The sequence below is a fragment of the Chryseobacterium candidae genome, from assembly GCF_004916905.1.
Lineage (GTDB): Bacteria > Bacteroidota > Bacteroidia > Flavobacteriales > Weeksellaceae > Chryseobacterium > Chryseobacterium candidae.
Map to the genome: position 1 here is coordinate 288,356 of NZ_SDLV01000025.1, position 57,671 is coordinate 346,026.

The window sequence follows — 57,671 nt, forward strand, 5'->3', positions numbered from 1 at the left end:
GAATCTAATGCAAAAACAAAAAGGGTGTCATCAATTGAATAATGAGTTTCGTGGTTAATTTTTATCATTGAGAAATCAGATTTATACAGCTGCTATCACTGTAATACAAAGATACGAGACTCTATTCAATTAAAACCCCCAAAATAGTTTTATTTTGGGGGTTAAATATCTTAGATACTGCAGCCGTCTGCATCACAGGAAGCTCCGTTTTCGCCGGAAAGATCCTTAAACGGACTCACCGTTTCTTTATAAGTCTGTTGCAGTGCATTTTCAAAAACTTCTGCAGGCTGAGCACCGGAAACAGCATATTTACCATTCAGAACAAAGAAGGGAACTCCGGAAATACCATTGTTTCTTGCCTCCTGAATATCCTGATTCACTTCATCATCCAATTGATCCGTTGTAACAGCCTGTCTTGCTTCTTCCTTATCCATTCCTAAATTTTCGGCCAGCGCCACTAAAACCTCTGCTTCTCCTACATTTTTACCATCAATAAAGTGAGCAATAAATAATGCCTCTTCCATTTCATTGGATTTGTTGTGCTTTTTGGCTAAATGAAGCAATTTGTGCGCACTGAAAGTATTGGTGATTAAAGTTTTTCCAAAATTAAAATCAATTCCGGCTCCCTTTCCCATTTCAGCTACCTGCCCAAGCATTTGGGTAGCCTGAGCTTCAGGAAATCCTTTTTTTTCTCTGAAATATTGTATCGTATCCTGAGTTTCTTTCGGATCTAAGCCTGGATCCAGCTGAAAACTCTTCCACTCCACTTCTACTTCATCTTTAAAAGGAAGCTTATTCAAAGCCTGCTCAAAATTATTTTTTCCGATATAGCAAAACGGACACATCACATCCGACCAGATTTCTATTTTCATTCTATTTAATTTTAAATCAAATTAACAGTGCAAAGATAGTGTATTTTATTTAATGTAACAAAAATTATTACAGTTTAAATCTAACCGGCTTTATGCTTTATTTACCTTTTTACAGAATAATAAATGAGCAACTAATGCAAGTACTCCAAATACAGTTCCTACAAAGCACACACCAGTCCATTGAGCTTTTTGCCAGGCGATAGAAGCCAGCCAGGTTCCCAATGAACCTCCTATGAAATAAGAAACCATATACACTGTATTCAGTCTGTTCACAGCGTTTGATTTAATCAGGAAATAATTGGTCTGATTCATAATGTGGCTTGACTGTACTCCCAGATCCACAAGAATTACTCCTATAATCAGTCCCCAATAGGTTTCTCCTGCAAAATAGGTAAAGCCCCAGCTTCCTATAACAATCAATAAAGAATACAGGATAATTCTATTAATATCCAGATACTTTTGCAGTTTTCCCACCTTAGCCGCAGCTAAAGCGCCTACCGCTCCTGCCAATCCAAAACTGCCTACTACAGATGAACCGGCATTAAAAGGAGGCTTTTCCATGTGAAAAACAAGCGTGGTAAACAGCGCGCACATTGATCCAAATGCCATAGCTCCACGGAAAGAAGCCAGCTGAAGAACAGGCTGTGTTTTCGCAAGCTGAGCAACAGAACGCATCAGTTCACTGTAGGTACCTTTAAAGTTAGGAGACATTTCAGGAAGCATTTTATACACAGCCAGCCAAACCAGAATCATCAGTCCTGCTGCAATACCAAACATGGCTCTCCATCCCCAAAGCTCTCCTACAATTCCTCCTATAAAACGGGAAAGAAGAATTCCCAGCAATAACCCTGACATTACCAGACCGATATTGGAAGATTTTTCTTTATCCGAAGAAAGTTCGGCCGCAATGGGTACAAACAGCTGCGGAATAACAGACGTCGCTCCAATCAATAAGCTTGCTGCGTATAACATCCACAACTGAGTCGCAAAAGTCATCCATAAAAGTGATCCAAAAACCATAAACAGATCGATTAAAATTAATTTCTTTCGAAAAAATTTATCTCCCAACGGAACAATCAGCAGCAATCCCAATGCATACCCAATCTGGGTAAGTACAGATATTTTACTTGCAGCACTCTCAGAAACCTGAAGTTCTTCAGAAATGAGTGCCAATAAAGGCTGGTTATAATAATTATTGGCTACCACAAGTCCGGAAATAATAGCCATAAGCCAGATAACAGTCCGGGAAATACCATGGGAAGAACTCTCCTGCATTATATAAAGTTTTTATTTGATTTGAAAGCTGTCTGACAGCAGATTTTTAAGAGATCAAAGATAATCATTAAAAAAAGAATTAATCTGCTTCCTTTCTTTACCTTTTCATGAATAACGCAGGATTTTAGCGTAAATTGAGTGATTTCAGCATTCTGCCTGTTTGATTGTTTTTATGGATAATATATATTGACGAAAATCTTTTTGAATATTAGAAATATTAAGGAAATTTGCAGCATGAAAATTATTCCACTTAAAGAAGGCAATTTTTCGGCAAGCAAAACCAAAGACTTTACTCTTTTAACAGAAGAAAATTTTGATAAGACCGGAGGAATCAAAATGTCTGTTCAGCCGTTTCTCATTATTACTGAAAATGATTATATCCTTTTGGATGCTGGAATTGGGTGGAAAAACGAGTCTGGAAAAACTGTTGTTTCAGAAATTCTGGAAAGAGAAAATATCCGTCCCGAGCAAATCACAAAATTGTTGTTATCTCATCTTCATAAAGATCATATTGAGGGCGCTGTGAAACTTACAGAAAATGGTTTTGAAGCGGCTTTTCCAAATGCTCAGATTTATATCCAGAAACGGGAACTGGACTTTGCGGTGGAAAATAAAGGAAATCCTTCATTTGACTTTGATCTATTGGAAAAACTTATTAAGCTTCCGAATATTACGTGGATGAATGAAGATCAGGGGAAAATTACTGATGAGATTTCCTATGAAGTGGTGGGCGGACACACTCCTTTCATGCAGGTTTTCTGGGTCAGAGACAATGAAGAAACAGTCTTCTATGGTGCTGACGATCTGCCACAGGCCTCTTATTTAAAATATCATTTAGCCTATAAAAGTGATTTTGATGGCAGAAAAGCAATGGAATTAAGGCTTAGATGGGAAAAAGAAGCAAAAGAAAACAACTGGAAGATTCTTTTATATCATGATTTGGATCAAACTGTAATAGAAATTTAAATTCAGAAAAAATGGTTTAAATTTCATTAAACCATTTATAAATATCAAATTCAGAAAGAATATTCAGTTTTTTTCTGATCCTGTTTTTCCTGTTTTGTATTGCTTTTGGAGTTACAAAGATGCAGGTTGCAATCTCTTTAGTTGTCATATTAAGCTTAAGATAAATACAAAAGATTAATTCGGAATTTTTAAGAGAAGGCTGTATATCGGATAACTTTTTAAAAAAATCAGGATAAACCAGTCTGAATTTATTCAGGAGACGAGGAGAATTAGATTTGGCCAATGCCATTATCTCGTCTTGTACAAGAATCTTTTGTTTTAAATCCTCTAAGTTAGTTTCTGGGTTTCTATTTTTCATAATACTTTTTCATCTCTACTTATCTCAGATGCAATAAATTTTGCGCATCGTATAAAGTTTTTTATCTGATCAATCTGTTTCATGATAAGGTAATATCGTGAACAAAATGATTCCTATATATTCAAAAATTACTTGCTTTTTTTTAATGTAATCTAATGATCAGCAACATTTAGTTGTATTCAACAAATGATTAGAAAAAAAAACATAACCTATGAATTTCGGCTTATTTTTATATTGGCAAAGAAAGAAAAAATGATTAAAATTTTGTTAAAACCGTATACCACATAGATACCACGTTACATTTTGAGCTAAAATACCATAACGTCTTTTATCAGGTCGTTTACTCATTATCTGCTTTGTTATTTTGCCATTGTAAATGTAATACGTTTCTGTGTTTACTTTTTATGATCTGGATCAATGTTTTCAGCGTATTCTTACCGGAAATAAACAGAGTTATAAACAACAAAAACCGGATCGAAACCCAGCTTTTGTTTATGATATTTTAAAAATATTGTCTTTATGCTTTTACTACTGATCAAGCTGTCTCTGAAACTCTTCCAGATATTTAGCAATATGAATTCCGTCTGCCAATCCATGATGTGCCTCAACAGAAACCGGAAGATATTTTCTTCCTTCACGAATACTGAACCTTCCAAAGGCTATTTTAGGAACCGATTCTGTAGTATTAAAATCAGTAGGATGCAGTATTGCACTGAAAGAATTCCACGGAATGGCAGTATGTCTTACATGATCTTTCCCCAGCCTTTCATTGCTCAATCTCAACCCTGTACTTTCATGTACTCCTTTTATCTCCTCCTGTAGAGCAGCATTGAATGTTTCAAAATCTTCTGAAAAAGGAGTAAATGAAAAACCAAAAGTACCATCCGGCCTTCCAATTGTACTGCCGGCATGCACTGTGGCAAACTGTATTACCTGTCCATCAATAATTCTGAGTTTTAATTCATCTACTGTATTAACCGCCACCATAGATTTGTGATAATAATAGGCAAAAAATGAATATCCTTTCTCTTTTGCTGTATCGTACGCTTTTGTACAGTCTACCTCCGTTGTAAACCCAAAATAAGGGCTTGCCATATTAGAAAAAAATTCGAAGTGTTCTTTCCTGTTCCAGTTGTTTATATCTACAATCCTCATTAATTCTTATTTGCTGCAAATTTCAACATTTTTATGGATTTATAGCTTAAATTCCTTTTATTCAAATATTACACTGTGGTTTTCAGGAATAAAAAAACAAGAGACTCATTTTCTGGTTTGGGAACACCAGTTTATGAATCTCCAGCTTTATATTTCAAAATTATCAATACTATATCTCTTTCATCATTCTTTAATGACTTTCTGGGAAAGAATCAGGGTTTTGTTTTCTTTTACATTCAGCAGATAAGTACCTGTCGGATAGTTTTTAATATCGACCTTTATTACAGAATTATTCAATTCAAATCTGGATGGAATCATCTTTCCGGAAGCATCATAAATTTCCACATTAACATCCTTTGAAAAATCCTTTTTTCCATTGATAAAAAACTCTCCCTCTGTAGGATTCGGGTAAATACTGAAACGTCGCTCCTCTGCTTTCACATCTGAAATGTTAAGAGTCCCTTTGCTTAGTGTCCAGGTAACATTGGTAACATGAAGTGTACTGTGATTATCTACTCTCACAAGCGGACTGTTATCCACTACAGAAAACATCAAAGTATTATTACCGTTGTTGAGCTGTCCCGGAGTTATAGTAAGGGAATTCCCTGTTGATCCTCCCAGCACTGTTCCGTTCAAAGTCCAGGTATTGACTAATGTATTAGGGATAGGAAGGATTTCATTCACTGTGAAAGTAACACCAGATGTGGCATCTAATGAAGTATTGTTTGCCGGTGTATATGAATCTACAGGAGATACTAAAGAGTGAATCTTCTCAATGATTGTCTCCTTACAAACGGAACAGAACTGCCGGTCAAGATACCTCATCTCGCAATTTTCATGGGGTCTGAACCATGTCGGGCTTTCGGCATGGGGATAGATTCCTACATTGTTAGTACCTACCCAGTTTTTCCATTTGATCGTTGATGGGTTAGAATTCTGTGTTTTATTTGCGGATTCAAGCGAACCGGGAAACCAATACTCATCAGCCAAATTACCAAATGAGTGCCCCAGTTCATGCACTACAAGTTCATTTGAAGAACTATTGAGTGATGCAAAAGCATAGGTACCTCCACAACCTCCATATTCTGTAGAGTTACCCAGTACATAAGTAATATCATAGTCTGGGACATTCGTCGCCAGAACTTGTCCTACCTTATTTGGAGTATTGGTATGAATACATCTGTGCACACCAATATCAAAACTTGCACCCATATAATTATTTGGATTTGAGATAGGTATAACAGGTTCTATAACATCCGTTGCAGTTCCTGGATGCTTAACTCCGGATTCCTGAGAAATTACTTTTACAGCATAAGCATTAAAATAATTTTTATATTCATTATAAGGACTCTTTGTAAAAAGATAATTAACTGTTGACTGCGCTGATGACACAAAAGAAGTTTGCTGTGCAGCGGTAAACCCATCGCCTAAAACAGCAATAACAATACGTTTATCATTGCTTCCGTTCTGCAATAAGGTAACTTTTTCAAATGTCTGTCCAAAACAATTGCTTCCTACAAGAAGAGATAATAAAATCTTTTTCATAATTATAGTTTTTGAGTGAATAATAACTGTACTCCGGAATCTGTGGCTTTTTCAACTTTTACCCACTGAATGTTATCAGCATATGAAAATCTGATATTGAATTCTGCACTTTGAAGAGAAGCCCTGTGTCTGGAGATTCCTTCTTTTTCGTAAACTTCCAGCTCACGATTCAGCGGATCTCTTACAAGCTGCCTGGCTCCTTCTTTTCCATCAGCCTCAATGACCGTAATAATAAGGTCTCCTTTCCGCACTTCATTCCTGTCAAAGAAAGGTGTTGATTTCAGTTTCCCATCCGAAATTTTAGTTTCATGAAGAGTAATTTTTTCATTCCCGGAGCTGTCTTTATGTGCCTTAAAGAAGAAATAAATAATACGTTCACTCTTTTTTACCCTATTTTCTACTCTTATAGATCTGTCTGAAGGCGATTCACTTTTTTGAAAACTGCAAAACAGAAAGACAGTAATAAATAATAAATTTCTCATTTTTCATTTTTTTATAAAAATAATCAATTAAACATTAAATAACTAATATTATTTACTATTTAACAAACAAAATGTTTTCTATTAAAATTTTAATCAAAAAACAATATAAATATTTAAAATAAATACAAAAAACAATATAAATAAAGAAAATAAAAATTAACTACTTATCCATTTTTAGACCTTGGCCAACAAAATAATCACCTGTTTTTGCATAACTGATGACTTCTGTTATCTATAGGTAATAAAAATTGTTATTTTTAAAACTTTGGTTAAGTTTTTGAAGCAGACTCTTTAAACCATTCACACCATTGAAATTAATCACATTTACCAAAAAAGGAATTTACTGTCCGCAAGGGAAATTCTATATAGATCCCTGGAGGCCCGTTGATATGGCGGTTATTACCCATGGCCATGCCGATCATGCCCGTTGGGGAATGAAAAAATACCTTTGCCACCACTTTACCAAACCTATTCTGCATCAGAGAATCGGGACGGATATCGAATGCCAGAGCATAGAGTATGGAGAAGTAATTACCATCAATGATGTAAAACTTTCACTTCATCCAGCAGGGCATATCATTGGTTCTGCCCAGGTAAAGCTTGAGTATAAAGGATATGTAACTGTAATTTCGGGAGATTATAAAGTTCAGGAAGATGGACTGAGTACACCTTTCGAGTTGGTAAAATGTAATGAATTTGTGACAGAAAGCACCTTTGGTCTGCCTATCTACAACTGGCTGGAAGTTCAGGATTTAAATAAAAAACTTCAGAACTGGGTACTGAAAAATAAAGAAAACAATAAAACCTCTGTGTTTATTGGATATTCTTTGGGAAAAGCCCAGCGTATTATGAAGGCAGTGGAAGAATTGGGGAAAATATACGTCCATTATTCCATTGGAAAACTGAATGAAGCCTTTGAAACAGTAGGAATTGATCTTCCTGAATATACAATAGCAGATTTCAGAGAACGCCCTAAAGAAATGGAACATGAAATTGTTATTGTTCCACCCGCCTTACTCGACAGTAATATCATTAAGAAAATTCCAGATCCGGCCACAGCAATATGTTCCGGCTGGATGCAGGTGCGCGGTGCAAGAAGGTGGCGGAGTGCAGATGCAGGATTTGCAATGAGTGATCATGCAGACTGGAAGGGATTGCTTCAGACTGTAAAAGCAACCGAAGCAGAGCTGGTACACGTTACCCACGGACAGACAGAAGTTTTTTCAAAATATCTGAATGAAACAGGAATTAAAGCACATGTTGTAGAAACACTTTACGGTGACGAAGAAGAGGAATCTGAAAAAGAAAACCCTGAAAATCCGGAATCATGAGACATTTTGCAGAGCTTATCAATGCGTTGGAAACCACCAATAAAACCAATGCTAAAATTGATGCCATCATTGATTATCTGGAACGCGCTCCTGATGAAGATAAAGTATGGTTTATAGCCTTATTTACCGGAAAAAGACCTAAGAGGAATGTCAACACCAATTACATGAAAGAATGGGCGCTGGAAATCACAAAACTCCCCTACTGGCTGTTTCAGGAATCTTACTCTTCCGTAGGCGATCTCGGAGAGACTTTATCATTAATTCTTCCGCCTCCGGAGGAAAAAATAGAACGTTCATTATCAGAATGGATGAATGATATTACCAACTTAAAAGGCAAAACAGACGCAGAAAAAAAAGAATTTGTCCTGCAAACATGGAATGGGCTGGATTATACCGAACGTTTGATATTCAATAAATTAATTGGCGGAAGTTTCCGGATTGGAGTATCAGACAAAACATTAATCAATGCGCTGACCAAATTTTCAGGGCAGGAATCCAGTGCTCTGATGCACAGTTTAATGGGTAAATGGCTGCCGGATGAAGTTTCTTTCAAAGAGCTTATTGATGCGGAAAATGTAAATCCTGACAACTCAAAACCCTATCCCTTCTGCCTTGCCTATCCTTTGGAAAAAGAAATTGAAGAATTGGGAGATCCTGATGGATGGATGGTAGAATACAAATGGGACGGAATACGCGGACAGATCATTCGCAGAAACGATGAAGTCTTCATCTGGTCAAGAGGTGAAGAACTCGTGACCGAGCAATTTCCGGAAATTACAGAAGTTATAAAAGCCATGAAAGGCAACTTTGTCATAGATGGAGAAATACTTGCGGTAAAAGAGGGTAAAGTTTTAAATTTTAATGAATTGCAGAAAAGATTAAACAGGAAAACTTTAACTAAAAAAATGCTCTCGGAAATCCCCATAGAAGTCTTTGTCTACGACTTGCTGGAACTGGAAGACAATGATCTGAGGGAAAAACCAATCTCTGCAAGAAGGGCCTTACTGGAAGAATTATTATTGAATGAAAATCCGGAACGCATCAGTATTTCCAAAAGTCTGGATTTTGAAAAATGGGATGAACTGAATTCGCTTCGTGAAAACTCACGGGATGTAAACAGTGAAGGACTCATGCTAAAACAAAAAAACTCACCTTATCACTCAGGACGAAAAAAAGGCGACTGGTGGAAGTGGAAAATCAATCCGTTTACCATTGATGCAGTTCTTATTTATGCCCAAAAAGGCAGCGGAAGAAGAAGTGCCTATTACACCGATTATACTTTTGCCGTAAAAAATGGAGATACTTTGGTCACTATTGCCAAGGCCTATTCAGGATTAACGGATAAGGAAATCATGGAAGTGAGCCGGTTTGTGACCAAAAATGCTATTGAGAAATTTGGTCCTGTAAGAACCGTAAAAGCAGAACTGGTCTTCGAAATTGCTTTTGAAGGAATAGGTTTCAGCAACCGTCATAAAAGTGGTGTAGCCCTGCGGTTTCCAAGAATTGTAAGGTGGCGGAAAGACAAAACAGTAGATGAAATCGACTCTCTTGAAGAAATTAAAAAATTAATCCAATAAAACCTTTGCTGAGTGAAACGCCCTTGCGGTCGAAAAAATAAATAATATCATATAAAACCCTAGCGTCTTTTGCGTTAAAAATTTAAATCAAATATAAATTGGCAGCTTTCGAACATACCAACGGATTAAAGATCATTCAGCAATGGATGACCAATAAAGGTATTGCCCCTTTTAAATTTCAGCTGGAAACCTGGAAGAAATTTGGAAACGGATACAGCGGAATGGTTGTTGCTCCCACAGGTTTTGGGAAAACTTTTTCTGTTTTTTTAGCCTTAATTTCAGATTTCCTGAATCATCCTGAGCAATACAAAAAAGGGCTGAAAATGATCTGGATAACCCCTCTTCGTTCTCTTTCCAAAGATATTGCAAAAGCGATGCAGGAAGCGATTGACGAAATCGGACTCGATTGGGCGGTAGGCGTAAGAAACGGAGATACCGATCCCAAAGTAAGACAGCAGCAGGTGAAAAAAATGCCTGAAATTCTTGTTGTAACCCCTGAAAGTCTCCACTTGCTTCTCGCCCAGAAAAATAATGAACGTTTTTTCACTGATATGAAATGTGTGGCTGTGGATGAATGGCATGAATTACTGGGTTCAAAGCGCGGTGTTATGGCAGAACTCGGGATTTCCCAGCTTAGAAAATATGTTCCGGAGATTAAAATATGGGGCATCACCGCCACCATTGGGAATCTGGATGAAGCTATGGATGTGCTTATCCCGTATGACTGTAAAAAGACAAAAATTACAGCCAAAGAACAGAAAAAAATAGACATTCTCCCGGTTTTTCCGGATGAAATTGAGATATTACCCTGGGCAGGACATCTTGGAAACAAACTTGCAGATAAAGTGGTTCCTATTATTCTGGAATCAAAATCTACCATTGTATTTACGAATACCAGAAGTCAGAGTGAAATGTGGTATCAGCTTTTATTGGATGCTTATCCTGATTTTGCGGGTCAGATCGCCATCCATCACAGTTCTATTGATACCCATTTAAGAATCTGGATTGAAGAAAATTTAAGTTCCGGAAAATTAAAAGCTGTAGTTTCCACATCATCCCTAGATCTTGGAATCGATTTTAAACCTGTTGACACCGTCATTCAGGTAGGATCAGCCAAAGGAGTTGCGCGTTTTCTTCAAAGAGCCGGACGCAGCGGCCACTCTCCTTTTGAAACCTCAAAAATCTATTGTGTTCCTACCCATTCTCTGGAACTGATTGAAGTTTCAGCTTTAAAAGAAGCCGTGAAACAGAAAGTGGTAGAACCCAGAGAACCACAGGTTTTATGTTTCGATGTGCTGGTTCAGTTTCTGATGACATTGGCAGTTGGAGATGGCTTTTATCCTGACGAACTACATGAAAGGATCAAAAAAGTATATGCCTTTCAGGAAATGCTGGACGAAGAATGGAAAAGCATTCTGGAATTTCTTACTATTGGCGGCAGCGTACTGAAAAACTATGAAGAGTTCCATAAAATCGTCATTATGGAAGACGGCCTTTATAAAGTAACTTCAAGAAAAATTGCTATGCTCCACCGGATGAATATGGGTGTGATTGTAAGTGATGCGATGCTGAAGGTGAAATTTATTTCCGGCGGCTATATCGGAATGATTGAAGAGTATTTTATTTCAAAACTGAAAAAAGAAGAAAAATTTATTCTGGCCGGACGTACACTGGAAGTCGCTATGATTAAAGATATGACGGTCTATGTAAGAGCAGCCAAAGGAAAAGCTTTAGTTCCGAGTTATCTTGGCGGAAGGCTTCCATTAAGCAGCAATCTGGGACATTTTTTAAGAGAAAAACTCTCACATGCTTTAAATCCGAAAGCTTCGGAAAAAGAGCTTAAATTTCTGCATCCTCTTCTGATCAATCAGGAAACAAACTCACATATTCCCAGAGAAGATGAATTTCTGGTGGAAATGATCAAAAACCGTGAAGGATATCATTTGTTCATGTATCCTTTTGAAGGGCGTCTTGTGCATGAAGTAATGGCCGCTTTGATTGCCTATCGGATCTCAAAACTGGCCCCTATCTCCTTTTCTATGGCCATGAATGATTATGGATTTGAACTTTTCAGTGATAAGGAAATTCCCTTAAATGAAAATAATCTGCAAGAAATTTTAACAAGAGATAATCTGATGAACGATGTGATCGCAAGTATCAATTCAGCGGAAATGGCAAGAAGAAAATTCAGAGATATTGCAGTGATTTCAGGCATGGTGATTCAGAATTATGCAGGACAGCAACGTTCCAACAAATCATTGCAAAGCTCTGCCGGACTGATCTTTAAAGTACTCGAAGACCATGATCCCAATCATTTTTTAATCAAACAGGCTTATACTGAAGTATTTAATATGCAGCTTCAGGAACAGCGATTAGTAGAAGCATTTAAAAGAATTGAAAAATCTGAAATTATTTTGAAATATTCCCGTTCCTTCACTCCGCTCAGTTTCCCGATCAAAGTAGACAGCTTAAGGCAGACTCTTTCCAGTGAAGGACTGGATGCGAGGATTAAAAGAATGCTGAAACTTTCTAATATAAGTGACCTTTTATAATCAATTAATGTGTTTTCTGTAAGAACAGATATGCCGATGAATATTTGTTTATCGCAAAGACGCAAAAAATTGATAATAATAACATTTTAAGGCGCAAAGATTTTATCTCCGGTAAAATTTAGTCCCGTTAATTTTGCTAAAATCTCACATTGAGCTAAGTCGAAATGTTCTTGCACCTTAAATAAAAACAGATAATATAAAATTTGCATCTTTGCGAGATTCTAAAATTTATAAAATCAAATAAAAAGCCTATCGTTTTAATCTTATTCTCAGCCTGATATTCTCCGTTAATTTTCTTGATAAACTTAAATAATCATCGTAACTTAGAGTATATCTTCTTAGAATTTTAATAAAATTTAAATAATGGAAAAATTTCATGTAAGCCGGAAAAGTTGGCTGATCCTATTTATTTAAATAGTTTAACTTTAAACCTTCAATTTTTCAATCTATCAAGTGTTTATAGCAACTAAAAATATTTCCATCGGAAATGAAACTTTCATTCTGACCAATCAGCGGGCAGCATTCTGGCAAAAAGAAAAAGCATTGATTCTTTCTGATCTGCACATCGGAAAAACAGCTCATTTTCGTAAAAATGGTATTGCACTGCCCAATCATATTATGAAAAGTGATCTGGAAAGATTATCCGCGCTGATTGAATATTTTCAGCCTGAAAAGTTTGTAGTGGTTGGAGATTTACTTCATGCCGGAGACAATTCTGATGTGGATGAATTCTGTACCTGGAAAAATCAGTATCCTGATATACAGTTTTATCTTATTGAAGGAAACCATGACCGGATTTCAGAAACCCTGGAAAAAAAATTATGCTTTCATCACAAATCTGAATGGCTGGAAATAGATGATATTACTTTCATTCATGATTTTGATGCATCAAGATCCGGATTTCAGATTACAGGACATATTCACCCGGGAATTGTGCTGAATTCTGCGGTGAAAAATATCAGGCTACCATGCTTTGCTCTCAGCAGCAATCAATTATTATTACCTGCTTTCAGTGAATTCACAGGACTGGATACGAAAAATCTACCAAAAAAAAGTGCGTTTTTTGTGTTTACAGATGCGGAAATCTATGAAATTTCATAGCTTAAGGTGTTTCTTCCAGTTGATTTTGAAACTGGAAAATGAGTTTTTTAAAAAGAAAATTTCTTTAGGAACAATCAGAGAACGGTATGTAGAATTAGATCCGAAAAAACATATACAACAGTGTGCTCCCACGGACTCCGAAGTGTAAAAGCCGGGAATATCCTTAAAGAGAGAGGCTTTAAACATATTTACAACGGAGAAGCCTGGAGCGATCCGCAGAAAAAGCCCAATCAATAAAATATAAAATCCTCCAGGATCAATTCCGGAGGATTTTTATTCTTAAATATTTTTATCATCCAGCCATACCACTTTCTGTTCGGACGAATGCTCCTGCCCTATTATATCCCTGTATAACTCTGGTCTTCGGGCTTTTAAATACCGACATCCTCCTGCCCGTGTAAGCTTCTCAGGAGTAATGACAGCGGTTTCAAAACTGTCTTCCCATGAACTGCATTCTGCAATTACATCTCCGAAAGGGTCTATAATCATAGAACATCCGTTTTTCAGCTGATCATCATCCATCCCGACAGGATTTGAAAAAACAATATAAGCTGCGTTATCATAAGCTCTTGCCGGAAGCCATTTCATGAGCCAGTCTCTGCCTTTCATTCCATTAAACTCCAGCCGTAAAGACGTAGGATCTGATTCCCTGTTTTCCCAGAGTTGAGGATCTACAAAACCCGCTCCCGGTCTTGTGGAAGGTGTACACATAGTAACATGGGGCATAAAAATAATTTCTGCCCCAAGAAGCCTTGTAGCTCTTACATTTTCGATAACATTGTTATCATAGCAGATCAGAATTCCGCACTTCCAGCCCATGATATTAAACACACAATACTCATTTCCGGGTGTAAGATTCGGATTGATAAAAGGATGAAGTTTTCTGTATTTTGCCTTCAGCCCTGTTTTATCAACACAAACATACGCTTTGAAAAGGTTATTATTTTCATCTTTTTCAAAAAGGCCAGCCAGGATGGTAATATCATGCTTAGCAGCAATCTCCTGAAGCTTTTTAATACTTTCTCCTTCCGGAATAAATTCAGCAATATCAAGAAGCTGTTCTCTGGAAAGTTTTCGGGCAAAAGTATAACCTGTAATGGAGCATTCGTGGAAAGCAATCACATGAGATCCTTTGGATGCTGCCTTACCAGCCAGTTTTTCCATAACAGATAGATTATATGCTTTATCAGCACTTCTGTTTTCAAACTGTGCGGTTGAAATTTTAATATTCATTATTTTTTTAAGCAAAACTATATAGTATTGCCTGCGAAAAATTGTATAAAACCGACATTGTTATTTTTACAGCTCAATAAAATTAACAGCCATTTTATTTTCTGTCTTCAGATATTGTTTGGGAGTAAGCCCGATATTGTTTTTGAATTCCCTGATAAGATGCGACTGATCAGAATATCCAGCTTCGTAAGAAAGCATGGTCATATTTTTATAACCAATCTCATTTTTCATAAGGCCTAAGAAGTAATGAAGACGGATAATATTTCCGTATTTTTTGGGAGACAAACCCAAATGGCACTCAAATTTTCGTTCTAAATGACGCTCAGAATATCCGGTAAAATGCTGTAAATCCCCGGAGGATACAGAACCTTTGCTTTGAAGAAGATATTGTTGTGTAGCTGCTATAATATGGTGATCCATGCTCATTCCTTCCGATAAAAACCCGGTAAAAAATACATTCAGTTCATGAATAACTCTTAAGGGATCTGCTTTATTAAACAATTTTTCCTGAAATATTTCCAGTTTATTTTTCAATACATCTTCCACTGAAATAATCTGATTACAAATATCTTTAGCAGACGTTTTTAAAAGGATATTCAAAAAATAAGGTTGAAATACTACGGCAATCAGAGAAAATTTCCCTTTTGAAGAGAAATCTTTGTAGCCGTTCAAAGCTCCGTAGAAAAAGGAAAGTGGCATCCGTTCCTTTGAAATAGCGGAATACAGTTTCATATTTCCGGATAGAATCAGTCCGGAACTTCCATCCGTAAAGAGCCTTAAACTCTTCATATTCTCCCTGGAGTTTTCCAATAAGATATAATGTCTTATAAAAGAAGCCAGATGTTTAGGAGGCGAAATCTGCATTCATCAAATTTACGTAAAACTTATTTATTGAAAAGAAATCAAGCCCAGGTACCACAATTTATTCCCTTTTGGTCAGGTATTTGAATGTTTTAATGAATACCAATAACTAAAATATTATATTATGTCAACACAAAATCTTACCCACCTGGAAGCAATCAAAAAGATCAAAGAACTCTCGGAAAGTGCAAGAATATGTATGTTCTGTACAGAATTGGAAACTACTCCTATCAATTCAAGACCGATGACGTTACAGGAAACAGACGACAGCGGAAATCTCTGGTTTATCAGCAGCGGAACCAGCAATAAGAATTTTGAAATAAAAGAAGACCGAAGAGTACAATTGTTTTTTATGAACAATAGTGATTCTCAATATCTTTCTGTTTATGGGAAAGCTTCTATTTATAAAGATAAAGCAACTATAGAAGATAAATGGTCTCCTCTTGCTAAAGCCTGGTTTGACGGAAAAGACGATCCAAATGTTTCCATTATCCGTGTAGAGCCTAAAGAAACCTATTACTGGGATACCAAAGCAGGAAAACTGGTAAGCCTGTTTAGTTTTGTAACGGCCGCAATCACAGGAAACAAAACCGATAATTCCGACGGTGTGGAAGGAAATGCAACGATTTAAAAATATTAAATAAAGAATACATTTTCTCACAGATTAAACAGATTTGCACTTAATTGTCAGAGCAGTTTTTGTGATCTGCGAGAGAAAAAAATGAAGCTGTCTCACAATTGAGATAGCTTTTTTTATATTTCATTGTTTGGAGGGAATTGTTTTCAAAGTAAGGGAAAGCAAATATTCTTATGCAATTCAATTCACTCCTGGCGAAAATAATGTGATGAACTTACTGTATTTTTTGAATTTCTTCTTGAAATCCGAAGAATCAGTGTATCTCGCTTTAAAAGAAACTACAAAAATGGACAATGTTTATCCAAAATTTATTGTTCTTAACCGATTTATGCGTATTTAAAAAAGGCTCAGATTATAAAATCCAAGCCTAACTTTTTTACTTACACGCTTCGTGGGATAGTGTCCAGAAAATAATTCTGTGCTTTTTTATTCTTTATCCTGAAGATACTTTTTGAAAGAATGAAGTAAGCTGGAAATGTGAATCTGTCATTCATCATTGATAACGCTTAATTCATCATTATTCTAAAGCATTTTAAGGTTGTTTACTTCCAGTTCTGTAAGGATTCTCCAGTGTCCTCTCTTGATATTCTTCTTCGTTAATCCTGCAAACATCACTCTGTCTAAAGATTCTACTTCGTATCCTAATCTTTGGAAAATTCTTCTGATAACACGGTTCCATCCGATGTGAATCTCAATTCCGACTTCATTCTTAGGCTTTCCTTCAATATATGAAATCTGATCAACCACAGCTACTCCTTCATCAAGACGGATACCTTCAGCAATAAGGCGTAAATCTTCACCGGTAAGCTTTTTATCCAATGTAACATGATAAATCTTCTTAGCATCAAAAGATGGATGCGTCAGCTTTTTAGTCATGTGACCATCATTGGTTAATAAGATCACTCCTGTTGTGGAACGATCCAGTCTTCCAACCGGGAAAAGCCTGTACGGAGAAGCATTCGCCACAAGATCCATTACGGTTTTTCTTGCTTTATCATCTTTTGTTGTAGAAATATAACCTTTTGGCTTATTCAAAAGTACATATACAGGTTTTTCAGGAGTAATACTTTGTCCGTCAAAAACTACTCTGTCTGTTTTCTGTACCTGATATCCCATTTCAGTTACCACCTTTCCGTTTACTTCTACCAATCCCTGAGTAATCAAATCATCAGCCTCTCTTCTGCTGCAGATTCCGGAATTAGCAATATACTTGTTAAGACGGATGCTGTCTTTATGAACGTCTTTTTCAATTTTGTTCAGCCTTCTTTTCTGTACAAAAGATCTTGTTTTGTCATCATTTCTGTCATCACCGCTGGAAGGTCTTCTTCCGTATTTCAGGCTGCCTCTTTCGTACTTATCTCTTGTATCGAAGTTTTTCCCTCCTCTCTTAGGTTTTCCAAAAGATTTCTTCTCATAGCTCTCACTTTTGTTTGTGATATAAGGTTTTCTTTCAGATTTTGATCCTGAATCATCGTTGGAATTCTCGAAACTGTCTGTATTTCTTTTGAAAGGTTTCTTTTCAAATCTTGAATTGGATCCTTTATGTTCCGGGCCTTTTTTCCCTCCATCTTTAGAGAAAGGCTTGTTAAAAGGTTTTGATCCTGAAGAATTTCCAGATCTGGAAGCACGAGAATCATCAGAACTTTTCTTGGTTGAAATTCTTGGTCTCTTTGGTCTGTCTGAATTATTATTATCTCTGCTCATTCTAAAAATTTCTGCAAAGATAGTAATTTAGTTACGAGTTAAAAATTAAGAATCATAACTTTGCACTATAGTTTACATTTTAACTTTATATAAAATAGAAGATGATAACAATATTAAACGATAATTTCTCTCAGCTCAACGAGTTTCTTCACGAAAAAACTTTCAGTAAAATTTTCATTCTTGTAGATGAAAACACTCATGAATACTGCCTTCCTGTTCTTTTAGGGAATATGGAAACGGATCTTGCATTTGAAATTTTAGAGATTGAGGCTGGAGAGGAAATGAAAAATATTCAGACAGCCAATCAGCTTTGGGAAATTCTTACAGAAATGCAGGCAGACAGAAAAGCACTGGTTATTAACCTTGGCGGCGGTGTGATTACGGATATGGGAGGATTTGTTGCATCTACTTATAAAAGAGGAATACAGTTTGTCAATATCCCTACTACCCTTTTATCAATGTGTGATGCTTCCATAGGCGGAAAAACCGGGATCGATCTGATGCACTATAAAAATATGGTGGGAACTTTTGCTTTCCCTGAGCAAATCTTTATTTTTCCAAAATTCTTAGAAACACTGCCTTTTAAAGAATTAAGAAGTGGTTTTGCAGAAATGCTGAAACATGGGTTAATTGCTGATAAAAATCATTGGGATAAGCTGATTCAGATCCGCAAACTGGAAGTGGAAACAGTGTTTCCCCATATTCAGACCTCTATGAATATTAAACAGAATGTTGTAGATCAGGATTTCCATGAGCAGAACATCAGAAAAACACTTAATTTCGGGCATACAATAGGACATGCGGTAGAAAGTTTATGTCTTCAGCAGGAAAATCCAATCCTTCACGGTGAAGCTGTGGCTATGGGAATGATTGCTGAAGCTCATCTTGCTTATCTTGAAAACCTTATTTCTGAAGAAGATTCAAAAATAATCATTGAAAACATTCAGAGATACTATCCTTACCTTGATATCAGTGATTTTAAAGATGAAGACATTACGGCTTTATTACTCAATGATAAAAAGAATACAGACCTTAAAATCAACTTTTCCCTGCTTTCAGGAATAGGTTCATGCCACTATGATCATCAGTGCAGCCAGGAAAACATTCTTGAAGCTATTTCTTTTTATAGAAAATTGAATGATGCTTAATAATTTTCACACAACAGTTTCATTTCTTAATACAACTTTTGACAAAATTGTCAATTTAGACAACATCTAAACAAATGTTTATTTAAAAATATAATAAATTGACAATCAATTACATAAAACAAAAACCACTTCAACACTAAGTGGTTTTTTTATTGATTTTAATCATAAAAAATATTTTTGGCAAGCAATTTGAAAGATACTCTGCGTTCAACTGAAAATGCTGAACAGTAGTAAAATTTAAAATTAAGAAAGAGTAAAATTAAAAAATTAAAGTTATGAAAAAGTTAATTTTAGGATTAGCGTTAACTGCAGGAACATTCGCATTCGCTCAACAGACAGGAAATACATCTTCTAATCCGGTAACATTCGGGGTAAAAGGAGGAATGAACGTTTCTTCACTTTCAAAAGACAGTGGTCTTGATGATCAGAAATCTAAAATTGGATTTAACGCAGGTGTGTTTGCCAACATTCCGTTAGCGGCTTCATTCAGCGTTCAGCCGGAGGTTCAGTATTCGCAATATGGTAATAAATCAGATTATACTTTTGCAGGAACAAAATATTCAGCTTCTACCAAACTAGATTATATTACGGTACCGGTAATGTTCCAGTATAACCTGATCCCTGATTTGTATGTTGAGGCAGGACCAGAATTCGGTTTCATGGTAAGTGCTAAAAACAAGTTCAAAAATGAATCTAATGGACAATCAAATACCACTGATAACTACAAAGACAATTTAAATACATTCAACTTTGGTATTGGTCTTGGTGCAGGATATTATTTCACTCCGAACCTTGGACTTACAGCGAGATATGTAGCAGGTTTAACAGATATCGCAAAAAACAGACCTAGTGGTTCTGATGCAGTGAGAAACAACCTATTTCAGGTAGGATTAGCTTATAAATTCAAATAAGCTGCACATTCACTAACAAATTTTATATTCAATAGAAAAGATCAGATTAATTTTTAATCTGGTCTTTTTTTATTTTAAAATAATAATGAGTTGATAAAGCACTGCAAATACATCCCAAATAGATGATTTATACATTCGTTAAAAACATATAAAGTCTTTATACAAGGGAATTGACGGCATATTGTTTGTTGCTTTCCGAGCGTTAAACAACATAAAAAATAAACTAATCTATGAAAAAGATTTTCCTAAGCCTCACACTTATCGCAGGCACTTTTGCATTTGCTCAAAGCACTTCAACTTCTACTGATGCTTCTACTCCATTAACATCTTCTTCAAAAATCAAATTTGGTTTGAAAGCAGGCCTTAATGTTTCCAATCTTTCTAATATGGATATGAATTCAAAAGCTGGATTCTATGGTGGTGCTTTTGTAAACATTCCTGTTTCTAAAGATTTCTCTGTTCAACCGGAAGTATTATATAGTGCTGCGGGAGCAAAGGAGAAAGGCGGCAGTAATGCAAAACTTAATTTAGAATATCTTTCTGTACCTGTAATGTTCCAATATAAAGCAATTCCAAATCTATATGTGGAAGCAGGACCACAATTTAACTTTTTAATTGATGCCAGATTAAAGAAAAGTGCTTCTACCGGTGCTTTAAAAAATGCAACACAATCATTTGATTTTGGAATCGGATTGGGAGCTGGCTACTATTTTACCAAAAACATTGGGATAAATCTGAGATATAACGCAGGCCTGTCTGATATTGTAAAAACAAAATATCAATATGGATATGACAGAGAAGGATCTGTAAAAAATGGGGTATTCCAGGTAGGAGTAAACTACAAATTCTAAGGCTTTATATAGCTTTTCTCAGTAATTTTTTATAATTAAAGTGGAGTCGGATTAAAATTAATCCAGCTTTTTTAATACAATAGAAAAATTATTCTTCAAGAAAACACGGTAAATAGTAAATTCAGAGTACATTTTAACTTTGGCACGCAGTTTGATTCCTAATGAAATGTTAAATAAAACTTAAAAACTATTAAAATATAAAACTTATGAAAAAGATTTTTTTAGGTCTTGCGTTAGTAGCAGGTACTTTCGCTTTCTCTCAGAAGACTTCTACTGCTTCATCTTCTCCAGTTAGATTTGGTGTAAAAGCAGGTCTTAATATCTCTACTATTTCTGATAATGACTTCAACTCTAAAGCTGGATTTTACGGAGGAGTATTTGCTAATATTCCAGTGGCTAAGGACTTCTCTTTCCAACCAGAAGTAATGTATAGCGGAATGGGCGCAAAGTTTAAAGCAGACAGCGATGCTAAAGCAAACCTAGATTATATCTCTGTTCCTTTAATGCTTCAGTACAATGCTCTGCCTAATCTATACCTGGAAGCTGGTCCACAGTTCAGTTTTCTTGTGAATTCAAAATTAAAATATAAATCAAGCTCTACAGATGCCAAAGATGTTTTCAAATCATTTGACTTCGGAATTGGTCTTGGAGCTGGATACTATTTCACCCAAAACATTGGAGTTACGGCAAGATATGTTGCAGGTTTAACAGATGTAGCGAAAAACAGACCAGACCTATCTGAAGACAAAGCTAAAAATGGTGTATTCCAATTTGGTTTAGCTTATAAATTCTAATAAATCAATTTAGCTTTTAAAGCAAACCACTAATCAATACAAGCCGGATTTAATATAATCCGGCTTTTTTATTGGTCTTAATATTTTTGGCAAGAAATTTGCCTGTAAATTAACTGATTGTACTCTATCCCGGAAATTCCCAATTTATGGTTCATGTTTTCATAATGAGTATACTTTGATCCAGTTGATATTCAACTGAATATCAAAATCAAATCTAACTATTACCATTAAACTTTAACGTGAATTATGCCAGCCAGAATGGCAATTAGAGTATACAACAGAATACTGAAGATATTTTGTTTATCAAAAAGATACATTTTGATTTCAATAGAAAAAGTCAGGTTAATTAGTTTAAGCCTGACTTTTTCGCTTATTATTTTATCAATTTCTCATTTTATAGCAGGTATTTTGTTGCCGGGAAGGAAATTAAACTTCAATCATGATTTTTTTGCAGTACTAGCAATTATGGTTGGCCTCTCTGCCAATGCACAGGAAAAACAACAGGCAAAATCTTCTCCTGTCTCTTTTGGTGTCAAAACAGGCTTTAATGGTTCTACACTTACCAGAGGAGATGGTTATGAGTATGATAATAATGAAAGTGGGTTTTCACGCCTGAGTGTTTGCGAATATTCCTGTTTCTGATAAATTCAGCATCCAGCCGAAACTAATTTTCAGCCAGCAGGGATCAAAAACAGAGTACAATTACAGAACAAGTTCAGGAAAATACAGAATAACACAACACTATGATTACAGTACGACATTAAATTACCTATCTCTTCCTGTAATGGTTCAATATAATATTCTTCCTAAGCTTTATGTAGAAGCAGGACCTGAATTAGGATATCTGCCGGGAGGAAGAACAAAACGAGATTTAACAACTATTGAGACTACCCGAAATTCAGTTACAGTTGATCGTACGGAACATATTTCAAAGAATATTTCAACAGGGCTTTTTAAGCGTTTTAATATGGGATTAGGCATTGGTGCCGGATAATATTTTACTGAAAACTTTGGCATAACGGCAAGATTTACGGCTGGTCTTAGTGAAGTTTACAGATACAACGACGGTGATAAAGTACGAAATAATGCAATTCAGGCTGGAGTTGCAAATCGATTTAAATAGAGATATTTATTATTTTCAAAACGGATGCCGGGCTTTAAGAGTCCGGTATTTTTATTTCTATTCTTAAAAAGAACCCGGAACTTCTATTAATTCGTGAAAAATCCAATTCCAGTTCATTTTTTTTATTATTTCAATTATCAATAATAAAGTGCAATGAGCATTCAACTATTTTCACAAAACATTCATTATACAAAATATTTATTCATCAAAAAGGGATAAATGGTTTAAAATAAACTTTTCAAAAAACACCTGAAAATCCCTTTAAACAGGCACTCTTCGACTTTGGCAAGCAATTTGCAAAATAATTCGGGTCTGATTGAGAGATATCCGACACACAAATAGTAAAATTAAAAAATAAAATTATGAAGAAGTTATTTTTAGGATTAGCATTAACTGCTGGTACACTAGCTTTCGCTCAGGAAACAGAAACTAAAACAGTTAATGCATCACCACTAAAAAAAGATGTACAACCCGTTAGATTCGGAATTAAGGCTGGAGGAAACTCAGCATATTTCAGCCAGCAAAAGTTTGGAATCAACACTCAGCAACTAGGTTTCCATGCCGGTGCATTTGTTAATATTCCACTTTCAAAACAATTCAGCTTACAGCCTGAGGTATTATACAACCAAATGGGGGCAAAAGATGTAATCTCATCTACAGAAACTGACAATGGAGTTACGAATGTAAAAACCAAAGTACAGGGCAGAGTAAAAATGGATTATATTTCTGTTCCTTTAATGGTTCAGATGAGACCTACTGACAAGTTCTATATTGAGGCAGGACCTGAATTCAGTTATTTCATCAACGGAAAAACTAAAGGAGAAACAAGTGTAGCAAGTACTACAGGAGGTGTTACTACAACCACTACAAGTTCTAATACCCAAGATATCGACAAAGATCAGATCAATAAATTCAATTTCGGATTGGGTCTTGGTTTAGGATATGATATCACATCCAACATCGGTATCAGTGCAAGATATGTAAATAGCTTGACAAAAATTGATAAAAGCAGACCAGCAGCTGAAAACAACAACAGAGTGTTTCAGTTAGGCCTGAACTATAAATTCTAATTTAGAACCAGTTTTTTAACCGAAGTGCATTAACCCTGCACGCATAAAATAGCCGGAAGATTTTCTTCCGGCTATTTATATTGCAATAAGTTTTATTCGAATATTCCCGGATCATCGCTGATGATACCGTCTATTCCCATCTCTTTTAATTCCTTTAATCTTTCTTTTGTATTGACGGTCCATGGGATTACTTTCATGCCCAATGAATGGCATTCCTGTACTAATTGAGGGGTCACAAGACTATGTTCAGGACTGTAAATAGTAGGAGTAAAGCTCAGGAACTTCATATCTCCGGCTACTCCATTCAGGTGATGGGGATACAGGTTGAACTTTTCTACCGGAATATTTCTAAAATAAGCCTGCTGCTGAGCCAGCTTTTTATCATCTACCTTTTCCACGAGTAAAGCAGTCATTATTTTAGGATATTCTTTATGAAGGATTTCCAGCGTTCTCGGGTCAAAAGACTGGATGATCACTCTGTCCTGTATCTTTTTTTCTACAATAATCTTCATCATCAGATCCACAAATTCTTTTGGTTCCGGATGAAGAATGTTATCAGAAAAAGGACGTGTCTTTGTTTCTACATTGTAAAAAGGCAGTGGTCTTTTCAATTCACGGGCATAGGTTTCGCAAGTGTCTATTACATCTGAAAAAAGAGGTTTCTGAGCTTTCATTTTCTTTTGATCAGGATAGTTATTCAATTTTTTCAATCCCACATCAAAGGTTTTGATCTTTGCGTAAGGCATTTCATAAATTTTGTAATAAAAACCTGAATCTTTGGGAATGTAAGCTCCATCCGGCTTTGTAACCAGTTCCGGTGAGAGAAAAGCGTCATGAGAAAGAATGACTTTTTTGTCCTTCGTTATGGCCAGATCCATTTCCAGGGTTGTCACATTCATTTTCAGAGCATTTTTCATAGCCGGGATTGTATTTTCAGGGTAAAGGGATTTCCCTCCTCGGTGTGCCTGATTATCGAAAGTCTGTGAAGAATAAAGGTGGGCAAATACCAGAAAAATACCCGTAAAAAGTGCGTGTTTCATATCCTGAAGTTTTAATTTGACAAAATTAAAGCTCCATTGTATCCTGAATAATACAGGAATATTAATCTTTTGCTACATTTATAAAGTAAAAGAACCAGGCTGTACACCCGGTTCTTTTAGTATTTTAATAAAGAGATTAGTTGAATAAATCCACCTCTTCTCCTTTTCCTACAGGATATTCCTCTGTAAAGCACCCGAAGCAGTGGTTGGCTGATCCTAAAATGTCTTTCAGATTGTCTATGCTTAAAAACTCTAAGGAATCTACTCCCAGATAATTCTTAAGTTCTTCCGTAGTCATATTCGCTGAGATAAGATCATCTTTAGACGGAGTATCAATTCCCAGATAACATGGAGCAATAATTGGAGGAGAAACACTTCTGAAGTGGATCTCTTTTACGCCTGCATCTTTTAAAATTTTAACCAGTCTTTTCGATGTTGTTCCACGAACGATAGAGTCATCAATAATGACTACTCTCTTATCTTTCATCTCAGAAATGATCGGGTTCAGCTTAAGGTTTACTACCCTTTCTCTCATTTCCTGTGTAGGAACGATGAAACTTCTTCCGATATATCTGTTTTTGATCAAAACAGGGCGGAAAGGTATTCCTGAAGCCTTTGAGAAACCAATAGCAGCCGGAACTCCGGAATCCGGAACTCCAATCACCAGATCAGCTTCTACAGGAGCCTGTTCCCAGATTTTCTCTCCGGATTTTTCTCTGATCTCGTATACATTGATGTTTTCTAAAGTAGAGTCAGGTCTTGCGAAATAAATATATTCGAAAGAACAGATTCTCTGCTTACCTTTCGCTTCATCCATCATATAAGAATGAAGCTTTCCAGGTTCGTTTTCATTGGTATAAATGATCTCGCCCGGAAGAATATCACGTACATACTGAGCGCCTACAGCATCTAAAGCTACAGATTCTGAAGCCACTACATAGGATTTTTCATCAATAGCTCCCAACACTAACGGACGGATACCATTGAAGTCTCTGAATGCAAAGAATTTATTCCTGGTCATCCCAACTACGGAATAAGCACCTTCAATCTTTTCCATGGTTGCTTTGATCGCTCCACGAAGACCTAAATCAAGGTTTTTCTGGATCAGTCTCAGGATGACTTCAGAATCGGAAGTCGCTCTGAAAACTACGCCTTCTGCTTCTAATTCTGCTTTTAATTCTTTGGCATTGGTAAGGTTACCGTTGTGTGCTATGGAAAGTATAATCTGGTCATATTCGTTTTTCGCGAAAAATGGCTGGAAGTTATATTTCTTTTTATCTCCTGCAGTGGTATAACGGGTATGGCCAATTGCAGAATTTCCCATAAAAGTTTCAGGTTCCTGAATTTCTTTATAAACATCCAAAACCAGTCCTTCGTCTTTCATGTTTGTGATTCTTCCATCCTTTAAAACGGAAATACCACAAGCTTCCTGACCTCTGTGCTGTAATGCAAAAAGACCAAACTGTGAAAGGGAGAAAGTATCCAGATCATTATCCGAATACATTCCGAAGATCCCACACTCTTCATTAGGAGCATCCAGTCTTTCCTCTTCCTGAGTTCTGAAAAGATTCCTTCCGTAAGTCTGGGTTTCAAACTGTTTTAAATATTCACTTTTATGAATGTCTAAACTTTTCATTTCTATTTTTTCTAATGATTAGAAGTTAGATATTAGATGTTAGAAATTAGTCTAAGTTAACTTCAATTATAATTTTAAACTTGCTTTTAATGAATAAATCATTTTTTGAATTTCAGCTAAAAGTTCCTTTAAAGGAGCTATTTTCATTTCAGATATAAAATTTAAATCAATCAGTAACTGAAGTTGAGTTTGCAGCTAGTAAGTAGAACCAAACGCAATTCCAAGGAACTGATAAAATTCATTTTTATTATTTCTTCCGGCTCCCTCTGCAATATTAGATGGTATTGAAACTACACATCTTCTGATTTGAGATTGTAGTCCGAATTTTTCCTCCATGGGTAATTCAGCAGAAATCAAATAAACTTCTTTCACCAAAGCCATTGATTTTGTCCAAACCTTCAAATCTTCTATCCGGTGTGATTTCATACTAATTTCTAATATCTAACTTCTAATTTCTGAAATTATTTTGCAAGTAAGTTCTTCAATCGGTTGTAGATTTCAACATAAGCCTCAGTAACTTCTCCCAAGTCTCTTCTGAATCTGTCTTTGTCTAATTTCTTCATGGTATCTTTATCCCAAAGTCTGCAGGTATCAGGAGAGATTTCGTCTGCTAAGATGATTTCACCGTCTGAAGTTTTACCTAATTCGATTTTGAAATCTACCAGAATGATATTGATTTTGTCGAACAGGTCGATAAGGATGTCATTGATATCTGAAGATAGCTCATACATCTCGTCAAGCTCTTCATAAGTAGCTGCTCCTAAGAAAACGGCATGGTGGTCATTGATAAGCGGATCTCCCAATTCATCTTTTTTATAGCAGATATCGAAGATCGTTACCGGAGATTTAATTCCTTCTTCCACTCCTAATCTTTGTGCCATACTTCCTGCAGAGTAGTTTCTTACTACCATTTCCAGAGGAATGATAGAAACCTTTCTTACCAGCTGCTCTCTTTCGTCTAATTTTTGGATGAAATGAGTTTTGATCCCTTTTTCATTTAAATATTCAAAAATAAGAGTTGTGATCGCGTTGTTCATTTCCCCTTTAAGATCTACCTGACCTCTTTTTTGAGCATTAAATGCTGTAGCATCGTCTTTGAAACGTACTACTACTTCATCAGGATTATCGGTTGCAAATACTTGTTTTGCTTTCCCCTCGTACAACATTTCTTTCTTTTGACTCATAATTTTACTTTCTAAATTGTAGTTAGATTTATTGATTTATTTTATTATTATTCCTGTTAAGACAGCCAGTCCGAAGCTCAGCAGCGTACCAATTAATACATATTCTGTAAGCTTTCTCTGTTTTGCCTGTGCAAGGTCGCTGAATCTGAAAACAGATTTGGCAGCCACCATGAAACCTACGCCTTCCCAGTGATTCACCATGATAAAAGTGAAAACCAGCAGACGTTCTAAAATTCCGATATATTTTCCGGCACTTGATAAAGATTCGGTTTGAATAGTATTGGGGCCATCCGGAGCAGGTGTCCAGGATGACAATAAGATTTTGATAAAAATAGAAGCAGGTGTTGTAAGAAACAATGCGGCCATGATTATCTTTAAAAATTCCTGATTCTGTAAAAAATAAAAGCTGAATTCCCGGAAATAAAAAGAAACTCCTGTAATCACCAGAACATGCAGCAGCTGATCAATGAAAAACCATCTTTTCTTAGTCTTTACATTCTGGAAAGTAAGCTTCGCTGCATCAATAATAAAGTGAGTGATTCCCACCAATACAGCAACCCACCAAAGCTGAAGATCCCATAGAAAAACAAGACTTAAAATAATGTGAATCAGAACATGAATGTATAAAAACCTGCTTTTCAGTTTAGAGTTCTCCTTATCTGCAACCCATGAATTTGGCTGAAGTATAAAATCTCCGAGTAGATGTGCCAATATGAGTTTGATAAAGATCATACCTATAATTCTGAAATTTTCTTTCTGAAATACTGATTGGTTTCCACGATGAGCTCATAGTTGGCTCGTTTCAGCCTCTGGCTTACAGAAGACTGTGAAATAGCAAATCTTTTGGCAAGATCTTCCTGAGTAATATCCTGATTCATGATCATTTCATGAATGATCTCCGCTGTAGCCATGGTCCAGTTATCAAAATCCTTGGACGACCATTTCAACAGGATATTAAGATCCCTGTCTACAGGATCAGTGGATGTTTTAATAGCAACAGTATGACCGTCATTTTTAAGATCATTAAGCAATCTCCCGGAATTCACGTAAGCTGTACCGTTGGATTCAGTGATTTTCTCAGAAGAGAAACTTTCCTCACCAATACCTATAGCCATTCTTACATCCAGATTTTCGACACTTTTAATAAGAGATTTTATGGCTAGAAAACGCCAGAAAACGTCATCAATATTGCACTTGAACTGAAACTCATCCCCTCTGTAGATTTCCCATGTGTGAGGAGCGCTTCCCCATTTTTCGAGAAGATGTTTAAGCCTGGTAATCCAAACTTCAGTGTCTGCATGCTGTGAATTTATAATATCACCGGTAATAACCGCTATCATACTGCAAATATAAGCATAATTACTTATATATAAAAAATATAAGCAGAAACACTTATAGATATTCATTATTAGCGAATCAGCTTATATCAATGATGCAGTAAATATAATGGTTTTAAGGATTTATATTCCATTGTTAAATCAGAAAAAATCAAAATACGGATTAAAATTTTATGATCAGACTAAGTTTAACTCCCCATTTTACATTATTTTGAAGAGAGAAGCTATTCCTGCTATCCGCTCATACTCCTCGCGCCCTCCTTTCCTCGAAGCTTGCTGTGGGCTAACCGCTTCTATCAGGGCTAGAATAATTATTGAGCGTAAAGTGAAACAATATCTTGAATCATTTCTACATCATATAAAAATAAACCTAACAGGTTTTAAAAACCTGTTAGGTTTAGCTCGTTAAATCTTCGTAAAAATAACCTTGACTAAAGCCTGTCAAGGTCAAGGTAAGATTATTTTTTAATAAACTGATGCGCTTTTTCATCAAGCTTCAGGAAATAGATCCCAGTAGGAATTCCCTGTACGGAAATACTTTTCTTATTTCTGAAAGGATATTTTTCAGTGTAGATCACTTTTCCGGAAAGATCTATGATCTGGGCTGTTTTTACTTTCTCTGTTTCTCCGTTTACATAAAGATGATCATCAACCGGATTCGGGTATATTATAAATTCTTTATTGTCAGCGATCAGCTCTGTGGCAGATAATGTTCCCCCCAGATTCTGGCAGTAGTTGGACGGGTAAGAATCCCACTCTCCTATACTGAATGTACTGGTTGGCTGGTTGATGGTAGTCTTTCTGTATAAAGATACATTTCCGTTATTATTGGTTGTGAATTTTGTCCCAATAGCATCTACCGTCACGGTTTTGTTATAAGCAAGTTCTACGTAGTTCCCTCCGGCATACATCATAGGATCAGAAGCTGTAGCAAACTTTGCCTGCCCGGTTGTATAACATGACAAAGTACCTTTTGGATTCAAAATAACAAATGTTTCATTATTTCCTACTTTACCTTCCAGCTCATAGGTATCTCCACTATAATAAGCTCCAGAACTGCTATTTCTGAACTGAATATTGATTCTGTAATTATTTAAATTCACCTCATGCCCTGTTTTATTGACAATTTCCAGAGCATTATTCTTTATAAATTCCGTATTCGTTCCGGATATATATTTTGTAATCATAAGATCCGGAGCGTAAGAATCCGAAGCAGTCGTTGAAGCTGTCAATGTATTGCTGAACGGGGATTCCAGATAGGCTTTATCAAAAGCTTTCACTGTAAAGGTATAAGTAGTTGAAGGACTCAGATGATCTATACTGACCGAAGTCCCTTTTGTAACCGCAACAGGTGTCGTTGATCCGTTCATATAAACCCTGTACCCTAAAACATCACTATCAGGAGAGGCTGTCCAGCTCAGATTCACAAAATAAGCATTCTGCTGGGTTGAAACCAGTGATCCCGGAGCTGCAGGAGCAATATTGTCGGGGTTTTCGGACCAGATCATATCAATCCATTCAGGATGGTCAATAAATGGATTTCTGTTTTTTTGTATGGCATAAACGGCGTTGTTCCGGTCAGTTTCTCTTTGTGAAACCGGGTCTGCTGTATTCCATTGTTTCAGCATAGCAATATAAGCCAGATCAACCGCTCTTTCTTCTGTTCCGTCTAACGGACACTGATCTGTAGCAGGAGTAAGATTAGCGGAAGTAGTATAAGCTGTATTGAATGAGCCTAATTTTCCTTCATACCGTACAGCAAAATATAATAATGACCTCGCGATATCACCTTTAAATTCATTAATAGGTTCATACACTCTTCCGGTATAAGGATAATTGGGAATAGCTGCATTCGATACCCTCGACGTGTTGGAAAAAATATAATGATTCGTATTATTTCCTATCCCATAAGGATAATTACTTCTCCGCTGATTGATAAAGCCATCAACAGGAATAATAAAATTCAGATCCGAATACATAGGATAATCGCTGATGGATGAGCTTGTACTGAATGTACTTTGCGGCATCATATGCTCCCGGTTATACCCTTGACCTTCCGCACCTACACCTGCTGCCATCTGATCTACAGTGTACTCATAGGAATCAGGTCCAGAAGGGATTTCAGAATAAATATCCAGCAAATATTGAGTATTGGAAACATCATGATCATAATATATATCCAGATCAGTCTGCCCATATAACATTTTAAGGTCGTCATAATGCCAGTTGATCATTCTTTCCGAAATAATATCGTGGAGTTTTGATTTCAGTGCATATCCCGTCAGCCCGATGGTTCCGTCATAATATCCGGCAGGAGCCTGCGCGCAAATATATGAGGAAATTAAAATGATAGGAAGTAGAATTTTTTTCATACCTTAAAAATTGGGAAACTAAATTAGTGAAATAAAAAACGCAAATGACTGAATATTTTATTAAGAAAGTATTAATTATCTAAATATAAAATTTTGATAATTAAAGGGATTGCCCTTTACATAGTATGAATGAAATAATTTATTTTAGCATTCCATCAATTTGGTTATCTTTGGGAATTAACTATTATTATATGAATACAGAGACTCTTGACAACATCAAAATGATAGCGGAAACAGCTAGAGAATTCGCAGAAAAGAACATCAGACCCAATATTATGGAATGGGATGAAAGCCAAACATTTCCAAAAGACTTATTCCACCAATTAGGTGAAATGGGTTTTATGGGAATTGTAATTCCTGAACAATATGGAGGTTCTGGCTTAGGTTATCATGAGTATGTTACTATTCTGGACGAAATTTCTCAGGTTGACCCTTCTATTGGTCTTTCTGTAGCTGCACACAACTCACTTTGCACCAACCATATTTATGAATTTGGAAATGAAGAACAGAGACACAAATGGCTTCCTCAGTTAGCTTCCGGAAAAGTAATCGGAGCTTGGGGGCTTACTGAACACAATACAGGTTCAGATTCAGGAGGTATGTCTACTACCGCTGTAAAAGATGGTGATGAGTGGATCATCAACGGAGCTAAAAACTTTATCACCCACGCTATTTCAGGAGATATTGCCGTGGTAATGACAAGAACAGGAGAAATAGGAGCTAAAAATAACTCTACAGCTTTTGTTTTGGAAAAAGGAATGCCTGGTTTTACTTCCGGAAAAAAAGAAAATAAATTAGGAATGCGTGCTTCCGAAACAGCAGAATTAATTTTTGATAACGTACGTGTACCGGATTCTCACCGTTTAGGCGAAGTAGGTGAAGGATTCAAGCAGGCTATGAAAGTTCTGGATGGCGGTAGAATCTCTATTGCTGCATTAAGTTTAGGTACTGCAAGAGGAGCTTACAAAGCAGCTTTAAAATACGCAAAAGAAAGACATCAGTTCGGGAAACCTATTGCAGATTTCCAGGCGATCAACTTTATGTTAGCAGATATGGCAACAGAAATTGATGCTGCTGAACTTCTTATTCAAAGAGCATCTACTCTTAAGAACGCAAAACAAAAAATGACAAAAGAAGGAGCTATGGCAAAACTATATGCTTCTGAAGCTTGCGTTAGAATTTCAAACAATGCGGTTCAGATCTTCGGAGGATACGGATATACAAAAGACTTCCCTGCTGAAAAATTCTATAGAGACTCTAAGCTTTGTACTATAGGTGAAGGGACTTCTGAGATCCAGAGACTGGTAATCGGAAGAGATATCACAAAATAACATTTTAAAATCCCAATACAAATGATTAAACAGGCACTTTTAGGTGAATTTCTGCATGAAGCTGAAAACACCAGAAAAATTTTACAGGCAATTCCCGACAGCGCACTGGATTGGAAACCGTCCGAAAAAAACTGGACCACAGGCCAGCTTGCGTCTCATATTGCTGAAGTATACAATTGGTATGAATCCACTTTCAATAAGGATATTTTTGATATGGGTACGTACAGGTATGACAAAGGAGACATTTCCAAATCGGAAAATATCCTTGCAAAATTTGAAGAAAATGTTGCCAACGCACAGAAAGTTCTTGAAAACTCTGATGAAAGCACTTATTTCAATGAGTGGAAAATGGAAATGGACGGAAATGTACTTTTCCCTCCTATGCCAAAAGTTCAGGTGATAAGAGCTTTTCTTTACAATCATTTGTACCATCACAGAGGTGAGCTGGTTGTTTATTTAAGATCAACCGGAAATAAAGTTCCCGGACTTTATGGCCCTACTGCTGATGATAATATGTAAGTAAGAATTATATTAATATACTAAGCTGTTTCATTTAGAAACAGCTTTTTTTATGGACCAATACAGTAAACTTGATTTATCATCGTTATTTATATAGTATTAAATAATTCACAGATTATATTGTCTCAATTTAATAAATAAACAATATTTTATTTTTTTCAAATTAAAATACATTTCATCAATTTCAATTTTCTTTTATTAATGAGCTTTTTCAATTATATAAAATGCATCACATAATATATTACACGAAAAGTCCAAATGTTTCTTAAAAAAATTCGTTTTTCGTAATATATTTTTTATTACATTTGATATTCCACAATCAAATTTAATATTTAATATGAAAAAACAATTAACGCTGATTGGAATGCTCCTTATTTCGGGTATTTCTTTCGCACAGACTGACCGTCTTTGGTCTGAAGGTTCAAAAAAAACTTCATCAGAGATTTTTGAAAACAAAACCAGCATCAGCAATCCTAAGGTATACAACCTGGATATCAACGGATTGAAAAACATCCTGGCAAAAGCTCCCAAAAGACTGGCTGCAGGCGAAAAATCAGAACTCATTATCTCTTTTCCGAATTCTGAAGGCAGAATGGAAAATTTTAAAGTGAGGGAGAATTCCAATTTTGCCCCTGAGCTGGCAGCAAAATATCCGGATATCAAATCCTATGTAGGACAAGGTCTGGATGATCCTAATTCCACAGTCTATTTCAGTGTTTCCCCACTAGGGCTGTCTTCTATGGAAATTTATGGTGATAAATCAGCTGTTTTCATCGAACCTTACACCAAAGATCTTTCTTCTTATGTAGTATACAGAAAGTCTGACAAAAAAGATGATCTTAATAAGTTTGAATGTACCGTGGTGGATGCCGCACAGAAAGGAGTTTCCAATTCCGCTCTTGCAGCAAGGCCTAATGCTGATGATGCCAAACTGAGAACATTCAGACTCGCACTGTCCTGCACAGGAGAATATACCACTTATTTCGGAGGAACAAAAGCTCAGGCTTTAGCTGCAATGAATACCACCATGACCCGTGTAAATGGTGTATTTGAAAAAGACTTCGCAGCAAGAATGGTTCTTATCGCCAACAATGATGCTGTCATCTACACCAATGCTTCTACAGACCCTTATTCCGCAGCTTCAGGAATGAGCAGCTGGAATTCTCAGCTGCAAAGCACTTTAACATCTGTAATTGGGGAGGCTAATTATGACATCGGTCACTTATTCGGAGCTTCAGGAGGTGGAGGAAATGCCGGCTGTATCGGCTGTATTTGTACAAATGGTTCAAAAGGAAGCGGATACACTTCTCCGGCAGATGCCATTCCTTCAGGAGACAATTTCGATATCGACTACGTGGCTCACGAAATGGGACATCAATTTGGTGGAAACCACACATTCTCTATGAACAATGAAGGAACAGGTGCCAATATGGAACCGGGCTCAGGATCAACAATTATGGGATATGCAGGAATTACCAGCCAGGATATTCAACCGCATTCCGATGCATTTTTCCATGCAATAAGTATCCAGCAGATCACCAATAATATTAAAGCTAAAACCTGCTCTGTTAATACCAACACCGGAAATACAATTCCTACAGCTAATGCAGGATTGGATTATACCATTCCAAAAGGAACTCCATTCGTACTGACAGGAACAGGAACGGATGCAGACGGAGATTCTTTAACCTATATCTGGGAACAAATGGACAATGCTTCTTCTTCCCAAACTGGAGCAAGTTCAGCCGCAAGCGCTACAAAAGCTTCAGGACCAAACTTCAGATCATGGACTCCAACCACTTCTCCGGCAAGATATTTCCCGAGAATGGCTTCAGTTCTGGCAGGAGCAACCACTACTGCAGGTTCTGAAATCACTGTAGAGGCGCTTTCTTCCGTTGCCAGAACATTAAACTTCAGATTTACCGTTCGCGATAACAAAGCAGGAGGCTCAGGAAATAATTCCGATGATGCTGTTATCACTGTTAACGGAACTGCAGGACCATTCAATATCACTTCACAGAATTCTGCAACAACCTACGCTGGAGGAAGTTCTCAAACAGTAACATGGAATGTGGCAGGAACTACAGCCAACGGAGTAAACACAGCCAATGTTGATATCCTTTGGTCAACAGACAATGGAAATACATGGACTACCCTATTGGCAGGAACTCCAAATGATGGTTCACAGGCAGTAACCATTCCTAATGCCAATACAACAACAGGAAGAATTATGGTAAAAGGATCAAACCATATTTTCTTTGATGTTAACAATGCTAACATCTCTGTAAATGCAGGTTCCGGAACTCCTGACACTGTTGCACCTACAGCTCCTACCCTTGCTGCCTCAGGAACTACTGCTACCACAACAAATCTTTCATGGTCAGGGGCTACAGATAACGTAGGAGTTACAGGATATGACGTTTACCAGGGAGCTTCACTAATTGGTTCTACAGCTTCTACTACGTATACTGTAACAGGACTTACTCCTGCTACTACATATTCTTTCTCTGTTAAAGCAAAAGATGCAGCAGGAAACGCTTCTGTTTCCAGCAACACCGTAAGTGTTACAACTCTTTCAGGCGGAACTGTTACTTATTGTTCTTCTTCAGCATCGAATACTGCGGATGAAAGAATTGGAAATGTAAAATTCGGTTCTATTAACAATACATCTACAGGAACTGCAGGTTACGAAAACTTCACTTCAGTTTCTACCAATGTTACCAGAGGAAACGCTTATACAATTTCAATTACTCCGGTGTGGACTTCTACAAAATATAGCGAAGCCTACGCAGTGTATATAGATTACAACGGAGATGGTGACTTCACAGACAGCGGCGAACTGGCATGGACAAAAGCAGGTTCTACAACCAGCCCGGTTACCGGATCTATCACCATTCCATCTACAGCTACGGTTGGGTCTACAAGAATGAGAGTAATGATGAAATACAGCTCAATCCCTACTTCTTCTTGTGAAGCCTTTACTTACGGACAGGTAGAAGACTATACTCTTAATATTGTTTCTTCAGGAAAAGGAGATCTTCAGAATACAAAAGATCTGATCACAGATGTGAAGCTTTACCCAAACCCTGTGAGAGATATACTTAATATTTCCAATACAACTTCAGAAGATTATAAGATCTTCGATATGGGTGGAAAACTAATTGACTCAGGAAAGCTTCAAAGAGGTTCTGTAAACGTAAGCAATCTTATTAAAGGTGCTTATATGATTCAAATTGGAGAATCTTCTAAGAGATTTATTAAAAATTAGTAACTAATAAACTTTTTAAAATTAAACGATGTGAAAAACCGTTCTGCACAGAACGGTTTTTCTTTATTTAAAGTTTTATATAAAATTTTCAAAAACCTCTTTATTAATAAAATTAATTTCAAAATAATAATTTATTTTAGAGAAAATAACTAGTATTTAAGTTTTTTGATTTAAATTTATCGCATAACAATATTTTATTGTACCGTTTGCCCAGATTGTATTTAAGGGAGCTCCAGATCGTTTTTTAACGTCTGATGCTGTTGCTTCTTTTGAGTTTATTTTGGCGTACATCGGTATTTCAATAATTTACGGTCAAAAATCACATTATTAATCCAGATTCCAGTCCTTAAAACTCCTGCTAAAGACCGGAAAAACATCAGCAATACTCATTTCAGTATTTTACTTAAGATGTTTATCGGGAAAAAGATGTTTCAAAAAGGTACCCTTCAAATACCCTTATAATTTTAAAACAATTTAAAATTTTTATATGAAACATTTATTTAAGTACCTCTTTTTTTTAGCTATTACTTCGTTCTCGGTTGCCTGTAATTCAGACAGAGATGATGAACCAGACACCAATCCTGATGTCGTCACTGTATTTTATAAAAATGCGGATGAACTGGCTGTAACTTATGACGCTAATAATTCGGTAAGTCAAGCAGTCAGAAATCAAGCTTATGACTTATACAAAAGGGGAAAATGGAGTGAATTGGAATCCCTTTTTAAGGCTAATAATTTAAATGGAGGCTGGCCGCCTGCCAACGGAGGTTACAATATCGTTGATGATGTTCCTTTACAGGTTGGACAAAAGTTCGACAGATACAGCGGAGCTGTCGGCAGTTATAACGGAACCGGAGTTCCGACACTGGGAGGAAGTTTCACCAGTCCTATCATTAACGGATACACATATACCTTTACACAAAGAGCTTTAAATCAGCCTGAAGACAAGTACGATTTTTATTATGAAATTGATGTTTTGAATAATTCCATGCAGTTTAAAACACAGACAGCAGACATTATTCCTTGGTTCAGCCAGGCAGGAAAAGGAAAACAAACTATGTGGAAAATCCCAATTGATATCAATACAGGATACCAGAAAACATGGAATAAGCTGGCAGAAGAAGGTTATATTAAAATTACCATTAAAAAAAGTCCCAGCGGAAAATATCCTAACTTAGTAGGCGCGGTTATCCAGCCATAAATTAACTCAGATGTACTCAATATCAGAAAAAATAAACATTACCGGAAAAGCTTATGTTGAAAAAAGTTCCTTTATCAATGACGAGGCACTCCCATCAGCAGCAGCAATTTTCACCTGCTCTCATTGCGGAAACAAAAATACAATTACAATAGCTCCTTACGAATCAGGATTTCCTGTTCTGCAATTATATCATGAAGATAAGGTGTTACCTAAAAGTGAATTGCTAAAACATGGAATGGTCAGCGAAACCTCTCAAAGAATGTTTCATTTCGGCGAATTGACCGTTAATGATCTGCCAACATTATACTTTGGTACCCATTGCACTTCCTGTCAATCAAAATATATAGCCATATTCAGCTATGGGGAAAAGCAGCCCGGATTGATGATACTGACCATTTCCGGAGTGTGGAAATATGAGTAATTAAAAATATACCCAAAGATTCATCACAAAACCACAATTTTCAAGTTGTGGTTTTTGATTTCTATGGATTAAATTTTTCCCACAGACAAGGTAGATTTTCACAGATGTTTGGGTTTAAATAATTTTATTCTGAAAATGAAATGCTGCAATTTATTATCTGTGATACTGTAATCATTATATGCTCTCTTCCTCTTTATTCATAGATTTCTCCCTGTACATTTCACATTTTACAAATCCTTTTCTATCTTTGTGGGAAATAAAAAAATTCATGGATAAAATTGATAGTCTGAACCAAGTAGCAGAATTCCATACTACTTTCAAAGCCCCTATTTTAGATACCCCACAAATTCCTTCTCCTGAAAGATGCAGTCTGAGAGTAGAGCTTTTACAGGAAGAATTAAACGAACTGAAGCAAGCGATTGCAGATAATAATATCGTAGAAATTGCAGATGCATTATGTGATCTTCAGTATGTTTTGAGTGGTGCTGTACTAGAATTCGGACTTGGCAACAAATTTGTAGAACTATTCAACGAAGTTCAGCGCTCCAATATGTCAAAAGCATGTGATAATGAAGAGCAGGCAAAGGAAACCGTAGAATTTTACAATGAAAAGGGAGTAGAATCTTTTTATGAAAAATCCGGAGAAAAATTCAATGTTTACAGACAGGCAGATCATAAAGTATTAAAAAACAAATACTACTCTCCTGCTGATTTAAAATCAATTATCGAAAAATAAAATATGAAAAAATTTATTACCAATATTGTTGCCTTTTCAAGCTTGTTTTTGGCTGCACAACAGGTTACTGCACAAAAAGTTGTGGTAAACCGTGAAGTTGAAACTCAGAATGAAGGCAAAATGCTTTTAGGAAACCAGTTGAAAGAGCAGTTTTTGAAAGCTCCTTATGCAGATTGGTATGTGAAAGAACATGATGAGTATGTTCTTGACCAAAAAGCAGTCAGTGATTTAAAAAAAGAAAAAATCGGAACTTATGATATTATTGTTTTCATAGGAACCTGGTGTGAAGACAGCCACAGAGATTTTCCAAGACTGATGAAAATATTGGAAGCCGTGAGTTATCCGGACAGTAAATTGAATATTATTGCTGTTAACCGTAAGAAAGAGTCTCCTACCGGAGATGAAAGTCTTTACAATCTTCAGAAAGTTCCTACCATTATCCTGAAAAGATATGGAAAAGAAGTAGGCAGAATTATCGAAATGCCTACTACAGGATATATTGAAAGGGATTTGGTTCAAATTCTGAAAAAGAACGATTCGTCTGTTATCAAAGAAATTTTTAAATAGATTTTGAGAAATCATAGAACAATATTATCCTTTGCAGCGGGTGCCGGCGCGATGGTGCTGCTGTTTTTTGGTCTGAAATCCTGCCTGAATCTTGGAAGTAAAACTGAAAAATCAGATTATTATATTCTGACCAATCAAATTTCCAAGATGAATAAAATGGTGGTGATGGAACAGAATACATCCAGCATGCAGAAAACCAAAATGGGTTATGAGGTTTTTGGGAAAGAAGTTTCCAGCAACAGCATCATTACGTATACAAAGACTAATGCACAGGTTTCTTATGATCTCAACAAAATGAAGATCGAAGTAGATTCCATCAACAAAAAGCTTATTATTACTGAGCTTCCTGATGCTGAGATAAGAATAACTCCAAGCGTTGAGATCCAGTCTTTGGACGATTCTTTCTTTAACAGAATCTCGGAAAAAGATATTAAAAGTGTTACTCAAAAAGCTAAGGAAACAGCAGAAAAATCAATTGACCAGAATCAGCTGAGAACCGAAGGCCGCAAACAGCTGATGGAAAATCTGAATAATGTTTTTGTTCTGGCAAAGGCTTTAAATTATGAAATAGAAGACAAAACCGGAAAAATTGGTATTCTGGGACTTTAGAAGAAAATATTTCTGTTTGGCAAACCCTTTGAATGATATGATCCATATTGTTGACATTTAAAATTCAAAATCATGGATACAAAAGGAAAAAACCATAAAAAAGAATCTGCCAATACCGCAGAAACCCAAAAGCAAAATCAGGATTTCCAGAATATTCCTGCAGCATCAAAAAAGACCAATCCGCCTGATATTGATAAGGAAGATGTTCAGAAATCTTCAAAAAACCAATCAGGAAAAACGGATAATACAAAAAGATAAAAAAGCTCTTAGGGCTTTATTTATAATGAAAAACGAAAAGTTCCGCCTCGTATGAGGCGGAACTTCTCTTTCTAACTATCTAACTAAACATTTGTTTCTATACAATGGTGGATTTTCCGATCTTGATATTTTCAAAATTGTAATAGGACTTTTCGGAATATCTGATATGATCAGCAATAAAGCTACCCACTTCACTTGTGGAGTAATACTGCTTGGTATTAAGATCAATTGTTACATACTTATTCTCAATAGCATGTTCTACAGACTGTCTTAATTTATCTGCTGCATTCTGTAAGTTAAGATGATCCAGCATCATGGCAACGCTTAAAATAGATGCAACAGGATTGGCAATTCCTTTTCCTTTTGCCTGTGGATAAGACCCATGAATAGGCTCAAACAAAGCATTTTTCTCTCCTACTGAAGCAGAAGGCAATAATCCGATAGAACCTCCTATTACACTTGCTTCATCAGAAATAATATCACCAAACATATTTTCCGTTACAATAACATCAAAATGCTTAGGATTAAGAATCAGCTGCATGGCTGCATTGTCTACAAACATATAATCAAGCTGTACATCAGGATATTCCGGTGCAATTTCCTGGCAGGTCTTTCTCCACAATCTTGAGGTATCCAGAACATTGGCTTTATCAATAAGGGTAAGCTTTTTCTTTCTTTTCTGAGCTTCCTGGAATGCCATGTGTGCAATCGGAATAATATCTTCGCGGCTATATTTGCAGACATCATAAGCGTAGTTACCTTCCGGATCTGTAAATTTTTCACCAAAATAGATCCCGCTCACCAGTTCTCTGAAAATCTGGATATCGGCACCCTCAATAAATTCTCTTTTGAGCGGACTCTTATCAATCAGAGACGCATAGGTTTTCAAGGGACGGATATTGGCAAACAATCCTAACTCCTTACGAAGTCTTAATAATCCCTGTTCAGGTCTTACTTTCGCTTCCGGATTATTATCAAAAACCGGATCGCCTATAGCTCCGAAAAGTACTGCATCAGACTCTTTACAGATTTTCAGTGTTTCTTCAGGCAAAGGATTTCCTGTTTTAAAAATAGCCTCTGCACCAATTAATCCATAATCAAAATGGAATTTATATTGAAAAACTTCAGCAATAACATCTAATATTTTAATGCTTTCACTGATGATTTCCGGGCCAATCCCATCTCCGGGAAGAACCGCGATTTTAAAATAATTGTCGCTCATTTGCTTTTTGTGTTTTTAATTCAAATTCTGTGATGGTCTGCTTTCTGCTGATTAAAAAATCAATATCATCGTAGCCGTTCAGCAGGCATATTTTTTTATAGGAATCAAGTTCAAAGGTTTCCGTGGTATCTTTAAAGCTGACAGACTGCAGCTCTACATCAATGGCAATTTCATTATCAGGATTTTCATTAATTCCTTCAAGGATTTCTTTTAAAAATTCTTCTGAAACTTTTACAGGAAGAAGCCCGTTATTCAGGGCATTTCCTTTAAAGATATCTGCAAAATAACTTGAAATAATTACTTTGAAACCATAATCCGTCAATGCCCACGCTGCGTGTTCACGGCTGCTTCCACAACCGAAATTATTTCCCGCCACTAAAATTTCACCCTCGAATTTTGGATTGTTTAAAACAAATTCCGGATTAGGTTCTCCCGTATGGATATTGAACCTCCAGTCTCTGAACAGATTTTCTCCAAAACCTTTTCTGTCTATACTTTTCAGGAATCTTGCCGGAATAATCTGGTCTGTATCTATATTTTCTGCCGGCAATGGAACTGCGCGGGATTTTAAAACAACTAATTTTTGCATGTGTTCTACATTGTTAGACTTTAACCACAAAAGTTTTTTTTACTTTATTAAAAGAATCCACATAAGAAGTTCGCATAAGAATGAAAATCAAAGATTTTCAATAAAAAGCTTAAGTGCTTTTTTCATGTAAGTAAATAATAACTTCTTCTTACATAAGCATTGCTTTCTTTTGTGTCTTTGTGGTTAAAACATAATTTAAAATACTTTTAATTTAAACTTTCAAAAGCTGAGATCTTACCTTCTATGGCTGCTTTTGCTGCAGTAAGCGGGCTGGCAAGAATAGTTCTTGAACCTTGTCCCTGCCTGCCTTCAAAGTTTCTGTTGGAGGTGGAGACGCAATATTCTCCTTCCGGGATTTTATCATCATTCATGGCCAGACAGGCTGAACATCCCGGCTGACGAATCTGAAATCCTGCGTCACTGAATATTTTATCCAAACCTTCCTCATAAATCTGTTTAACCACCTGTTGAGATCCGGGAACAATCAGTGCTTTTACAGCATCAGATTTACTTTTCCCTTTAATATACTGGGCCGCAGAGCGGAAATCTTCTATTCTTGCATTGGTACAGCTTCCTATGAACACATAGTTAACCTTGATACTGTTAACTGTCTGTCCGGCTTCCAGCCCCATATATTTCAAAGCTTTCTCTTCGGATTCATTTTGCGGTGCCGGAATAACTTCGCGGATTGAAATACCCATTCCCGGATTGGTACCATAAGTTATCATTGGGTAAATATCCGAAGCATCAAAGCTGAGTTCCTGATCAAAAACAGCTCCTTCATCTGTTTTCAGGGTTCTCCAATACGCTGCTTTTTCATTCCAGTCTTCTCCTTCCGGAGCAAATTTCCTTCCCTTTACGTATTCTAAAGTAGTTTCATCCGGAGCAATCATTCCGCCTCTGGCACCCATTTCAATACTCATGTTGCAGACCGTCATTCTTCCTTCCATTGACATTTCTTCAAATACATTCCCTGCATATTCACAGAAATATCCTGTTCCTCCGTCTGTTCCTATTTTTGAAATGATATAAAGAATCACATCTTTAGGCTGAACATTTTCATTTAATTTGCCATTGACTGTAATTCTCATTGATTTCGGCTTATTCAGCAATAAACACTGGCTGGCAAATACCTGAGCCACCTGGCTGGTTCCAATCCCAAAGGCAATAGATCCAAATGCGCCATGGGTAGAGGTATGACTGTCACCACATACAATGCTCATTCCCGGCTGGGTAATCCCTAATTCCGGAGCGATAATATGAACAATTCCCTGATATTGATGTCCCAATCCGAAAAGTTCAATATTATTTTTCTTACAGTTTTCCGTAAGCTGCTCTACCTGATTTCTTGAAAGATCATCTTTAATGGGCTGATCCTGATCCAAAGTAGGTACGTTGTGATCTGCAGTGGCTACAATCTGTTCCGGCCTGAAGAGTTCCAGATTTCTGGATTCAAGTTCCGCAAAGGCCTGAGGACTGGTTACCTCATGAATAAGATGCTTGTCTATATAAATGATCTGAGGTCCGTCAGGAATAGTTTCTACCACGTGAGCGTCCCATACTTTATCAAAAAGTGTCTTTTTATTGTTGTTCATTGTTTACTTTATCTTGATTTTACATCAAACCTATCCTATTTTTCTGCTGAAAGAATCTATCATTACATTCAGATCATCATTATCTATTTCTTTTTTAAGATCAGCGATCTTCAAAAATTCCTGATATAAGTAATCAAGCTCATTCTTAGTTACTTCATAGCCTATATGCTTGAAACGGTAAGCCAATGCTGAACGTCCGCTTCTCGCAGTCAGTATAATCGAAGAAGCATTTACACCTACTTCTGCGGGATCAATGATTTCATAGGTCTCCCTGTTTTTAATCACACCATCCTGATGAATTCCTGAGCTGTGAGCAAAGGCATTAGCACCTACAATGGCTTTGTTAGGCTGTACGGACATTCCCATCAGATCAGAAACCATCGCACTCATTTCATTCAGCATTCTGGAATTCACATCGGTATGCAGATTCAAATCCTTATGCTGTTTTAAAATCATGACAACTTCCTCCAATGCTGTGTTGCCAGCTCTTTCTCCTAATCCGTTGATGGTACATTCTATCTGGCGCGCTCCGTTGATTGCTCCTGCAATAGAATTTGCTGTAGCCAGTCCGAGATCATTATGGCAATGACATGAAAGCACTGCTTTTTCAATTCCTTTTACGTTTTCTCTCAGGTACTTTATTTTCTGACCATACTCTTCCGGAAGACAGTATCCTGTGGTATCAGGAATATTCAGTACAGTTGCTCCTGCTTTAATGACCGCTTCACATACTCTTGCAAGATATTCATTATCCGTTCTTCCTGCATCTTCAGCATAAAATTCTACGTCTTCCACATATGTTTTTGCATATCTTACCGCATCAGCTGCTCTTTCAATAATGTCTTCTCTTGTGGAGTTGAATTTGTATTTAATATGAGAATCCGAAGTCCCGATTCCTGTGTGGATTCTTGGTTTCTTTGCAAACTTCAGTGCTTCTGCCGCAGTATCAATATCTTTTTTATTGGCTCTTGTGAGTCCGCATACCTTCGCATTTTTCACCAGTTTTGAAATTTCTGAAACAGATTCAAAATCTCCGGGGCTGGAAATTGGAAATCCCGCCTCGATAATATCAATTCCTAACGTATCAAGCCTTTCAGCAATAATCAGTTTTTGTTCCGTATTCAGTTTGCATCCCGGAACCTGCTCCCCATCTCTCAGTGTCGTGTCAAAAATTTCAATTTTTTCGGAATTCATAAGTGAAGTTTTTTACTTAATTTTGGCTCAAAACTACAGCTTGCGTTATTTTTTCATTTTCACTTTTCCTGAAAATTACAATATTCAATAGCTTAGAAAACAATTGTATTTATTTATTAATCAGTAATTTAATTCCCAAAAATTTACAATGGCAGAATTGCAGAAAGATTTTTTGTTTGTATTGGTAAAGTCATTGACCACCTCTGAAAAAAGACAGTTTAAACTCTACGTAAACCGGCTCGGAATTAACGTAGATGCCAAATTTTTGCTGTTATTTTCTGAGATGGATAAAATGAAAGAATACGATGAAAGTATTATTATTGAGAAAAAAATATCTACAAAACAACAGCTTTCCAACCTTAAAGCCCATCTTTACAAACAGATTCTTGTAAGTCTCCGTATGAACCCGAGTCATCAGAACTACAGAATACAGCTTCGTGAACAGTTGGATTTCGCCAACATTCTGTATCAGAAAGGGCTTTATAAACAGGCTTTAAAAATATTAGACAAGACCAAGCAAACGGCACTGGAACTGGATGAAAAAAGTATTGCATCGGAGATCATAGATCTTGAAAAAGTAATTGAATCACAATTTATTACACGAAGTATTGAAGGCCGTGCGGAAGAGCTTATCAAACAGTCCCGGGAGATCAGTAAACAAAACCGTTATACCACAAAATTATCTAATCTTTCTCTGAAATTATACAGCGAAATGCTTACCCATGGTTATGTAAAAAACGATGCAGACCGACAGGAAGTAATGGATATCTTTAATGCTGAGATTAAAAATATTAATCCTGAGAAACTGAATTTCACGGAGAAATTATGGTATTACAAAGCCCATGTCTGGAAAAACCAGCTCTTACAGGATTATAAATACACCTTAAAATATGCCTATCAGTGGGTAGATCTTTTTCATAAAAAGCCTGAAATGATTTACAGCCATCCTGTTTGGTATATCAAGGGAAATACTTATTTGCTGAAAATCCTGTTTTTATATGGAAATATTGATATTCTGGAAGAGCATTTTCAGAATTTCAACAAAATGGTACATACGGAGAATTTTGTTCAGAATGAAAATCTCCAGTCTCTTATTTTCCTTACCCATTACAATACCCTGATGAATATTCACTTTGTAAAAGGAGAATTTTTTACAGGAACCAAACTTATTCCTGAAGTGGAATTAAAAATGGAAAAACTTAGAGAAAGAATAGATGAACACCATTTTATGATTCTCTACCTTAAAATGGCGGCCATGTTCTTCGGCAGTAAAATGTTTGACAAATCTATTGAATATTCCATGAGGGTCATCGAATCCAAAGGAAATGTGCAGGAAGACCTGTTGTTCCATACCCGGATTCTGATCTTAATGGCAAAATATGAGTCCGGTAATGATGAAGATTATGATGAATTTATTGCTTCTACTTTGAAGTTTGCCAAGAAAATGAAGAAGCCGGAAGAATTCCATTTTGAAAGCATCCAGTTCTTCAAGAACCTTAATAATCAGGTGCCGGATCAGAGACAGAAAGCATTTGAAAGTTTTGATAAAAAGCTGGAAGAGTTTTCCAACAATGAGTATTACCGACGCTCCTTATTCTATATTGACATCCATGGATGGATCAAATCTAAAGTTCAGCATGTGGATGTGGTTGAGATTATCAAGCATAAAGTGAAGTACAAAAGAAAACATTAAATAAAAATATGTAAAATTCTATTTTACAATATTTTAAAATAATTTATCTCATGTAAAAAAGAGCATAAAAAACTGTTTTCTTTTTAATATAGTCTCGCAGACTTAGGTATTAACAGGTCGCTCCTCCGGAGCTTTATTTCTATGGGGAATTCATTTTTTTCTACCAACAGTAGATCCCAATGGGAGCGACCTGTTTAATTATGCTTTGATTTAATCGGACAGAAATATTTTTTATTGATACATATTCTCTATGAAATCCAATGCATTTTTATGACTGATCTTTTCTGCTAATTCTGAAGAGAAGCGTTTTTCAATTTCTTTATTGATGGCATTAAAAACGGATGCATCATCATATCCTTCAAAGAAAACAGGATATCGGGATTTATCCGGGTGGTTTTTCCAAAAGAAAAAATCGGCTCCATATGCAAGCGCATCTTCTCCTCCTAAATCAAGACCGTACTGAATATGTTCATACAACATTTCCGGGTTGGTATCATCAACACAATTGCGGATAAAGTTGAGCCCTATTAATCCTTTTCTTTTAATGACTTCTTTTGCCAGTTCATCAGGAAGATTTCTTTTTTTGTCGTGGACCTGTCTATAGTTAGAATGACTTGCTAACACAGGAATCTTATAGTTTCTCTGATCGATATAATTAAGAATTCCATAAGCAAGCTGATCACTGGTATGAGCCAGATCAATAGCAATATTTTTTTCTGAAAAATAGTCAAGCAGGACTTTTCCGTCATCTTTCAGTCCGACATCAGAATTGTTTCCTCCTCCAAATCGGTTTTCAGTATGATGGGTTATTCCAAGATAAAGAACTTTCTGTGTTTTTTCAATGATCGCTTCCAAATTTTTAAAGCCAGCATCAAGGGTATCATTTTCACCACAAAAGCCAGATGCATTTTCAATGGAAGCAATAACGCCTACCTTATCTGTGTTCTCAGGATTCTTATAGTTTTCACAATCAAATAAGAAAAAGCTTTCATTTTGAAGGAGATCTGAAAATATTTCGCTCTGCTTTGCTCCATAAACAGTACTATTTTCATCTGTTGCTGAGTATATAGCCATCACCTGAAGCTTTACATTTCCTTCCTGCAAATATGGAAGCGAACAGCCAAGCTCTTTATCATCTGTTAACGACCCCGGCCGCAGTAAATAGCATAATAAATCGCAATGCAGATCAATATTAATAGGATTCATATTATTGTAATTTTAAAGTTTTATTTCTTTACTTTTTTAAGTTCATCATTGATAAATTCTACAGAACTGTTTTCAAAAGCTTCAAGCAGTCTCGGCACGAAATCTCCGAATGTTTTATATTTTTTTCTGTTAGAATTGTAATCTTTTAATTTTTCTTCTAATAAGGGTATAAAAATGAAATTATTTTTCAAATGATATTCCTGAAGTCTTTTTACCCTTTCTTCATCTTTCTGAATTCTGGCAGTTTCAATCTCACCCAATCTCACCAGATGTTCCGCAACACAGGTTTGATAATCCCCATAACCTCCTGTTTTAATCATCACTTCTTTTAATTTTGACTTTTCAAATAAATCTTTAAACCTGGTCAGCTGTTCCTTATTTTTATATATTTCTTTATTCACAAAAGAGTGTCCGAATTCATGAACACTTAAAAAACGTGCCTGAAACTGATTGTCATAGCCAAATTCTGCAGTTTTCTGTACTCTCACGAACGGACTTGCAATCTCATAAATATTTTTTGCTCCTGATTTTAAAACGACTTCTGCAGCAATTCCTCTTCCTTCATTATCTTCTATAGGCCACATCATCATAGGAGAAATAATAATGGTATAGGCATTAAAGCTTTCGCCGTAAAACCGCTCCATAGCAGCCGTAAATCCGGCAGGAATCTGTTTGTTATATTCCTCTATCCCACCATTATAGAAGCTTTCATTCTCTTTAAAAAACTGCCCTATATTCTCCTGAATATAGAATCTTGAAAGATCAGAAATATAATTTTTAATTAAATCTGTAACTTCTTTATTTTGTTCCCTGGTCAGATTATTGTTTTCAAAATGATAATCATTGAGCCAGTCTACTGCCGGAAATTCCTTATGATACATAAGAGGTTTCATGAGGACATCATTTCCGGAACCATATTTTTCCATTAAAACATCATTGAGTTCTGCTGTAGAAACAGCAATTTTTGAATTCTTCAGCCGGCTATATTTCTGTAAAGCATTTTTTACAACAGGCTGGTAAACAGAGCACTCTTTTATCTTATAAAGTTCAAAGTCTTTATTGTTCCTTCTATGCTCTGCGGAAAGAATTTCTGCAAGAAAATAGGTTTCAATATTTTTGTTATAAGTAACAGAAAATGGAGTGTTTTTTTTCTGTGAAAAGCTACAAACGGAACTCAGTGATAGAAATACAACCAGTATCTTTTTCATTTTAAATATTAATTCTCATTCTAATTATAGGCTAATATAGTATTTTATCTAAAAATTCCGTATTTTTGCATCTTAAAATTTCTTAGTAAACAATGATAAAAATTACACTTCCAGACAATAGTGTCAAAGAATTCGAGGGAGCAGTGACTCCTCTAGATGTGGCAAAATCTATAAGCGAGGGATTGGCTAGAAACACCATTTCCGCAATTGTTAATGACAAACAAGTAGAAACGACCACACCTATAACCACGGATTCTACGGTACAGCTTTTGACCTGGAATGATGATCTTGGAAAGAAGGCTTTCTGGCACTCTTCTGCCCACCTTCTGGCGCAGGCAATCCTTGAGTTTTATCCTGATGCTAAGTTGACCATCGGTCCTGCAATTGAAAGCGGATTCTACTATGATGTAGATTTCGGGGATGAAAGCTTATCTGAAAAAGATTTTGAAAAGATTGAGAAAAAGATCTTGGAAAATGCAAAGAAAGGTTCTACCTTCTCTTTGTATCCGGTTTCTAAAGAAGAAGCTTTAAAAACGTATGCAGACAATCCTTACAAAGTGGAATTAATCTCTAATCTTAATGATGGGGAAATCACTTTTGTAACACACGATAACTTCACAGATTTATGTCGTGGCGGTCACATTCCAAATACAGGAATCGTAAAAGCGGTTAAAATATTAAATGCTGCAGGAGCTTATTGGAGAGGTAATGAAAAGAACCCTCAACTGACAAGAGTATACGGTATTTCTTTCCCTAAACAGAAAGACCTTACTGAATATCTTGAAAGACTGGAGGAAGCTAAAAGAAGAGACCACAGAAAACTAGGTAAAGAACTTGGAATTTTCGCATTTTCTGAAAAAGTAGGTGCCGGTTTACCACTTTGGCTGCCAAAAGGTACTGCTTTAAGAAGAAAACTGGAAAATTTCCTTTCTGATGCCCAGAAAAAAGGAGGTTACGAATTTGTAATGTCTCCACACATCGGGGCAAAAGAATTATATGTAACTTCAGGACACTGGGATAAATATGGAGAAGACAGCTTCCAGCCGATTAAAACTCCGAATGAAGGAGAAGAATTCCTGCTAAAGCCAATGAACTGTCCTCACCACTGTGAAATTTACAAAACTTCACAATGGAGCTACAGAGATTTACCTAAGAGATATGCAGAATTCGGTACGGTTTACAGATATGAGCAAAGTGGAGAGCTTCACGGATTAACGAGAGTTCGTGGATTTACTCAGGATGATGCTCACCTTTTCTGTACTCCGGATCAGCTTTCTGAAGAATTTGAAAAAGTAATTGATTTGACGCTTTATGTATTCAAATCTTTAGGTTTTGAAGATTTTGTAACTCAGGTTTCATTAAGAGATCCTGAAAACAAGCAAAAGTACATCGGTTCTGATGAGAACTGGGAGAAAGCAGAAAGTGCAATCATCAATGCAGCTCAAAAGAAAGGTTTAAAAACAGTAATAGAATACGGAGAAGCTGCATTCTACGGTCCTAAGCTTGACTTCATGGTGAAAGATGCTTTAGGAAGAAAATGGCAGCTTGGAACCATCCAGGTGGATTATAACCTTCCGGAAAGATTCGATCTTCATTATATCGGAAATGATAATGAAAAGCACAGACCCGTGATGATCCACAGAGCACCATTCGGTTCTATGGAGCGTTTTATTGCTATTTTGCTGGAGAATACAGCAGGTGATTTCCCACTATGGCTAAGTCCGGATCAATTTATTATTCTACCGATCAGTGAAAAATATGTAGATTATTCAAAAAAAGTTTCACAATTTTTGGAAAATCACGATATTAGCGGTCAGATTGATGACAGAAATGAGAAGACCGGTAAAAAGATCCGTGATGCTGAATTGAATAAAATTCCTTTTATGCTTGTCGTAGGAGAAAATGAAGAAAAAGAAGGCACGATCTCTGTAAGAAGACGCGGTGAAGGAGATCTTGGAGTGATGAAGATGGAAGATTTTGTAGCTTACTTCAAAAAAGAAGCAGCAATATAAATTAAAGACTGAAGGATTCAAAGATTAAAAAAATTAACGGAATCTTTAAATATTTGAATCAATTAAATTAAGTAATTAACCAATAAAATTATAATACAATAGCACAAAGATTTAACAACAGGGGCCCACAAAGACGTCCGGTACAAGAGGACTTACACTTGATCAACGATAAAATTCGTGTGAGAGAGCTTCGTTTGGTGGGCGATAACGTAGAGCCAGGAATTTATCCAATTGACAAAGCAAGACAGATTGCTGCGGAACAGGAATTGGATTTAGTAGTAATTTCTGACAAGGCAGAACCTTTTATTGCAAGAGTATTGGAATATAAGAAATTCTTATACGAGCAAAAGAAAAAACAGAAGGAACTTAAAGCTAAGCAGGTAAAAGTGGTTGTAAAAGAGATCCGTTTCGGGCCTCAGACTGATGATCACGATTATGAATTCAAAAAGAAGCATGCTGAAAAATTTCTTGAAGAAGGTTCTAAATTAAAAACCTACGTATTTTTTAAAGGACGTTCGATTATCTTTAAAGACCAGGGAGAAATCTTGCTTTTAAAACTTGCTCAGGAATTAGAGCACGTGGGAAAAGTAGACCAGCTTCCTAAACTTGAAGGAAAAAGGATGATTATGATGATGAGTCCTAAAAAACCGGCAAAATAATTAAGTCATTATTTTACATATAAACCTCAAAGCAATTTGAGGTTTTTTATTGCCCGGATTTCACAAAAACTTAAGATTGTTGATCCGGACTACCCTATCGCCCGGATCAATAATCCAACTTTTATAAAATTTTATACAATCTTACTATCCTTCAAAATCACCGCAATCGTGCTCTGTAAAAAGAGGTAAAGCTTTTTGCGTGGTAAAATATCTGGATATCCTTTTGTTTTTTAATTCCGGTTTTTTGCCTTCTATCACGAGTTCGTAAACGGGCGCTTTATCTATCTGGGTTAAAATAAAGGTTCTTTCCGGTGTCTTCAAGATAGTTTTATTTCCTTCATTAGAGTATGAAAAATCATCAGTTTCGAAAGTGTCTTTTTCATCACAGATATTGGTCCATCTGATCTGCTTTTTTGTTATAGAAAGGCTTGCCAAGTCACATGAATAACAGTTTCCGGAGAATTCTATCCCATATTTATCATGCACATTAGTGCTTTTACTATTCAACACATCAATAGGAACCAACGTTGAAAAATCACTTGCCATTTCTACTGTTTCAGGATCACTCTTCACGGGTTCCGGTGCAGATGCTGCAACTTCTTTTAGAGTATCAGGAGAGGTATTTGTTCCTGATTTTTTGTCTGCAGAGGGTGAGCAGGATGCTAATAAAGCAGTCATCACTGAAAGGCTGATTATTAAGTTTTTCATTTTACTAAGTAAATTATAATATTGGGGTTATCTTTTTGTAAAATTCTCCAAAATCCATCGTTCAATATATCCCTGTTTTCAGCCATTTATTCCCTGTATCAGGGAGTTTTGTTGGCTGCTGGCCTTAATACTGATACATTTGCTCAAAAATATAAAAAATGAAAGTCTTCAACCATCTCTTCATATCATCTATGATTGTTCTTACAGGATGCAAACAGGAGAATAAAAAATCAGAAACTAACAAAACACAAACTGAGGTTAAGCAGAAAACAATAACCCTTGCTGATTTCAAAAAAATAAAAGGGGTGGATAATATTCAGGAGGTACCGTTTCAATTATTTACAAAGCTTGATTCTGTACAGTTTTTTGTAACAGCTGGTAAAGATGCCGCCCATTTGAAAATACCTTACAATAAACTTGATAATTATTATGGATTTGAAGAGTTTGAGGACTTCTATTCTATTCACTACAGCATTAATAATGACATTTCAAATAGTATTGAAGCTTTTGTTCTGAAGTCAGAATTTACACCAGCATATGAACTTACTTTAAAGGGGGTTGATCTTTATGAGATCAGAAGCAGTACCTTTAAGGAATCGAGTGATTTCAAGAATAAATCTTTCAAAAAATTTGGGAGTATTGATGAGATATCAGAACATGAATTTAATTCAAGCTCAAAAAAGCAAATGGGTGAAAAGCTGGTAAAGAATCCCAGTATACAACTACAGGCAGATAACTGGGTATACAAAGAAAATGGCAGAGAAGAAGTGATTACACAACATGAAAGTGTCTCTACGGAGACCGGACCGCTAGCCAATGAATATGTAGGAAGGTCATCTTACTTAAATCTGGAAGTATTCAAAGAAAATTCTGATGAAGTTGTAGATTCCTATTATTCTTTTTTCAGTGTAAAAAATGCAGTGATGTTTGAGCTGAGTACCGAAGGCTACCCACAAATCCTTCCTTCTAAAGGCTGGGTTGCCTTTGTTTCATCCAATAATGATGTGGGGAGTAATTTTGTCATTTCAAAATACTTTCCTCAAACCAAAAAACAGGACAATCTTTTATATGTGAATTTCACCAACTTCAAAATAGCAGATGATAAAAAAGCATTCTGGACAGATAATGATACCTTCTACGCAGAAGTTTACCCTATTAATTCTTCTTCATCCAATGGTAAAAAGCAGAAAACAGCTTATATAAAAATCCAGTTGAAAGCTAATTTATTTTAGAGAATACAATTAAAAACCCCTGAAATCAGCCAGTGTGTAAGGGAATAAAGTCCAATATCTTTGCTGCAATTATTTAAAGAGATACAATGAAAAAATTAAGTTTGACCCTTCTTTTTTGTTTGCTAAGTTTTATGGCTTTCTCACAATCGTTAAAAGTTGTTATTAAACAGGACGGAAAAGTAATTGAACCTGTAAATGATGTTTATGAACTGAAAAAATCTCCTTTTTTGTTTGAAATTACATCTGCCAATCTGGAAGGATTTCTAGTGGGTGCTACAACAAATAAAGACATCTACGCAGGAGCTTTGGGCATCTTGAACACCGAAATTCCCTGGTTTCAGAATACAGGTATGGCTGAAGAACTCTATAACAAGGATAAAGAAATGTTTCTGATGGATTCAGCACCTTCATACTGGTATTATACAGATGAAAAAGATCACAGATTTGATAAAAATCCTACAGGCAATGCAAAGCAATGGACTGCTACCCGTACTATTACAAGGTTTTATGATATCATGGCAGATCAGCCCATCAATGTAAAAGATTTTGACGGCAGCGTTTTTATACTGATGTACCATCCCGTTTATAATGATGAATATGATTTAGTAGACAAAAAAAACCTGTTTCAGGCTGCGTTGAAATTCAAGAATTAACCATACACAACCAAATTATTTGATTATATAAGAAAAAGGCTGCTTACATGATGTGAGCAGCCTTTTTCCGGATGACTATTTTATTCGATAATCAAGCCGTATTCTAAGGCTAATTTTATAGCTGAACTCAGGTTAGATGTCTGAAATTTTTCAATAAGATTTTTTCTGTGGCTTTCTACCGTGTGCGGACTTATAAAAAGTTTTTCTGCCATTTGATTGGTGGTAAGCCCCTTCGATGCTTCACCCAGAATTTCCTTTTCTCTTCGGGTTAATTTTGGAACCCGGCTAAGTCCGTCTGTTGATTTTTTATCCAGAACAGCCTTGGTTTGAGAGCATAAAAACCTGTTACCGGCATATACGGTGGTGATTCCTTCCAGGATTTCGGAAACTGAAGCATTTTTTTGAATGTATCCCAAAGCACCTTCTGCCAGAGTGCTGTTGATGACGGGCATTTCATTGTGAACGCTCAGGATAATAATCTGAAGGCTGCTGTACTTTTTCTTTAATGGTTTGATGAGTTCAATGCTGTTGGTTTCTGCCAGATTAATGTCCAGAAGCAAAATGTCAACCTCTTGTTTTGCAAGACCTGCATTCATTTCTGGGACGTTTTTGAAACATTCTACCACATCTATTGTTTCACTATGTCCTAAAATATTCTTAAGTCCTTCCAATAGAAGCGGATGATCATCCGTTATGGCTACTTTTATCATGTTTAATGAATAGGGATTTGAAGTTCTATACTCGTACCAATATTTAATTCGGAGTTAATATTCATGGTTCCTTTTAAAAACTGGACTCTAAGTTCAATGTTATGAAAACCTGCTGTTTTTCTAACGTCTAAGCCTGTATGATCAAAGCCTTTACCGTTATCCTCTACAGTAAGGTTTAACAGGTTTTCTCCTTCACTTATCTGAATAATAATTTCTGAAGTATCAGCATGTTTTATAGCATTATTAACCAATTCCTGAATAATCCTATAAATAATCAATTGTTTTTCTTTCGATATGGAATTGCTGTAATTGATAAACTCTGTATGGATTTTCAGGGTGTGATTGGAAATTCGGGAAGCAAACTCCTGAATAGCCACCTCCAGACCGTATTTTGTTAATAAATCAGGCATTAAGTTATGCGCCACCCGTCTCAGCTCTTCTACAGCACCATCTATTTGTTCAATTGATTTTGAAATTCCTTCTTCTATATTTTCGGATTGATGAGGATTTAAATAAGACAGTTGATGTTTCGTTCCGGAAAGCAAGCCTCCCAATCCGTCATGGAGATCACGGGCAAGACGGCCACGCTCCTGCTCCTGCCCCTCAAGCAATGCGGTAAGGGTAGAAATTTTCGAATTTTGTTTCTCCTGTTCCATTGCTAAAGCATGCAATTCGTCTCTTCGCTTAATAGACCTGGCACGTTGTTTATAGGCATACAACAATAAGAGGATCAAAACAATGAAGAATACAATAAAAAAGATATAGTATGTATTAATCTTTTCTTTAAATGCCAGCAGCTTTTTGTAGTTATGAATATCATTATTTTTCTGTTGAGTTTCCAGTTTTGCCAGACGAAGCTGCTGTTCTTTTTTTTCGGACTCAAGTTCTGAAAACTTTAGTCGCTCACGCTGGTTTTCTTCCACCAGTTTCAAGTTGTTGTAAACCTGTTCACGCTGTGCGCGCAAAATATTGATCAGTTTAATTTCCTGTGCTTTCTTGTCACTTTCAAGCTGTAGCTTGATGTATTTCTGTTCCTGCCGTTCTTTATCAAATTGAGATTCCAATCTTTTGGTAATATCCAGCTTTTCCTGATCATAAACTTTTTTGTACTGATCAAGATAATTTTTATAATAGGTCAGGGCTTCTTTATAATTTCCCTGCTCTTCGCTGATCTCTGATAAAGATTCAAGAATGGATAATTCTATATTATGATCTCTCACCGGGCTTTTTCCAATTTCCATGGAGGCTTTCAAAAAATAAGATTTGGCTGAATCATAGTTTTTATCCTGCAATGCAAGCTCTGCCAAAATTCCGAATGAAGAAGCAATATGAATAGGATCACCAATTTCCAGACTCACTGTATTGGCTAAATTTGCATAGTGTATGGCCTTATCTCTGTCAAACCCGGTGTACAAATTCGCCAGATTGATGGCGGCATACGATAGGCTGCTCCTGTTGAGCATCACATTTTTATTTTTATTGAAAGTAGCAATAGCCTGTAAATAATATTGTTTAGCCTTATTTCTAAACTCCGTATCAGATGGAGTTTGGGTGTATTTTTGTTCATACACATAACCCATTCGCATATATGCATCAAAGGTAAGATTGGGATCATTTTGTTTGGATGCCAACAATAAGAACTGCTTGCTGTATTTTTCTTCCAGCTGGTATTCATTGAGGTTAGAATAGATAGCTGACAGCTCTTTCGCTGCGTTGCCAAACCTTCCATACAATGTGGAAGTGGTTGGTGAGTTTTCATAATATTTAATCGCTTTTAGATAAGCGGCAACAGCATCGGTCGTTTTATTATTACGTGCCAGGATCCAGCCTTTGGCATAGTAAAAGTAGCCTTTAGCTTCATTACTGTTTGTTTTTAAACTGTATCCTTTCGCCATATCAAGGCTTTTAAAGGATTCATGTGTTTTATTATCCAGTCGATAATTCATAGCCTGTACGGCATATAAAATAACAGCATACTTACCATCGCTCTGTTTTGCAGCAATGGAAATATTGGTATTTAAAATCTGATACGATTTAGGTTTATGGTTATGGAAAAATAAAGCAGTGGCATACTTGGAAGCCAGATTCAGCTGTTCTGCTGTATTGTTTGAAGCATGGCCATATTCTTTTTCTAATCTGTTCAAAACATCCTGTGCCTGAGCAAAAAAAGGACAAACCAACAAAGCAAACATAAATAATAACCTGTACATCAAACCCTTATCTTTATTAAGTTGTATTATAGTAAAGAACGTAAATATAGGTAAATACCTGCTAACCTGTTTCGAAACCATGCTTTTCGGCAAAAGCTCTCCATTTCAGGTATTTCTTTTCATTTTTAAATACCGGATCTTCACCATAGTAATACATCAAACGTTGAGTTGCATATTCATAGGTACTGTAAGTATTGGCCTGCTCAAAATAGTTAATGGCTTTCTTCAGATCCGTTTTTACTCCCATACCGTGCTCGTAGATAATGCCGTAATAAATCCCGGAATAAGACTGATCATAGTCTTTTTTTAAGTACACCAAAAGGTTTTTATAATCTCTTAACTGATAATAAATTTCTGAGATTTTATCGTAATTGTAGGCGTATTTTTTCTCCGCTTTCTGATAAAAATCCAAAGCTTTATTGTAATCCTGCCTCACATGTTGTCCAAAATAATACAGATCACCCAGGTTGACAAGAGCCATTTCGTCACCAAGCTCAGCACTCTTTTCATAAGCCTCAATTGCTTTTTTGATATTAAAAGAATAGCCTATTCCGTTCTGATATAAAGCCCCGATATTGTTCCAGGCTACAGCATGGTTTCGTTGTGCAGCTTTTTCGTAACAGATAATTCCTTTTTGTGGATCAAACAATGATTCTATTTCAGGATCGGTAAGCAGTAATCCTATTTCTACCAGACTATCCATGTCACCTTTTTGAGCAGATAACTCAAACAGACGAAGTGCTTCGTGGTAATTC

53 protein-coding genes and 1 pseudogene (2 of these 54 running past the window's edge) are annotated in these 57,671 nt (G+C 36.2%); 27 read left to right on the forward strand and 27 right to left on the reverse strand.

Annotated elements, in window-relative coordinates; translation table 11 throughout:
- The 3 genes from EK417_RS13305 to EK417_RS13315 form a co-directional block, all read right to left on the reverse strand.
- On the reverse strand, positions 1-68 hold the start of the coding sequence (locus tag EK417_RS13305) for a 5'-methylthioadenosine/S-adenosylhomocysteine nucleosidase family protein (RefSeq protein ID WP_076594766.1). It extends 514 nt beyond the left edge of the window; 68 of the gene's 582 nt are visible here — the first part of the coding sequence; the start codon lies at positions 66-68; its stop codon lies beyond the left edge, outside the window.
- Positions 69-170: 102 nt separating this feature from the next.
- Positions 171-872 carry a DsbA family oxidoreductase gene (locus EK417_RS13310; RefSeq protein WP_136522420.1) on the reverse strand — a complete coding sequence of 234 codons (702 nt, stop codon included), beginning with the start codon at positions 870-872 and terminating at the stop codon, positions 171-173.
- Between the two features lie 90 nt (positions 873-962).
- Positions 963-2,147: an MFS transporter gene (locus EK417_RS13315; protein ID WP_076594768.1), complete on the reverse strand. Its 1,185-nt coding sequence runs from the start codon at positions 2,145-2,147 to the stop codon at positions 963-965.
- A gap of 234 nt (positions 2,148-2,381) precedes the next feature.
- Between EK417_RS13315 and EK417_RS13320 the strand changes: the two genes are divergently transcribed.
- Entirely contained in the window at positions 2,382-3,113 is a 732-nt protein-coding gene (locus tag EK417_RS13320; RefSeq protein ID WP_076594769.1) for an MBL fold metallo-hydrolase, read from the forward strand.
- A 16-nt stretch (positions 3,114-3,129) separates the two neighbouring features.
- Here EK417_RS13320 and EK417_RS13325 read toward each other — a convergent pair whose 3' ends face one another.
- The 4 genes from EK417_RS13325 to EK417_RS13340 form a co-directional block, all read right to left on the reverse strand.
- Positions 3,130-3,471, reverse strand: coding sequence for a helix-turn-helix transcriptional regulator (locus tag EK417_RS13325; RefSeq protein WP_076594770.1), 342 nt, complete (start codon positions 3,469-3,471; stop codon positions 3,130-3,132).
- A gap of 528 nt (positions 3,472-3,999) precedes the next feature.
- Entirely contained in the window at positions 4,000-4,626 is a 627-nt protein-coding gene (locus tag EK417_RS13330; protein WP_110366134.1) for a chloramphenicol acetyltransferase, read from the reverse strand.
- A 183-nt stretch (positions 4,627-4,809) separates the two neighbouring features.
- The gene (locus EK417_RS13335) at positions 4,810-6,171 is read right to left on the reverse strand and encodes a T9SS type A sorting domain-containing protein (protein WP_110366133.1); all 1,362 of its coding nucleotides are present in this window, start codon (positions 6,169-6,171) and stop codon (positions 4,810-4,812) included.
- A gap of 2 nt (positions 6,172-6,173) precedes the next feature.
- Positions 6,174-6,653, reverse strand: a complete 480-nt coding sequence (locus tag EK417_RS13340; protein ID WP_076594773.1) for a hypothetical protein — start codon at positions 6,651-6,653, stop codon at positions 6,174-6,176.
- A 308-nt stretch (positions 6,654-6,961) separates the two neighbouring features.
- Here EK417_RS13340 and EK417_RS13345 point away from each other — a divergent pair, with 308 nt between their 5' ends.
- The 4 genes from EK417_RS13345 to pdeM all read left to right on the forward strand — a co-directional run bounded on the left by EK417_RS13345 (position 6,962) and on the right by pdeM (position 13,214).
- Complete coding sequence (locus tag EK417_RS13345; RefSeq protein ID WP_136522421.1) at positions 6,962-7,984, forward strand: ligase-associated DNA damage response exonuclease; 1,023 nt, start codon at positions 6,962-6,964, stop codon at positions 7,982-7,984.
- Positions 7,981-9,561: an ATP-dependent DNA ligase gene (locus EK417_RS13350; RefSeq protein WP_136522422.1), complete on the forward strand. Its 1,581-nt coding sequence runs from the start codon at positions 7,981-7,983 to the stop codon at positions 9,559-9,561. Before EK417_RS13345 ends, EK417_RS13350 begins: the two co-directional genes overlap by 4 nt.
- Before the next feature lie 98 nt (positions 9,562-9,659).
- Entirely contained in the window at positions 9,660-12,113 is a 2,454-nt protein-coding gene (locus EK417_RS13355) for a ligase-associated DNA damage response DEXH box helicase (RefSeq protein WP_136522423.1), read from the forward strand.
- Positions 12,114-12,566: 453 nt separating this feature from the next.
- A complete protein-coding gene (pdeM, locus tag EK417_RS13360; protein ID WP_136522424.1) occupies positions 12,567-13,214 on the forward strand; it encodes a ligase-associated DNA damage response endonuclease PdeM in 648 nt (215 codons plus the stop codon).
- Between the two features lie 279 nt (positions 13,215-13,493).
- On the opposite strand, the gene EK417_RS13370 is transcribed toward pdeM, so the two are convergent.
- Positions 13,494-14,447, reverse strand: coding sequence for a nitrilase family protein (locus EK417_RS13370; protein ID WP_228457936.1), 954 nt, complete (start codon positions 14,445-14,447; stop codon positions 13,494-13,496).
- 66 nt (positions 14,448-14,513) lie between these two features.
- Complete coding sequence (locus EK417_RS13375; RefSeq protein WP_136522425.1) at positions 14,514-15,311, reverse strand: helix-turn-helix domain-containing protein; 798 nt, start codon at positions 15,309-15,311, stop codon at positions 14,514-14,516.
- A 121-nt stretch (positions 15,312-15,432) separates the two neighbouring features.
- Between EK417_RS13375 and EK417_RS13380 the strand changes: the two genes are divergently transcribed.
- Complete coding sequence (locus EK417_RS13380) at positions 15,433-15,939, forward strand: pyridoxamine 5'-phosphate oxidase family protein (protein ID WP_136522426.1); 507 nt, start codon at positions 15,433-15,435, stop codon at positions 15,937-15,939.
- A gap of 528 nt (positions 15,940-16,467) precedes the next feature.
- Here EK417_RS13380 and EK417_RS13385 read toward each other — a convergent pair.
- The gene (locus tag EK417_RS13385; protein ID WP_136522471.1) at positions 16,468-17,382 is read right to left on the reverse strand and encodes a pseudouridine synthase; all 915 of its coding nucleotides are present in this window, start codon (positions 17,380-17,382) and stop codon (positions 16,468-16,470) included.
- Positions 17,383-17,750: 368 nt separating this feature from the next.
- Here EK417_RS13385 and aroB point away from each other — a divergent pair, with 368 nt between their 5' ends.
- The 7 genes from aroB to EK417_RS13420 all read left to right on the forward strand — a co-directional run bounded on the left by aroB (position 17,751) and on the right by EK417_RS13420 (position 23,546).
- Complete coding sequence (gene aroB, locus EK417_RS13390; protein ID WP_136522427.1) at positions 17,751-18,797, forward strand: 3-dehydroquinate synthase; 1,047 nt, start codon at positions 17,751-17,753, stop codon at positions 18,795-18,797.
- A gap of 275 nt (positions 18,798-19,072) precedes the next feature.
- Positions 19,073-19,708 (forward strand): porin family protein, encoded by a 636-nt coding sequence (locus EK417_RS13395; RefSeq protein ID WP_076594780.1) that lies wholly within the window; start codon positions 19,073-19,075, stop codon positions 19,706-19,708.
- 230 nt (positions 19,709-19,938) lie between these two features.
- Positions 19,939-20,559, forward strand: a complete 621-nt coding sequence (locus EK417_RS13400; RefSeq protein ID WP_110366126.1) for a porin family protein — start codon at positions 19,939-19,941, stop codon at positions 20,557-20,559.
- Between the two features lie 206 nt (positions 20,560-20,765).
- Positions 20,766-21,353 carry a porin family protein gene (locus tag EK417_RS13405; RefSeq protein ID WP_076594782.1) on the forward strand — a complete coding sequence of 196 codons (588 nt, stop codon included), beginning with the start codon at positions 20,766-20,768 and terminating at the stop codon, positions 21,351-21,353.
- A 318-nt stretch (positions 21,354-21,671) separates the two neighbouring features.
- Positions 21,672-21,995, forward strand: coding sequence for a hypothetical protein (locus EK417_RS13410; RefSeq protein ID WP_136522428.1), 324 nt, complete (start codon positions 21,672-21,674; stop codon positions 21,993-21,995).
- Entirely contained in the window at positions 21,970-22,347 is a 378-nt protein-coding gene (locus EK417_RS13415) for a porin family protein (RefSeq protein WP_136522429.1), read from the forward strand. Before EK417_RS13410 ends, EK417_RS13415 begins: the two co-directional genes overlap by 26 nt.
- A 491-nt stretch (positions 22,348-22,838) precedes the next feature.
- A complete protein-coding gene (locus tag EK417_RS13420; RefSeq protein ID WP_076594784.1) occupies positions 22,839-23,546 on the forward strand; it encodes a porin family protein in 708 nt (235 codons plus the stop codon).
- 92 nt (positions 23,547-23,638) lie between these two features.
- Here the strand turns inward: EK417_RS13420 and EK417_RS13425 are convergent, their stop codons facing one another.
- The 7 genes and pseudogenes from EK417_RS13425 to EK417_RS13455 form a co-directional block, all read right to left on the reverse strand.
- Positions 23,639-24,586: a glycerophosphodiester phosphodiesterase family protein gene (locus EK417_RS13425; RefSeq protein ID WP_076594785.1), complete on the reverse strand. Its 948-nt coding sequence runs from the start codon at positions 24,584-24,586 to the stop codon at positions 23,639-23,641.
- Positions 24,587-24,722: 136 nt separating this feature from the next.
- Complete coding sequence (gene purF, locus EK417_RS13430) at positions 24,723-26,222, reverse strand: amidophosphoribosyltransferase (protein WP_034698287.1); 1,500 nt, start codon at positions 26,220-26,222, stop codon at positions 24,723-24,725.
- Between the two features lie 66 nt (positions 26,223-26,288).
- Positions 26,289-26,648 (reverse strand): annotated as a pseudogene (locus EK417_RS13435) (four helix bundle protein).
- Positions 26,649-26,683: 35 nt separating this feature from the next.
- Positions 26,684-27,406, reverse strand: a complete 723-nt coding sequence (gene purC / locus EK417_RS13440; RefSeq protein WP_034698289.1) for a phosphoribosylaminoimidazolesuccinocarboxamide synthase — start codon at positions 27,404-27,406, stop codon at positions 26,684-26,686.
- Between the two features lie 36 nt (positions 27,407-27,442).
- A complete protein-coding gene (locus EK417_RS13445; protein ID WP_136522430.1) occupies positions 27,443-28,138 on the reverse strand; it encodes a DUF3307 domain-containing protein in 696 nt (231 codons plus the stop codon).
- A 2-nt stretch (positions 28,139-28,140) separates the two neighbouring features.
- Entirely contained in the window at positions 28,141-28,746 is a 606-nt protein-coding gene (locus tag EK417_RS13450) for a SatD family protein (RefSeq protein WP_136522431.1), read from the reverse strand.
- A 455-nt stretch (positions 28,747-29,201) separates the two neighbouring features.
- Positions 29,202-31,115: an endonuclease gene (locus tag EK417_RS13455; protein WP_136522432.1), complete on the reverse strand. Its 1,914-nt coding sequence runs from the start codon at positions 31,113-31,115 to the stop codon at positions 29,202-29,204.
- Positions 31,116-31,306: 191 nt separating this feature from the next.
- On the opposite strand from EK417_RS13455, the gene EK417_RS13460 reads away from it, so the two are divergent.
- The 9 genes from EK417_RS13460 (at position 31,307) to EK417_RS13500 (ending at position 40,025) form a co-directional block, all read left to right on the forward strand.
- Positions 31,307-32,446 (forward strand): acyl-CoA dehydrogenase family protein, encoded by a 1,140-nt coding sequence (locus EK417_RS13460; RefSeq protein WP_076594840.1) that lies wholly within the window; start codon positions 31,307-31,309, stop codon positions 32,444-32,446.
- A 21-nt stretch (positions 32,447-32,467) separates the two neighbouring features.
- Entirely contained in the window at positions 32,468-32,965 is a 498-nt protein-coding gene (locus EK417_RS13465; RefSeq protein ID WP_076594791.1) for a DinB family protein, read from the forward strand.
- A gap of 337 nt (positions 32,966-33,302) precedes the next feature.
- Positions 33,303-36,233, forward strand: a complete 2,931-nt coding sequence (locus EK417_RS13470) for a reprolysin-like metallopeptidase (protein WP_110366121.1) — start codon at positions 33,303-33,305, stop codon at positions 36,231-36,233.
- 487 nt (positions 36,234-36,720) lie between these two features.
- On the forward strand, positions 36,721-37,434 hold the full coding sequence (locus EK417_RS13475) for a glycohydrolase toxin TNT-related protein (protein WP_136522433.1): 714 nt from the start codon (positions 36,721-36,723) through the stop codon (positions 37,432-37,434).
- A gap of 10 nt (positions 37,435-37,444) precedes the next feature.
- Positions 37,445-37,855, forward strand: a complete 411-nt coding sequence (locus EK417_RS13480; protein ID WP_136522434.1) for a hypothetical protein — start codon at positions 37,445-37,447, stop codon at positions 37,853-37,855.
- Between the two features lie 268 nt (positions 37,856-38,123).
- Positions 38,124-38,591 carry a pyrophosphohydrolase domain-containing protein gene (locus EK417_RS13485; RefSeq protein ID WP_136522435.1) on the forward strand — a complete coding sequence of 156 codons (468 nt, stop codon included), beginning with the start codon at positions 38,124-38,126 and terminating at the stop codon, positions 38,589-38,591.
- A 3-nt stretch (positions 38,592-38,594) separates the two neighbouring features.
- Positions 38,595-39,158, forward strand: a complete 564-nt coding sequence (locus EK417_RS13490; protein WP_136522436.1) for a TlpA family protein disulfide reductase — start codon at positions 38,595-38,597, stop codon at positions 39,156-39,158.
- 3 nt (positions 39,159-39,161) lie between these two features.
- Positions 39,162-39,767, forward strand: a complete 606-nt coding sequence (locus tag EK417_RS13495) for a DUF4230 domain-containing protein (protein WP_136522437.1) — start codon at positions 39,162-39,164, stop codon at positions 39,765-39,767.
- A gap of 72 nt (positions 39,768-39,839) precedes the next feature.
- On the forward strand, positions 39,840-40,025 hold the full coding sequence (locus tag EK417_RS13500; RefSeq protein ID WP_076594798.1) for a hypothetical protein: 186 nt from the start codon (positions 39,840-39,842) through the stop codon (positions 40,023-40,025).
- A gap of 97 nt (positions 40,026-40,122) precedes the next feature.
- Here the strand turns inward: EK417_RS13500 and leuB are convergent, their stop codons facing one another.
- The 4 genes from leuB to EK417_RS13520 all read right to left on the reverse strand — a co-directional run bounded on the left by leuB (position 40,123) and on the right by EK417_RS13520 (position 44,625).
- Entirely contained in the window at positions 40,123-41,247 is a 1,125-nt protein-coding gene (gene leuB, locus EK417_RS13505) for a 3-isopropylmalate dehydrogenase (protein ID WP_136522438.1), read from the reverse strand.
- Positions 41,228-41,836 (reverse strand): 3-isopropylmalate dehydratase small subunit, encoded by a 609-nt coding sequence (leuD, locus tag EK417_RS13510; protein ID WP_076594800.1) that lies wholly within the window; start codon positions 41,834-41,836, stop codon positions 41,228-41,230. The genes leuB and leuD overlap by 20 nt, the downstream gene beginning before the upstream one ends.
- A gap of 206 nt (positions 41,837-42,042) precedes the next feature.
- Positions 42,043-43,431, reverse strand: coding sequence for a 3-isopropylmalate dehydratase large subunit (leuC, locus tag EK417_RS13515; protein WP_110366118.1), 1,389 nt, complete (start codon positions 43,429-43,431; stop codon positions 42,043-42,045).
- A gap of 30 nt (positions 43,432-43,461) precedes the next feature.
- Positions 43,462-44,625 (reverse strand): 2-isopropylmalate synthase, encoded by a 1,164-nt coding sequence (locus tag EK417_RS13520; protein WP_076594802.1) that lies wholly within the window; start codon positions 44,623-44,625, stop codon positions 43,462-43,464.
- A gap of 148 nt (positions 44,626-44,773) precedes the next feature.
- Between EK417_RS13520 and EK417_RS13525 the strand changes: the two genes are divergently transcribed.
- On the forward strand, positions 44,774-46,318 hold the full coding sequence (locus EK417_RS13525; protein ID WP_136522439.1) for a hypothetical protein: 1,545 nt from the start codon (positions 44,774-44,776) through the stop codon (positions 46,316-46,318).
- A 231-nt stretch (positions 46,319-46,549) separates the two neighbouring features.
- Here EK417_RS13525 and EK417_RS13530 read toward each other — a convergent pair whose 3' ends face one another.
- Complete coding sequence (locus tag EK417_RS13530) at positions 46,550-47,524, reverse strand: dipeptidase (RefSeq protein WP_136522440.1); 975 nt, start codon at positions 47,522-47,524, stop codon at positions 46,550-46,552.
- A 20-nt stretch (positions 47,525-47,544) separates the two neighbouring features.
- The gene (locus EK417_RS13535; protein ID WP_136522441.1) at positions 47,545-48,732 is read right to left on the reverse strand and encodes a DUF4932 domain-containing protein; all 1,188 of its coding nucleotides are present in this window, start codon (positions 48,730-48,732) and stop codon (positions 47,545-47,547) included.
- Positions 48,733-48,824: 92 nt separating this feature from the next.
- Between EK417_RS13535 and thrS the strand changes: the two genes are divergently transcribed.
- On the forward strand, positions 48,825-50,744 hold the full coding sequence (gene thrS, locus EK417_RS13540) for a threonine--tRNA ligase (RefSeq protein WP_076594806.1): 1,920 nt from the start codon (positions 48,825-48,827) through the stop codon (positions 50,742-50,744).
- Between the two features lie 158 nt (positions 50,745-50,902).
- The gene (gene infC, locus EK417_RS13545) at positions 50,903-51,403 is read left to right on the forward strand and encodes a translation initiation factor IF-3 (protein WP_027372223.1); all 501 of its coding nucleotides are present in this window, start codon (positions 50,903-50,905) and stop codon (positions 51,401-51,403) included.
- Positions 51,404-51,547: 144 nt separating this feature from the next.
- Here the strand turns inward: infC and EK417_RS13550 are convergent, their stop codons facing one another.
- The gene (locus EK417_RS13550) at positions 51,548-52,111 is read right to left on the reverse strand and encodes a hypothetical protein (protein ID WP_136522442.1); all 564 of its coding nucleotides are present in this window, start codon (positions 52,109-52,111) and stop codon (positions 51,548-51,550) included.
- A gap of 158 nt (positions 52,112-52,269) precedes the next feature.
- Between EK417_RS13550 and EK417_RS13555 the strand changes: the two genes are divergently transcribed.
- Positions 52,270-53,343, forward strand: coding sequence for a resolvase (locus EK417_RS13555; protein WP_136522443.1), 1,074 nt, complete (start codon positions 52,270-52,272; stop codon positions 53,341-53,343).
- Positions 53,344-53,429: 86 nt separating this feature from the next.
- Positions 53,430-53,996, forward strand: a complete 567-nt coding sequence (locus EK417_RS13560) for a hypothetical protein (protein ID WP_136522444.1) — start codon at positions 53,430-53,432, stop codon at positions 53,994-53,996.
- Between the two features lie 80 nt (positions 53,997-54,076).
- On the opposite strand, the gene EK417_RS13565 is transcribed toward EK417_RS13560, so the two are convergent.
- The 3 genes from EK417_RS13565 to EK417_RS13575 all read right to left on the reverse strand — a co-directional run.
- On the reverse strand, positions 54,077-54,706 hold the full coding sequence (locus tag EK417_RS13565; RefSeq protein ID WP_136522445.1) for a response regulator: 630 nt from the start codon (positions 54,704-54,706) through the stop codon (positions 54,077-54,079).
- A gap of 2 nt (positions 54,707-54,708) precedes the next feature.
- Positions 54,709-56,916 carry a histidine kinase gene (locus EK417_RS13570; protein WP_136522446.1) on the reverse strand — a complete coding sequence of 736 codons (2,208 nt, stop codon included), beginning with the start codon at positions 56,914-56,916 and terminating at the stop codon, positions 54,709-54,711.
- A gap of 61 nt (positions 56,917-56,977) precedes the next feature.
- Positions 56,978-57,671, reverse strand: the 3' portion of a protein-coding gene (locus tag EK417_RS13575; RefSeq protein WP_136522447.1) for a tetratricopeptide repeat protein. Its footprint extends 1,775 nt past the window's final position; 694 of the gene's 2,469 nt are visible here — the last part of the coding sequence; its start codon lies off the right edge, out of view; it ends in the stop codon at positions 56,978-56,980.

Bases quoted from the DNA above. Each gene is read 5' to 3' on its own strand.
- EK417_RS13310 (WP_136522420.1), bottom strand. From the start codon at position 872: ATGAAAATAGAAATCTGGTCGGATGTGATGTGTCCGTTTTGCTATATC.
- EK417_RS13315 (WP_076594768.1), bottom strand. From the start codon at position 2,147: ATGCAGGAGAGTTCTTCCCATGGTATTTCCCGGACTGTTATCTGGCTT.
- EK417_RS13320 (WP_076594769.1), top strand. From the start codon at position 2,382: ATGAAAATTATTCCACTTAAAGAAGGCAATTTTTCGGCAAGCAAAACC.
- EK417_RS13325 (WP_076594770.1), bottom strand. From the start codon at position 3,471: ATGAAAAATAGAAACCCAGAAACTAACTTAGAGGATTTAAAACAAAAG.
- EK417_RS13330 (WP_110366134.1), bottom strand. From the start codon at position 4,626: ATGAGGATTGTAGATATAAACAACTGGAACAGGAAAGAACACTTCGAA.
- EK417_RS13335 (WP_110366133.1), bottom strand. From the start codon at position 6,171: ATGAAAAAGATTTTATTATCTCTTCTTGTAGGAAGCAATTGTTTTGGA.
- EK417_RS13340 (WP_076594773.1), bottom strand. From the start codon at position 6,653: ATGAGAAATTTATTATTTATTACTGTCTTTCTGTTTTGCAGTTTTCAA.
- EK417_RS13350 (WP_136522422.1), top strand. From the start codon at position 7,981: ATGAGACATTTTGCAGAGCTTATCAATGCGTTGGAAACCACCAATAAA.
- EK417_RS13370 (WP_228457936.1), bottom strand. From the start codon at position 14,447: ATGAATATTAAAATTTCAACCGCACAGTTTGAAAACAGAAGTGCTGAT.
- EK417_RS13375 (WP_136522425.1), bottom strand. From the start codon at position 15,311: ATGCAGATTTCGCCTCCTAAACATCTGGCTTCTTTTATAAGACATTAT.
- EK417_RS13380 (WP_136522426.1), top strand. From the start codon at position 15,433: ATGTCAACACAAAATCTTACCCACCTGGAAGCAATCAAAAAGATCAAA.
- aroB (WP_136522427.1), top strand. From the start codon at position 17,751: ATGATAACAATATTAAACGATAATTTCTCTCAGCTCAACGAGTTTCTT.
- EK417_RS13395 (WP_076594780.1), top strand. From the start codon at position 19,073: ATGAAAAAGTTAATTTTAGGATTAGCGTTAACTGCAGGAACATTCGCA.
- EK417_RS13400 (WP_110366126.1), top strand. From the start codon at position 19,939: ATGAAAAAGATTTTCCTAAGCCTCACACTTATCGCAGGCACTTTTGCA.
- EK417_RS13405 (WP_076594782.1), top strand. From the start codon at position 20,766: ATGAAAAAGATTTTTTTAGGTCTTGCGTTAGTAGCAGGTACTTTCGCT.
- EK417_RS13420 (WP_076594784.1), top strand. From the start codon at position 22,839: ATGAAGAAGTTATTTTTAGGATTAGCATTAACTGCTGGTACACTAGCT.
- EK417_RS13425 (WP_076594785.1), bottom strand. From the start codon at position 24,586: ATGAAACACGCACTTTTTACGGGTATTTTTCTGGTATTTGCCCACCTT.
- purF (WP_034698287.1), bottom strand. From the start codon at position 26,222: ATGAAAAGTTTAGACATTCATAAAAGTGAATATTTAAAACAGTTTGAA.
- purC (WP_034698289.1), bottom strand. From the start codon at position 27,406: ATGAGTCAAAAGAAAGAAATGTTGTACGAGGGGAAAGCAAAACAAGTA.
- EK417_RS13445 (WP_136522430.1), bottom strand. From the start codon at position 28,138: ATGATCTTTATCAAACTCATATTGGCACATCTACTCGGAGATTTTATA.
- EK417_RS13450 (WP_136522431.1), bottom strand. From the start codon at position 28,746: ATGATAGCGGTTATTACCGGTGATATTATAAATTCACAGCATGCAGAC.
- EK417_RS13455 (WP_136522432.1), bottom strand. From the start codon at position 31,115: ATGAAAAAAATTCTACTTCCTATCATTTTAATTTCCTCATATATTTGC.
- EK417_RS13460 (WP_076594840.1), top strand. From the start codon at position 31,307: ATGAATACAGAGACTCTTGACAACATCAAAATGATAGCGGAAACAGCT.
- EK417_RS13465 (WP_076594791.1), top strand. From the start codon at position 32,468: ATGATTAAACAGGCACTTTTAGGTGAATTTCTGCATGAAGCTGAAAAC.
- EK417_RS13470 (WP_110366121.1), top strand. From the start codon at position 33,303: ATGAAAAAACAATTAACGCTGATTGGAATGCTCCTTATTTCGGGTATT.
- EK417_RS13475 (WP_136522433.1), top strand. From the start codon at position 36,721: ATGAAACATTTATTTAAGTACCTCTTTTTTTTAGCTATTACTTCGTTC.
- EK417_RS13480 (WP_136522434.1), top strand. From the start codon at position 37,445: ATGTACTCAATATCAGAAAAAATAAACATTACCGGAAAAGCTTATGTT.
- EK417_RS13485 (WP_136522435.1), top strand. From the start codon at position 38,124: ATGGATAAAATTGATAGTCTGAACCAAGTAGCAGAATTCCATACTACT.
- EK417_RS13490 (WP_136522436.1), top strand. From the start codon at position 38,595: ATGAAAAAATTTATTACCAATATTGTTGCCTTTTCAAGCTTGTTTTTG.
- EK417_RS13500 (WP_076594798.1), top strand. From the start codon at position 39,840: ATGGATACAAAAGGAAAAAACCATAAAAAAGAATCTGCCAATACCGCA.
- leuB (WP_136522438.1), bottom strand. From the start codon at position 41,247: ATGAGCGACAATTATTTTAAAATCGCGGTTCTTCCCGGAGATGGGATT.
- leuD (WP_076594800.1), bottom strand. From the start codon at position 41,836: ATGCAAAAATTAGTTGTTTTAAAATCCCGCGCAGTTCCATTGCCGGCA.
- leuC (WP_110366118.1), bottom strand. From the start codon at position 43,431: ATGAACAACAATAAAAAGACACTTTTTGATAAAGTATGGGACGCTCAC.
- EK417_RS13520 (WP_076594802.1), bottom strand. From the start codon at position 44,625: ATGAATTCCGAAAAAATTGAAATTTTTGACACGACACTGAGAGATGGG.
- EK417_RS13525 (WP_136522439.1), top strand. From the start codon at position 44,774: ATGGCAGAATTGCAGAAAGATTTTTTGTTTGTATTGGTAAAGTCATTG.
- EK417_RS13530 (WP_136522440.1), bottom strand. From the start codon at position 47,524: ATGAATCCTATTAATATTGATCTGCATTGCGATTTATTATGCTATTTA.
- EK417_RS13535 (WP_136522441.1), bottom strand. From the start codon at position 48,732: ATGAAAAAGATACTGGTTGTATTTCTATCACTGAGTTCCGTTTGTAGC.
- thrS (WP_076594806.1), top strand. From the start codon at position 48,825: ATGATAAAAATTACACTTCCAGACAATAGTGTCAAAGAATTCGAGGGA.
- EK417_RS13550 (WP_136522442.1), bottom strand. From the start codon at position 52,111: ATGAAAAACTTAATAATCAGCCTTTCAGTGATGACTGCTTTATTAGCA.
- EK417_RS13555 (WP_136522443.1), top strand. From the start codon at position 52,270: ATGAAAGTCTTCAACCATCTCTTCATATCATCTATGATTGTTCTTACA.
- EK417_RS13560 (WP_136522444.1), top strand. From the start codon at position 53,430: ATGAAAAAATTAAGTTTGACCCTTCTTTTTTGTTTGCTAAGTTTTATG.
- EK417_RS13565 (WP_136522445.1), bottom strand. From the start codon at position 54,706: ATGATAAAAGTAGCCATAACGGATGATCATCCGCTTCTATTGGAAGGA.
- EK417_RS13570 (WP_136522446.1), bottom strand. From the start codon at position 56,916: ATGTACAGGTTATTATTTATGTTTGCTTTGTTGGTTTGTCCTTTTTTT.